41 protein-coding genes and 1 tRNA gene (2 of these 42 cut by a window edge) are annotated in these 57671 nt (G+C 56.6%); 16 read left to right on the top strand and 26 right to left on the bottom strand.

Going from position 1 to position 57671, the window contains the following annotated elements:
* From CAUR_RS13825 to CAUR_RS13770, 12 genes are all read right to left on the bottom strand, one after another.
* Positions 1 to 1155, bottom strand: the 5' portion of a protein-coding gene (locus CAUR_RS13825) for a M20 family metallopeptidase (protein ID WP_012258492.1). Its footprint begins 135 nt before the window's first position; 1155 of the gene's 1290 nt are visible here — the first part of the coding sequence; it begins with the start codon at positions 1153 to 1155; the stop codon falls past the left edge of the window.
* Between the two features lie 65 nt (positions 1156 to 1220).
* On the bottom strand, positions 1221 to 2288 hold the full coding sequence (locus CAUR_RS13820) for a dipeptidase (RefSeq protein ID WP_012258491.1): 1068 nt from the start codon (positions 2286 to 2288) through the stop codon (positions 1221 to 1223).
* A 10-nt stretch (positions 2289 to 2298) separates the two neighbouring features.
* Complete coding sequence (locus CAUR_RS13815) at positions 2299 to 3321, bottom strand: NAD(P)/FAD-dependent oxidoreductase (protein WP_242604930.1); 1023 nt, start codon at positions 3319 to 3321, stop codon at positions 2299 to 2301.
* An 18-nt stretch (positions 3322 to 3339) separates the two neighbouring features.
* Complete coding sequence (locus CAUR_RS13810) at positions 3340 to 4611, bottom strand: M16 family metallopeptidase (RefSeq protein ID WP_012258489.1); 1272 nt, start codon at positions 4609 to 4611, stop codon at positions 3340 to 3342.
* A gap of 29 nt (positions 4612 to 4640) precedes the next feature.
* On the bottom strand, positions 4641 to 6140 hold the full coding sequence (locus CAUR_RS13805; protein WP_012258488.1) for a GAF domain-containing protein: 1500 nt from the start codon (positions 6138 to 6140) through the stop codon (positions 4641 to 4643).
* 349 nt (positions 6141 to 6489) lie between these two features.
* Entirely contained in the window at positions 6490 to 7152 is a 663-nt protein-coding gene (locus CAUR_RS13800; protein ID WP_012258487.1) for a dienelactone hydrolase family protein, read from the bottom strand.
* A gap of 114 nt (positions 7153 to 7266) precedes the next feature.
* Complete coding sequence (locus tag CAUR_RS13795; protein WP_012258486.1) at positions 7267 to 8022, bottom strand: class I SAM-dependent DNA methyltransferase; 756 nt, start codon at positions 8020 to 8022, stop codon at positions 7267 to 7269.
* Between the two features lie 332 nt (positions 8023 to 8354).
* On the bottom strand, positions 8355 to 9065 hold the full coding sequence (locus CAUR_RS13790) for a response regulator (protein WP_012258485.1): 711 nt from the start codon (positions 9063 to 9065) through the stop codon (positions 8355 to 8357).
* 122 nt (positions 9066 to 9187) lie between these two features.
* The gene (locus tag CAUR_RS13785; RefSeq protein WP_012258484.1) at positions 9188 to 10213 is read right to left on the bottom strand and encodes a sensor histidine kinase; all 1026 of its coding nucleotides are present in this window, start codon (positions 10211 to 10213) and stop codon (positions 9188 to 9190) included.
* 122 nt (positions 10214 to 10335) lie between these two features.
* Positions 10336 to 12225: a S9 family peptidase gene (locus CAUR_RS13780; protein WP_012258483.1), complete on the bottom strand. Its 1890-nt coding sequence runs from the start codon at positions 12223 to 12225 to the stop codon at positions 10336 to 10338.
* Positions 12226 to 13112: 887 nt separating this feature from the next.
* Entirely contained in the window at positions 13113 to 14627 is a 1515-nt protein-coding gene (locus CAUR_RS13775) for a ComEC/Rec2 family competence protein (protein WP_012258481.1), read from the bottom strand.
* A gap of 83 nt (positions 14628 to 14710) precedes the next feature.
* Positions 14711 to 15181, bottom strand: coding sequence for a MarR family winged helix-turn-helix transcriptional regulator (locus tag CAUR_RS13770; protein ID WP_012258480.1), 471 nt, complete (start codon positions 15179 to 15181; stop codon positions 14711 to 14713).
* Between the two features lie 161 nt (positions 15182 to 15342).
* Between CAUR_RS13770 and cfa the strand changes: the two genes are divergently transcribed.
* Entirely contained in the window at positions 15343 to 16527 is a 1185-nt protein-coding gene (gene cfa / locus CAUR_RS13765) for a cyclopropane fatty acyl phospholipid synthase (protein ID WP_012258479.1), read from the top strand.
* A 50-nt stretch (positions 16528 to 16577) separates the two neighbouring features.
* Here the strand turns inward: cfa and CAUR_RS13760 are convergent, their stop codons facing one another.
* Positions 16578 to 17087: a GNAT family N-acetyltransferase gene (locus CAUR_RS13760; protein ID WP_012258478.1), complete on the bottom strand. Its 510-nt coding sequence runs from the start codon at positions 17085 to 17087 to the stop codon at positions 16578 to 16580.
* 34 nt (positions 17088 to 17121) lie between these two features.
* Here CAUR_RS13760 and CAUR_RS13755 point away from each other — a divergent pair.
* The 3 genes from CAUR_RS13755 (at position 17122) to CAUR_RS13745 (ending at position 18662) form a co-directional block, all read left to right on the top strand.
* A tRNA-Met gene (locus tag CAUR_RS13755) sits at positions 17122 to 17196 on the top strand.
* A gap of 543 nt (positions 17197 to 17739) precedes the next feature.
* Positions 17740 to 18186, top strand: coding sequence for a DUF4395 domain-containing protein (locus CAUR_RS13750; protein ID WP_012258477.1), 447 nt, complete (start codon positions 17740 to 17742; stop codon positions 18184 to 18186).
* A gap of 20 nt (positions 18187 to 18206) precedes the next feature.
* Positions 18207 to 18662 carry a peroxiredoxin family protein gene (locus tag CAUR_RS13745; RefSeq protein ID WP_012258476.1) on the top strand — a complete coding sequence of 152 codons (456 nt, stop codon included), beginning with the start codon at positions 18207 to 18209 and terminating at the stop codon, positions 18660 to 18662.
* Positions 18663 to 18710: 48 nt separating this feature from the next.
* Here the strand turns inward: CAUR_RS13745 and CAUR_RS13740 are convergent, their stop codons facing one another.
* From CAUR_RS13740 to mcr, 3 genes are all read right to left on the bottom strand, one after another.
* Entirely contained in the window at positions 18711 to 20156 is a 1446-nt protein-coding gene (locus CAUR_RS13740) for an aminotransferase family protein (protein ID WP_012258475.1), read from the bottom strand.
* Positions 20157 to 20487: 331 nt separating this feature from the next.
* Complete coding sequence (locus CAUR_RS13735; RefSeq protein WP_012258474.1) at positions 20488 to 21192, bottom strand: PIG-L deacetylase family protein; 705 nt, start codon at positions 21190 to 21192, stop codon at positions 20488 to 20490.
* Positions 21193 to 21332: 140 nt separating this feature from the next.
* Positions 21333 to 24992: a malonyl CoA reductase subunit Mcr gene (gene mcr, locus CAUR_RS13730; RefSeq protein WP_012258473.1), complete on the bottom strand. Its 3660-nt coding sequence runs from the start codon at positions 24990 to 24992 to the stop codon at positions 21333 to 21335.
* A 374-nt stretch (positions 24993 to 25366) separates the two neighbouring features.
* On the opposite strand from mcr, the gene CAUR_RS13725 reads away from it, so the two are divergent.
* From CAUR_RS13725 to CAUR_RS13685, 9 genes are all read left to right on the top strand, one after another.
* Entirely contained in the window at positions 25367 to 25687 is a 321-nt protein-coding gene (locus CAUR_RS13725; RefSeq protein WP_015909260.1) for a hypothetical protein, read from the top strand.
* Between the two features lie 397 nt (positions 25688 to 26084).
* Positions 26085 to 27425: a cytochrome P450 gene (locus CAUR_RS13720; RefSeq protein ID WP_012258472.1), complete on the top strand. Its 1341-nt coding sequence runs from the start codon at positions 26085 to 26087 to the stop codon at positions 27423 to 27425.
* A gap of 47 nt (positions 27426 to 27472) precedes the next feature.
* A complete protein-coding gene (gene ygfZ / locus CAUR_RS13715) occupies positions 27473 to 28462 on the top strand; it encodes a CAF17-like 4Fe-4S cluster assembly/insertion protein YgfZ (RefSeq protein ID WP_012258471.1) in 990 nt (329 codons plus the stop codon).
* Complete coding sequence (locus tag CAUR_RS13710; RefSeq protein WP_012258470.1) at positions 28459 to 32433, top strand: GAF domain-containing protein; 3975 nt, start codon at positions 28459 to 28461, stop codon at positions 32431 to 32433. Before ygfZ ends, CAUR_RS13710 begins: the two co-directional genes overlap by 4 nt.
* Positions 32434 to 32546: 113 nt before the next feature.
* Positions 32547 to 35264, top strand: coding sequence for a VWA domain-containing protein (locus CAUR_RS13705; RefSeq protein ID WP_012258469.1), 2718 nt, complete (start codon positions 32547 to 32549; stop codon positions 35262 to 35264).
* A 60-nt stretch (positions 35265 to 35324) separates the two neighbouring features.
* Complete coding sequence (locus CAUR_RS13700; RefSeq protein ID WP_012258468.1) at positions 35325 to 35651, top strand: ATP-dependent Clp protease adaptor ClpS; 327 nt, start codon at positions 35325 to 35327, stop codon at positions 35649 to 35651.
* Positions 35652 to 35707: 56 nt separating this feature from the next.
* Entirely contained in the window at positions 35708 to 37228 is a 1521-nt protein-coding gene (locus CAUR_RS13695; RefSeq protein WP_012258467.1) for a serine hydrolase, read from the top strand.
* On the top strand, positions 37225 to 39162 hold the full coding sequence (locus CAUR_RS13690) for a hypothetical protein (RefSeq protein WP_012258466.1): 1938 nt from the start codon (positions 37225 to 37227) through the stop codon (positions 39160 to 39162). Before CAUR_RS13695 ends, CAUR_RS13690 begins: the two co-directional genes overlap by 4 nt.
* A 4-nt stretch (positions 39163 to 39166) precedes the next feature.
* Positions 39167 to 39544 (top strand): hypothetical protein, encoded by a 378-nt coding sequence (locus tag CAUR_RS13685; RefSeq protein WP_012258465.1) that lies wholly within the window; start codon positions 39167 to 39169, stop codon positions 39542 to 39544.
* Between the two features lie 433 nt (positions 39545 to 39977).
* Here CAUR_RS13685 and CAUR_RS13680 read toward each other — a convergent pair whose 3' ends face one another.
* The 4 genes from CAUR_RS13680 to CAUR_RS13665 form a co-directional block, all read right to left on the bottom strand.
* The gene (locus CAUR_RS13680; protein WP_012258464.1) at positions 39978 to 41594 is read right to left on the bottom strand and encodes a choice-of-anchor I family protein; all 1617 of its coding nucleotides are present in this window, start codon (positions 41592 to 41594) and stop codon (positions 39978 to 39980) included.
* A gap of 241 nt (positions 41595 to 41835) precedes the next feature.
* Positions 41836 to 44211, bottom strand: coding sequence for a LamG-like jellyroll fold domain-containing protein (locus tag CAUR_RS13675; RefSeq protein ID WP_012258463.1), 2376 nt, complete (start codon positions 44209 to 44211; stop codon positions 41836 to 41838).
* Between the two features lie 338 nt (positions 44212 to 44549).
* The gene (locus tag CAUR_RS13670; RefSeq protein ID WP_015909258.1) at positions 44550 to 44768 is read right to left on the bottom strand and encodes a hypothetical protein; all 219 of its coding nucleotides are present in this window, start codon (positions 44766 to 44768) and stop codon (positions 44550 to 44552) included.
* An 84-nt stretch (positions 44769 to 44852) separates the two neighbouring features.
* Positions 44853 to 46109 (bottom strand): hypothetical protein, encoded by a 1257-nt coding sequence (locus tag CAUR_RS13665; RefSeq protein WP_012258462.1) that lies wholly within the window; start codon positions 46107 to 46109, stop codon positions 44853 to 44855.
* A 204-nt stretch (positions 46110 to 46313) separates the two neighbouring features.
* Between CAUR_RS13665 and CAUR_RS13660 the strand changes: the two genes are divergently transcribed.
* The 3 genes from CAUR_RS13660 (at position 46314) to pepF (ending at position 51967) form a co-directional block, all read left to right on the top strand.
* Complete coding sequence (locus tag CAUR_RS13660) at positions 46314 to 47918, top strand: amidohydrolase (protein ID WP_012258461.1); 1605 nt, start codon at positions 46314 to 46316, stop codon at positions 47916 to 47918.
* Between the two features lie 16 nt (positions 47919 to 47934).
* A complete protein-coding gene (locus CAUR_RS13655) occupies positions 47935 to 49143 on the top strand; it encodes an MFS transporter (protein WP_012258460.1) in 1209 nt (402 codons plus the stop codon).
* 1015 nt (positions 49144 to 50158) lie between these two features.
* Positions 50159 to 51967, top strand: coding sequence for an oligoendopeptidase F (pepF, locus tag CAUR_RS13650; RefSeq protein ID WP_012258459.1), 1809 nt, complete (start codon positions 50159 to 50161; stop codon positions 51965 to 51967).
* Between the two features lie 171 nt (positions 51968 to 52138).
* On the opposite strand, the gene hemF is transcribed toward pepF, so the two are convergent.
* The 6 genes from hemF to hemC all read right to left on the bottom strand — a co-directional run.
* Positions 52139 to 53047, bottom strand: a complete 909-nt coding sequence (gene hemF, locus CAUR_RS13645; protein ID WP_012258458.1) for an oxygen-dependent coproporphyrinogen oxidase — start codon at positions 53045 to 53047, stop codon at positions 52139 to 52141.
* 11 nt (positions 53048 to 53058) lie between these two features.
* Complete coding sequence (gene hemL, locus CAUR_RS13640) at positions 53059 to 54390, bottom strand: glutamate-1-semialdehyde 2,1-aminomutase (RefSeq protein WP_012258457.1); 1332 nt, start codon at positions 54388 to 54390, stop codon at positions 53059 to 53061.
* Complete coding sequence (hemE, locus tag CAUR_RS13635) at positions 54390 to 55457, bottom strand: uroporphyrinogen decarboxylase (RefSeq protein ID WP_012258456.1); 1068 nt, start codon at positions 55455 to 55457, stop codon at positions 54390 to 54392. The genes hemL and hemE overlap by 1 nt, the downstream gene beginning before the upstream one ends.
* A 253-nt stretch (positions 55458 to 55710) precedes the next feature.
* Positions 55711 to 56769, bottom strand: coding sequence for a porphobilinogen synthase (gene hemB / locus CAUR_RS13630; protein WP_012258455.1), 1059 nt, complete (start codon positions 56767 to 56769; stop codon positions 55711 to 55713).
* Positions 56770 to 56773: 4 nt separating this feature from the next.
* Positions 56774 to 57526 carry a uroporphyrinogen-III synthase gene (locus CAUR_RS13625; RefSeq protein ID WP_012258454.1) on the bottom strand — a complete coding sequence of 251 codons (753 nt, stop codon included), beginning with the start codon at positions 57524 to 57526 and terminating at the stop codon, positions 56774 to 56776.
* Positions 57523 to 57671, bottom strand: the 3' portion of a protein-coding gene (gene hemC, locus CAUR_RS13620) for a hydroxymethylbilane synthase (RefSeq protein ID WP_012258453.1). The gene runs 826 nt beyond the window's last position; only the last 149 of its 975 coding nucleotides appear in the window; its start codon lies beyond the right edge, outside the window — the gene reads right to left on this strand; its stop codon occupies positions 57523 to 57525. Before hemC ends, CAUR_RS13625 begins: the two co-directional genes overlap by 4 nt.

The raw sequence follows: 57671 nt of genomic DNA, 5'->3' as shown, positions 1-57671 counted from the left end.
AGGAATACCGCCAACATTGACCAGTAGCCGCATATCGGCGCCGTAGGTCATGCCTTCAAATGTGGCAGGTGTGCCCCGCACCGCCTGATCGCAGGCGGCAAGGGTTTGGACAACAGGTGAGTCCATGGGCGTACTGGCCGGATCAAACCGCCCACCCCACCATTCCAGCATTGGCGGATGATCGCGCAGCCAGGGGTCTTGGGCCGCAGCAGCGGCTACCGTCTGCTCCAGCTCGGTGCGTGCAATAGCCGGGTCTTCGCCGACCCCAATCCCGTAACGGCCTTCGGCGACCAGTTGCTCGGCTTCGGAAGAAGCCCATTCGCCTGCCCGCACCACACCGATACAGATAGCATTGGGGGTACGGTAGCGCGAGAAGAGACCGCTGCTGTCGGCTGCACGCAAGCGTTCGTTGCGAGTACGTTCGAGCGCGATGATGGCCTGGTGTAGCGGTGCAAATTTTTCAATTGCACTGACACCCTCTTCGCGCACACAGCCGTGCGCCGCCGCCCCATACACCGTTAAGCGGAAATTGTGTGCGCCGGCCTGAGCCGGTGCGACTTTCAATTCCGTTGGCTCGGCCACAATCGCGGCATCGGCAGTGTGGCCACGCAAAATGGCTGCCAGTGTGCCGAGACCGCCATCTTCTTCGCCGATCACACTCTGGATCACGAGACGGCCACGGAGCCGGACACCCGCAGCCGCGATGGCCCGGGCAGCAAAGATGGCACAGCACAGCCCTCCCTTCATATCCAGCGCACCGCGCCCGTAGACCCGGCCATTGACGATAGTCGCCTGCCACGGATCACTATGCCACAGGCGTCGGTCACCAGCCGGCACAACGTCAACGTGGCCGTTGAAGATCAGGCTACGTCCACCGCGATCCTCACCCAGAATTCCGACGACGCCGAGCGCTCGCTCACGCGGCACTTCCCAACTGCAATCAGGATGAGCATACAAACGGGGTAGATCGATTTCCCACCGATCAACCGTCATTGATTGGGATTGTAGCAACGCAGCGACGGCCTCTTGGGCTTCATTTTCAGCCGTAGTGCCGTCGAGGCTGGGGATACTGACCAGATCGGCCAGTGCCTTCAATAAGCCATCGTCGTTGATGGCGCTGAGCACTCGTTGCTCAATCGGATGCAGATGTTGCATAGCGGGAATGTACTCTCCTTAGCTGTGATTGTCTGGTATTGATGTCTACTCACGATGTGATCACGTTATGCGCCCCAGGTCAACCGCAATACGCGCAACCAGTTTTCGTAGGCCAGCTTGCGTAGTTCTGCCGGTGTAAAGCCGGCATCGGCCAGCGCCTGCAAGAGTACCGGTAAACCGCTTACGTCGCGAATGGCCTGCGGGATCAAGGCACCGTCGAAATCTGAACCAAAACCTACCCGGTCAATACCCAGGCGTTCAACCAGATACTGCACATGCCGCACCATAATCGAAACCGGCGTATCAGCATCACGGTGCCCGTCAGGGCGCAAAAACGTGACGGCAAAATTCAGTCCGACCATGCCATCCGAGTCGCGAATGGCATCGAGCTGACGATCAGTAAGATTCCGACTACTGGGGCAGATAGCATGCGCATTGGAATGCGTAGCCACCAACGGTGCCGTGCTTAGCCGGGCAACGTCCCAAAAACCGGCTTCGTTCAAATGCGAGAGATCGATCAGGATGCGTAGTTGATTGCACGCCTTGACCAGCGCTTTACCGGCGTCGGTCAGACCGGGTCCGGTATCGGGTGAAGCGGGAAACGCAAACGGCACGCCGTGCCCAAAGATATTGGGACGGCTCCAGACCGGCCCTAGCGAGCGCAAGCCCGCCTGATAGAGTACCTCTAGTTCGTCGAGATCGGGGCCAATCGCTTCAGCACCTTCAATGTGGAAAACGACTGCCACAATACCATTCGTCAGGCAGGCATGAATGTCATCAGCAGTACGACAGATGCGAAACTGGCCGTTGGACTCGGCTTCGATGCGGAAGAGGCGTGCGGCCATTGCCATCGTCGTGTGTAAGGCGTAGCTATGTTCGAGTGGTGGCGGCAATGGCATATAGTACGGTGGCGAGGGAATGTGTTCTGGTGGTGGTTTGGGCGCAGGTGGTGGTGGGACGTAGATGGCAAAAAAGCCGCCACCAAACCCACCAGCCCGCGCACGAGGCAGATCGAGATGACCGTAGGGGCTGGCGTGAAAGAAGTCGCGTTCTTCACCGGGTTTAGGGCGGTAAAGGTCGAGAATAACGTCATTATGTCCGTCGAATACAGGTGGCCAGACCGGAGTTGTCATACAGGTATCCTCACGATACAACTTCGCGGATGCGCGTCGCAGCGCGCCAACCGCTCTCGATAGCGAGATGGACACGCCCCTGACCGCACAGCATATCACCGGCGAGGATGAGACGGTCGTGATCGCTTAACGGTGCCGCTGTGTCTGGAAGCGCATACCGCCAGCGTTGGACATTGATCCACAGTGGTTGATCAATATCACCGATAAGCGCACGGATTGCCGCCAGCGCTTCAACAATTGGTTTGGGGGCATCAGCAGGGGAAAAGGTTCCTTTCTGAAGAGCATCCCAGTGCGTTGTAGCCCAGTGGTCGCTCATCTGGGCAATAAGCAGACCGTGATCGGGTGGTGTCCGGTTGGGTTTATCGTGTTCGCAGGCCAGCCAACTGATCGGGTGTTGGCGATCTACGTTGACCAGCGCATACCAGGGTACGAGTGGACGGCGAGGCAGCGCCAGCGTGATACTGATCGAACGCCGGTATTGAACGGTCTGGAGTGCCTCGATCAAAGGTTGGACATCAGCGAGATGACTGGCGGCGAGGATGGTGGCTGTCTGGGGGGCGGGAGCAGTCAACAGAACGGCGGCAAAACTGCCCAGATCACGACCGTCGTCGGCGAAGAGACGATAGGCGTCGCGCTCACGATGCAAACGGGCCACAGTGGTTTCCAATCGCACCTCGCTACCGGTAGCCAGATACTTTGCCAGCCGGGTAATCCCGCCCGGCCAGGTCCACTTCTGTTCATCGGCGAAGGCCGGGTCGCCAGGTGCAATCTGGTTCGTGCTGGTAAATGTCCAGACTGGGCGATCAATCGTCACGGCATCGCCCGTGGCAGCGATGAGAGCGTGTAACTCAGGCGTAGGTGCTTTCACATACTGAGCACCGTGATCGAAGCAAAAACCGTCGATGCGTCGAGTAGCGGCCCGGCCACCCACACCTCGACTCTTCTCGAAGACGACCGGCACAATCCCACTTTGATTGGCGATCAGCGCCTGAGCGGCAGCCAGCCCGGCTATACCGGCGCCAACAATTGCCACACTCTTCACCGTGCAACCTCACTCTTCCAGCAATATCTGTAAATCGGCCTGATCTTCGTCGCTGTATGGGCCAACAACCGCCAGCCACTGTTGATTGGCAGTGAGTAACCGGCGGGCAGCACGCTGGAGATCGGCTAAACTCAATGCATCAATCTCGGCAATAATCTGTTCAACCGGCGGCACCATTTGATAACGCAGCAGACTGGTAGCGTTACGCGAGGCAATCGACCAGGTATCTTCGAGCGAGAGTAACAAGCTGCCCTTGAGCTGTTCTTTCACGGTTGCCAGCTCTTGCTTTGTAGGGCCGTTTTCGGCCACATCGCGCACTATAGCGCGGGTCATTGCCACCGCGTCACGCAATGCATCAGGCTCCACCCCAGCATAAATAACCCACATACCGGTATCAGAAAATTCGTTGTGATAAGAACCGATATTGTAGCTGAGACCGTGTTCTTCACGGATCGTCTGGAACAGGCGCGACGACATACCGCCACCGAGCAGGGCGTCGAGCGCATGCACTGCCCGGCGATCAGGATCGTGGTACGAGACGCCGGGCATGCCAAGGCAAAAGTTGCCCTGTTCGATGTCACGTGTGAGCAGGCTGAGTTTGGGCTGGTGCGGTAAGGGAGGCGCGGCAATTGCCGCCGGACGCTGCGCGGCAGGGAGATCGGCAAAAGCGCGTTCGATGGCGGGAATGGCCTCTTCGGCAGCAATCTTGCCGGCGACCGATACGACCAGATTCCCGGCGTGATACCCCTGAGCGAAAAATTGCAACAGCTCGTGGCGGGCAATGGCGCTGACGGTAGCAATACTTCCAGCAATATCGCGGCCAAACGGATGATCGCCCCACATTGTGCGTTGCAGCAGTTCGTGGACAAGCTCGGTGGGATTATCCTGGATGCCGCGAATCTCTTCGATAATCACCCGCCGCTCTTTTTCTAATTCGGTAGCATCGAAGAGTGGCCGTTGCACCATCTCGCTCAACACGTGCAGTGCTCGTTGGAAATGGATAGCGGCAACTTTCGCATAAAAAACAGTTGTCTCGTAGCCAGTGGAAGCGTTAAGATAGCCACCAATCCCCTCAATTGCCAGCGAGATCGCATGGGCGGTTGGATAGGCACCGGCTCCCTTGAAGAGCATATGTTCAATGAAGTGGGCAGCACCGGCCAGTTCTGCCGATTCGTAGCGCGCACCGATGTCAATGAAGCAACCAACTGCAACCGAATGGGTGTGTGGCAGTTCTTCGATTAAAACGCGGATGCCGTTAGGCGTGGTATGCAAGTATGGCATTGTTTACACATTATCAGATCAGAACACGATTACTGTTCGCGCCGCCAGAATTCCAGCCGTGATGCCGGCTGGCCATGTGAGGGTGGTATCTCCATGCGTTCGACAATATACGACCGTTCACCTTCGGGAAAGACCTGGCGCAGGCGGAGTCGGCGACGTTCCTTTTGGGTGTCGGCGAGTAATTCGATAGTGGTCGGGGCGGCCCGTTCGAGCATGCGGAGCAGGTGAGCATAGGTTTTGCCGACCAAGTCGCGCGGATGCCGCCCGACGATCTGACTGGCGAAGACCGTATTGGCCGCCACCAGCCGCTCCGTTTCATCAAGCAAGGCAACCCCTTCAGGCAGACTATCAAAAACGATGCGGAGCAAATCGCGTGAGCGCTGCAATTGATTGGTGCGTTCGGCGATCAACCCTTCCAGTAACTGGGTCTGTTCACGCAGACGAGAGACCAGTTGGAGCGTAGCACACACGGTAGCAGCCTGACGGGCAAAGAGTTCCAGCAGTTTCCAGTCTATCGCGGAAGGCTGTGATTGCGCACTGGTATAGCCCAATGCCAGACTCCCAATGGCATTGCCGTCGTGGATCAAGGGGAGAGCGATGCAGGTCTGATCATCAGTGATAGCTATTGTCACCACACTCTGGCTCTCGGTTGTCAGTTGTGCGGCACCACTGGCGGCGGCAACCGGTACGTCTAACGACAGATTGGTTGGCGCAATCCATTCGGGCTGACTCTGTGGGGAAGATCGCAGAAAGAGTAACCCCCAACGGGCAGCGAAAGTTTCAGTCGCGATAGTGTGACAACGAGCGGCTACGTCACCGGGTGAGAGGTTGGCGCCAGACGACTGACCGAAATCGAGCAAGGTTAAGATGTGTTGTTGGCGAAGGCGATGTTGCTGATACAGGCGTGCTGCCCCAAGCGCAACTCCAAGTTGCGCAGCGATGCTTTCGATCAGGATCAGATCATGGCTGCTGAAGGCGTGCGTTGCCAGACGATAGATAAGCAACACGCCGGCAGTAGCCGCCGATTGATGGATCGGCGTCGCGATCAGGCTGCCGCCACTCTGCAATTCTCGCAAATGAAACCGCTGTGCATCATTGGCGAGATCAAGCAGCACGATGCTGCTGCCATGACGCAACGCCCAGCCTGCACTTCCGTGTTTGAGCAGTTCGGTGGCGCGCTCGTGGGGCAACAGGCGCGGTGCGCCAAGCGAGACCGTCAGAGCATGGGAGGGTGTCTGGTCAGCACCGATAAGGATCGCAGTCGCTTCATCGGCGGGCAGATGGAGCGTGATCGTTTGCAGGGCTTGCTGGAGGAGTGTTGTCGGTTCGAGATCTTCGCGAAATTCAATTCCCAACCGGGTGAGCAAGGCAGTCTGCCGCATCAGCTCTTCCGTCAGCGCGTGAGCAGCCAGCGGCGGGCCAGCCGGGTGTAACTGGCGACGCAATTGAGCATTGGCGTTGCGCAATTCACGAACGTGCGCAACCAGTTCGGCAACTGTCAAAGCAGCGAGATTATCGGCATCCAGCATAGGTGTTCTCAAGTACGTTTTTGCGTTCAGTATTTTAGTATACCACGATCAGGTAGTCTGCTCGTGGTTTGGATAGCGTGCAATGCGTTCGCTGCTACCGGAGATGGTATACGAGACGCGCACCCAACTCATCCCTGCCAGGGGCGGGCACTGGTTCCTTCCCCAACCCATCTCTGCTGGAGGGTGTAAACAGCTCAGGGTAACGCTGCCGGATGATACCTATTCCGGGTTCAGGGTAGCTGTGTTAGACAGTTAGCGTGTAGCAGGATAACTTCCGCAACCACCAGGTGCTGGATGCGCATAACAACCACTCCAGTCAAGCGAGGTGTAGATAGGCGCCGATGGCAGCTTAACTGTCATCAGTCGTGCCACGCTCCAGGAAATGAAGCGTTCGCTCCCAGGCCAGTCTTGCTGCCGCCGGATTGTACGCCTGATCGCGATCAGGTTCACAGAACCAGTGTCCAGTGCCACTGTAATGATAGAACGTCACCGGACGGCCAGCCTGCTTGAGGGCATCCTCCAGGCTGTAGATGTTGGCTTGCGGTTCAAATGGGTCATTCGCGGCAAAGTGACCGAGATAGGCCGCCTTTGAGTTACTGAAATCGGCGAGACCGGTGCCATAGAAGAGGACGACGGAACGAATGTATTCCGGACAAGTAGCGGAAAGATCAAGCGCATAGTAAGCACCGAGTGAGAAGCCAATCACTGCCAGGCCACGGGTAGCTTTGTCAGCGTGTTCGCTAAGAAACCGCGTTGCCTGGACGATCTCGGCCCTGACCTGGCGATGGTTGGCGTCGAGCGCCTGGGCAAGAGCTTCCGCCTCGGCGATATTGTCGGTAACCTTACCGTGATAAAGGTCTGGGGCGAAGGCTACGAAACCGGCCCCGGCAAGTTGTGTGCAGTACATCTTGATGGTGTCATTTAACCCCCACCAGGCATGCAGCACCAATACGCCAGGTCCGTTTCCGGTGGTTGGGACGGCGAGAAAGCCCTGGGGTTGCGAAACTGTCATGTGGCCTCCCTGCAGTGATTGTAACAGGTCGTGCTGTGGATAAAGAAAACGTGCACGACTGACGGCCTACCGCTATATCGTGCACCGGTCGGACGGTCTTTTCGGCAGAGAACGCTACTTAACGGCAACGATAAACACCCGTCCTTCCTTTTCAGGTTCGTCTAGGGGCGTCCGCAAATCTTGAATCCGGGCAAAGTAGACGTTTTTCCAGCCAACAGCGAGCATCGCATCCCGGACCTTCGCCATGTCAAAGACAGTGTTAAACGCGGTCTCATCAAATCGCTCGTAGCGGCCATCGGGCAATCGAATAAACCCGGTGATCTTTGTCCACGCCTTATCACTGTGGCCATCATAGATACCGCGATTGATGATCAAGACATCATCATCGCTGTCGTCTACCTGAATGCTATTCCAGCGCTTTAGCCCACGTCGTGTATTCAAGTCAAAAATGAAATAACCATCGCATACGGCGTAGACGCATTGGAAGCACCGGTACAGTGCCTGTTCATGTTCGAGATGATTGAGCGAATCAAAGGTAGAAACAACCAACCCGAAACGCTCATCTAACGTAAAATTGCTCGCATCACCCTGGATGAAGGTGGCCTGACCGGTTTGAATATACTGGCGGGCATGCTCCCTGGCGTAGTGCAGCATATGGTCTGATAGATCAAGCCCCACAACCCGATATCCCCTGGCAAGAAAGTGTACCGCCAGATGACCGGTACCGCAGCAGAGATCAAGAACAGTTTTGTTCTCTTGAGCAATCGGTGTAGCGGCGTAGAAATCAAGGATAAGCGGAGCGACCTGCCTGGCAAAACCAGACCACCTCAGATCGTATACTTTGGCAAAACCCTTATCATACGCTTGCATAGCATGTGCTCCAACGAATGCTTAGTCGTCTTAACGAACGAGTGGAGACTGACGATCAGAACGTGAACTATACTACCGGAAGGTCTGCTTTGTATCTTTTGTCATCGGTTTGCTGGGGGATATTATAGCATTGGTTCGATGGGTGCCGACATGGTGTATCTTGCAGTAGTAGGGGCACGGCATGCCGTGCCCCTACATTTTACGCTCTACATCAGGTTGAAAGGCAGATATTTTCTCACAGTGCTGCTTATTGACACCCACGGTCGAATACGTAACAGTTACTCAGGTACACCAGCGTTACGATTTTGTAGTTATGCTCACTAATCCAATGATCACCCCTCAGACGATTGCGAATACCCCATTTTGATCCATCCCTTCTTGATCGCAACAATCACTGCCATCGTGCGATCATTGACCTGGAGTTTGGCAAGGATGGAGGTAATGTGGTTCTTCACCGTCTGACTACTGATGCTTAGTTCGCTGGCGATCTCTTTGTTTGAGAGACCACGGGCAATACAGTCAAGAATTTCGATCTCACGTGATGTAAGCGGTGCAAACAGACTTGCACCGTCCTCTTCATCGGTTGCCGCCAGTTCGCGAAACTGGTGTAGCACCCGTGCAGCGACGTTGGGATGGGCCAGAACAGCATCATTGATCAGGTAGCGACCGCGCGCCACCTCGCGAATCATGTGAACAAGCTCTTCGGGACTGATGTCTTTTGAGGTGAAGGCTGCTGCTCCAACCTTGATAGCCTGAAAGAGTTGCTCTTCATCTTCGTAAACACTCAACACAATAATGCCAGTACGCGGTTCACGTCGCTTGATGACACGGGCGACTTCCAGACCATTCAAACCGGGCAGATTAATATCAACCAGGACGACATCGGGAAAGAGCCGTTCGGTCAGCTTGATCGCTTCCTGACCGTTCTCAGCTTCCCCTACAACCTCAATATCGTGAGCACTCTCCAGACTCCAGCGAATACCTTGACGGAAGAGCGGATGGTCATCAATGATCAATACTTTTACTTTTGACGGTGCCGTCACACACGACTCCTTAATGTTGATCCCTGTTATACACGTACACGGTGTTGCTGCCACGATTGCTGTAATCCGAGTAGCATATTTCTATGCCTTCTCCGTAGTGTAAAACGAAACGAAGTCAAGAATTAACGCGCAGTAGGTAATGGCATTTTCACATGAACCTCGGTTCCCGCACCGTGACGGGTCGTAACTGTCAATTGAGCGCCGATGAGTTCGGCACGCTCGCGCATGCTGGTCAGACCCCAGCTTTCACGGCCAGCACGTCGGCTTACTTCGCGCAGATCAAATCCTGGCCCTTCATCTCGGATGATGAGCTGTAACTGGCCGTTGCGAGTGGTAAGGGTGACCCGTACCGGAGCACCGCGGGCATGTTTGCGGGCATTTTGTAGGGCTTCCTGCACGATGCGGTAGAGCACAATCTCGGCTTCGGCTGGTAGTCGCGGCAGTGGGTCGGCTTCAAAGTGAACGGCATTGCTCACCGTGTCGCGGTAGCGCCGAATATACTCGTGAAGCGCGGCGACCAGTCCTTGCTCTTCGAGTTTACCCGGTCGCAGGTCGGCGATAAAGCTGCGCACCTCGCGCAACCCTTCACGCACACTGTCACCCAACTGGCTCAAAATTGAGCCTAACCGGTCGAGGTGTTGTTCCTGGAGCAGGTTCTGACACACCTCTACTCCCATCAGCGCATTTGCCAGCACCTGGGCCGGGCCATCGTGAACTTCACGCGCCAGTCGGATACGTTCTTCTTCACGGCCTTTGATAATCTGAGCACGCAATGCCTGCACCCAGGGATCGGCAGCGATACCTTCTGCATTGCGCGTTAACGTCGTGCTGCTCATCTCAATCTGACGAATGAGCTGATCGAGCTGGCGCATAGCCCGCCGTAGTTCGGCTTCGGTAGCCGCCGCCGCCGCATGTTCCGCCCGTATCTGATTAACGCGGGCAGTTGCGGCAACGGTTGACATGCCGCGCTCACGCGCGAAGCGTTCCTGAATCACGGCTTCGTCAAGCTGGCGCGAGAGTTGCTGGACGCGCCGCCGTATGTCTTCGTGCTGATGCAGCGCAGCGTGATATAGATCGCGCAGTTCGTTTAATTGCGCGGTAACGATAGCTGTGGCACGCTCAAGTAAGGCGGCTGGCTCCGTACTCAAGGCTCTACTCCCACGTCTGATGTATTGATGGTCTAAGTATAGCACGCAACCGGTTCGCAATGAAGAGGAGCGAGATGAGGAAACCGTCATCTCGCTCTACGGTTGCACAAGAGAGGTGTCAGCTACTGCGCCGGGGTGAATCCCAACACGTTGCCGTAGAAGGCCAGTTCGCGCTCGATTGCGGTGATGATGTTTTCGGCCTTGCGAAAACCGTGTTGTTCGCCGGGGAAGGGGACATATTCGGTGTAGACGCCCCGTGAACGTAATGCCTCGTACATCATTTCCGATTGGGCTGGCGGAACAACCTTATCTTCTAACCCCTGAAAGAAGATCACCGGACTGGTAATTTGATCGGCGTGAGTGAGCGGTGAGCGTGCCTCGTAGAGGTCTGCGCGCTCAGGGTATGGGCCGACCAGGCGGTCGAGATAACGCGACTCGAACTTGTGCGTGTCGCGAGCCAATGCTGCCAGATCGGCCACGCCGAAGTGGCTGGCACCGGCGCGGAAGACCTTGTGGAATGCGAGTGCGGCCAGTACGGTAAACCCACCGGCACTCCCTCCGGTGATCAGCAGCCGGTTGGGATCAGCCCGCCCGGTAGCAGCGAGAAATTGGGCACCGGCAATACAATCCTCTACATCAACGACACCCCACGCCCCATCGAGTAGCTCGCGATAAGCGCGACCAAAGCCGGTACTTCCACCATAATTCACATCCAACACCCCAATGCCCCGACTTGTCCAGTACTGGATCGATAGGCGAAGGGTTGGTTGGGCAGCAGCGGTTGGTCCGCCGTGGATCATAACCAGCAGGGGCGGTAATTCGCCTTCTGGCGCGACAAAATCGGGGTTGTGCGGTGGGTAGAAGATGCCGTAAGCAGTGCGACCACCGGCACTCGGAAAGCTGATGACCTCTGGCAGAGATAGATAAGCCGGGTCAACCGGCAATTCACCGCTACGCCGCAGCGGCAATAGCGACTGATCGCTCAGGTCGAGCAGGAACAGGGTCGTTGGTGTGGTTGGTGAGCTGCCGGTAAACACCACACGCTCACCGGTGCCATTGACAATGTTAATCACCGACACCGGCAGATCGATGGGATGAATACTACCATCACGCTCAATGATCACCATATGCCAGCGACTCTGCCGGCAATATGTCGCCAGAACCCGGCCATCAGCCAGGGGGACATAGGTGCGCATGCCCGGCTGCCAGAGTGGTTGACCAAATTCGGCATCGAGCGGGTACAGTGGTGTCGCGTTGCCGGCAAGATCGAGCCGATACAGGTTCCACCAGCCAGTCCGCTCGGCGACGACCAGTACCTGACCGTCGGTCGTCCATTCTGGCTGGAAGCATGAATCGCCGGCGCCACCGGCCAGTTGACGAGCCGAACCGAGACTGCCATCCTCCAGGATCGGAGCCACCCACAGCTCAGCGGCATCCCAGGGCATATTGGGATGATCCCAGGCTAACCAGGCCAGCCAGTTGCCATCGGGACTGAGCCGGGGTGCAGCAACGAAATCACGTCCGGTATGGAGAGGTGTGATCGCACCACTATCCAGATCAACTGCCACCAGATAGTTTTGGGCTTCGCCGGTACCGCGATGATCTTCGCCAATCGCAATGATGCGGTTGCGTCGGCGATCAACCTGCATCTCGGCAAAGCGTAGCCCATCGGGAGTACCTACCGCAACCGGCAGCTCGCCGGGACGCTGGCGGTATAGCAGTTGGTCGCGAAATTCGACAAAAAACACCTCACCCTGATCGACCGTATAGCTGGCGCCGCCATACTCGTGTACCAGTGTGCGTACATTCATGTCTGGTGGTGTGACATCGCTGACCACACCATCGGCAGTGCGGCGTACCAGGACATTGCGTCCGCCCTCCTGGGGCCGACCCTCAATCCAATAGATATCGGCACCATCGATAGCGGGCCAGTTCAGGCTCACTTGTCTGGCGACGAGCATTTCAGCGGAGATTGGCGAGCGCCAACTACCGTAGGGGGCAATCTGGGCCATAATGAACCTCGTTCTGCTGTGCATGTTACCTTCTTTATCATAACATACTGTGAGGGGTGAGGGAGGAAATAGGAGATAGGAAGTAGGAGATAGGAAGTAGGAGATAGGAAGTAGGAGATAGGAAGTAGGAGATAGGAAGTAGGAGGTAGGGGTAGGAGGTAGAAGATAGGAGGTAGGGTAGGAGGTAGAAGATAGAAGGTAGGGGTAGGAGGTAGAGGTAGGGTAGGAGGTAGAAGATAGGAGGTAGGGGTAGGAGGCGCGTGATCCCAGGAGAGGCCAGCGTGTGCGCACCACGACAGCGCACTGACAGGTGTGTGGTACACCGGTCATGCTGCCATAGGTATGCGACACGCCCCCACCCTCAACCGCCCCCGCTGGGCAATGCATTACCTGCAACTGGTATCAACCACGGGTGTATCAGCGGGTATGATCGCCATGGATGCTGTTTTGGGCGACTGGCCCGGTGACAATGCGCAGCTCCAGCCGTGCTATTACGTGCTGGATGGGTTGCCTTACGCGCACATTATGTGCGTGTCGCAGGGTTTGGAGTGCGGCAGCATGGCTGCCGCGCCAGCCGTGCTTATGATTCGGCGCGTGGTACACCGTTACCCATCCTGGTCACGGGAATGCTGGATGCGCTTGTTTCGATCATCGAGTCGGTCAGGAATAAATGCGATACCTGCGTGTAGGCGTGTTGTTGCACCGGGTTCGTGCCTGTGTACCAGCGGCCACGGCCAGCACCTGACGGCGGTGGAGATGATGCCTGCACGCGAGCTTCCAGCCCGCGCCACTGATGAGCGCGCCGGAGGCGCGCGCTCCCAGGGGAATGCCTATGTCGCGTACCTTGAGAGTAGCAACCTCTCATTCCCGTAAGCGTGCAGTGAGTATCAGTCCACGGATGATCTGACAGCCGCAGCATTTACCTGCCCATCATCTCGTACCCATCGCCACCAGACACTGGCAATCACGACATACATAACGACTAATAGCCAGAGTGGAAACACCGGGAGTCGGACAACGGCCCACGCCGGCTCTGCCAGCAACATCGCAACGCTGTTGATCCAGCTTAGCGGGAGCCAGGCACACAGCGCCAGCCACTGACCCAACGGTAGCCAGACCAGACCACCGAGAAGGGCACAACCACCGAGTAACATGGCAAAAGGAACAACCGGTACGATCACAATATTGGCCAGCGGAGCGATGAGGGAGAGATTCCCGAAGTGGTAGAGCATCAGCGGCAGGGTCAAGACCTGGGCAGCCAGGGTTGCACCGAGTGCCTCGCGCATCGCATCTACCACCGGATGAGGGGGCCAGCGTACCGTATCCAGCCAGTGATCAACCGGCTTGCCAAATGCGAACAGACTGGCCGTAGCCAGCGCCGATAACTGGAAGCCTAAATCCCACAGTGTTTGCGGATTGATCAGGGTTAACAGCCAGCATGCAGCCAGCAACAGGCGCCAGGGTTCACTCTGCCGCTCGGCGGTGCGGGCCAAAAGCGCAAGACTCGCCATCATTGCCGCCCGTATAACGGCTGCTGAAGCACCGGTGAAACCGGCATATATCCACATGATTGCCAGACTCAGCCAGAAGGCGGGCCAGGGCGGCAGGCGCAACAATCGGGCCAGGGCTGCCAGCGCTGCTGCGGCAATGCTGAAATTCCAGCCTGAAACAACCAGAATATGCGATGTTCCGGTCGCTGCGAAAGCCGTGCGGGTGGTTTCTGGTAACCCGGCCTGAATACCGAGCAAAATCCCAATTGTCAGCGCTGCCTGGGGTTCGGGTAAGAGGCGCAAGATAATCTGCCGACAATGTTCACGGAACTGACTGATCTGTTTTATCCCCCAATTCGTGACCGGCTTGTCGAGTTGCCGGATCACTGTGGGCCGATGCATGAGCACGAAGATATTGCGCCGCGCCAGGTAGACCCGGTAGTCAAATTCCCCTACCCGCTGTGCAGTAGCCGGCCTGCTCAGATCTCCTTCCAGCCAGAGCCGGTCGCCTGGATAATATGGCGGATAGGGCGGTACCCGCACCAGAACCCGCCCTTCCGTCATAACGAACCGTTCGGAGGTGCGGGTATGGGTAACTTCGACAACAAGTTGCTGACCCCGATCATCACGGCGGGGTTCCTCTGCTACATAGCCAACCAGAGTGAGACGGTTAGTATCAGCCCAACGCTCAATATGCTGCGGGCCGATCAGGGGTTGAGCAACATGAAAACGAACACCTCCCAACGCGCAGCACAGCACCGAGAGGGCCAGCCAGCGTTGAGAGCTGCGGTCAAACGGTAACCCCACCAGCGCCACGGTAGCCACAATCAGCCACCAGGGCAACGGAACATTGAACGAACCTGCCAGGCCAATCCCGACCAGCCAACCGATTGCGAGTCGAATCAGATTCATCGCTTTGCCTGTTGTCAAAAACGCGGTACTATAAAAGATACCGTTCAGACCCAGGCAAAGGTGCGCACGATGTATGGCAAATATTATGACTCAGCTTCAACAGTCTGCTGGGCGGCCAGATCGGCGGCCAATCCATCACGCAGCTTGAGCAGTAGTCGTGTTAACTGCTCCTGTTCCTGCTCATCGAGCAAGCCCATCCGGCGCTCGACAGCCGCATTGTGCATTGCCAGCGCCTCGGCACGCACTGCGGCTCCGCGTGGCGTCAGGATCAGCCGCTGTGCCCGCCGATCATCAGGATCGGGATTGCGCTTGACCAAACCGTCGCGTTCGAGGCGATCCACCAACCGCGTAATGGTGCTCTTAACACAGAGCAGTTTGGCGCCAACATCAGTCAGTCGTTGCCCCTGCTCAAGGTCTAACTGGAGCAACAAATTAAACTCGAGCGGGGTCAAATTGACGTGTGACAATGCTCGCCGGTCGCCATCGTCAAGCAGCACGTACACGTCATGGATAAGCTGATGTGGCAAATGTGAACGAGCTTCGTGTTGTTTCATAATAGTAAACCTGCACATGTGCAACCGTTTTCTTTGCAAGCAGTATACTGCTCTTTTGAGGGGGTGACAAGTGATGAAATAGTATTTTAGGTGAATATGCGGCAAGCAAGGTTATGAAGTGTGTTCAATTGTTTTGCAAAACTTGGACAGGAGGATCACATATGGCAAAACATGGACTGGCTTCAATAACAACGACTCCGCAAACCCCTCGATCAACGAACGACGGACTGCACAAACTGGCGCGATCATACGCGCTCAAACTGCTTGCTGCTGCCGGCATTACGGTCAATGGCACGCAACCGTGGGACATTCAGGTTCATGATGAACGGTTATATCTGCGCTGCCTGCTCCATGGCTCACTAGGGTTGGGCGAAGCGTACATGGATGGCTGGTGGGACTGTGAGGCAATTGATGAGTGTATTCGTCGTCTGTTGAGTGTGCAGGCACCCCAGACAATCGGCTGGCTGGCACGCATCCCGCTCTGGTTTGACAGTCGGTTTATAAATCGGCAGCGTGGCAAAGGTGCGTTCGTGATTGGAGAGCACCACTACGATATTGGCAACGATCTCTACGAGGCGATGCTTGATCGGCGTATGATTTACAGTTGTGCCTACTGGGATAGTGGGGCGCGCACGCTCGATGAAGCACAGGAGGCCAAACTCGACCTGATTGCCCGTAAACTCGACCTGCAGCCGGGGCTGCGCGTGCTCGACATTGGCTGTGGTTGGGGCGGTACTGCGCAGTATCTGGCTGAGCGTTATGGGGTACATGTAGTCGGCATCACCGTGTCAAAAGAACAGGCCGCGCTGGCGAGTGAACGATGTCGCGGTTTGCCGGTTGAGATCAGGTTGGAAGATTACCGGCAGACACGCGGAACGTTTGATCGCATCATTTCCGTTGGCATGTTCGAGCATGTTGGCTACCGTAACTATCGCACCTTTATGCAGGTCGCGCGGCGCTGTCTGGCTGATGATGGCTTACTTCTGCTGCACACGATTGGCACCAACGTGGCATACCAGGGCCGTGATGCCTGGATCGAGCGCTACATCTTCCCCAACTCGATGTTGCCCTCGCCGCGATTACTCACAGCGGCATTCGAGGGTCTCTTTGTGCTGGAAGACTGGCATAACTTCGGGATCAACTACGTGACTACGCTCAAAGCATGGCACGCCAATTTCGAGCGGGCATGGCCACAATTGTCTGCCCGTTACAACGAGCGCTTCTACCGGATGTGGCGTCTCTATCTGCTGATGAGCGCCGGTAGCTTTATGGCACGGGCCAGCCAGCTCTGGCAACTGGTGCTGTCACCACGAGGAGTGGCCGGTGGTTACCGTTCGGTGCGGTAGGTGAATGGAAGGAACAGCTCTATTCGCTAAAGTGGCTGGCAACGCAGAGACTACTCACCATTCGTAGCTCTGTCTGCCAGCCGCCGTTCCATAAAGACCGTATCGGCGATAGGTGTCGGATAGTACGGTGCACAGCGCATAAAACCGAGCGACTCGTAAAGGTGAATTGCACTGTGCATTGAAGGAAGGGTATCAAGACGCATATATTCGTAGCCAATGGTAGATGCTTCATTGAGCATGTATCTTGTCAGGTATCGCCCTAATCCCAAGTGGCGAAACGCCGGTCGCACATAGAGGCGTTTTAGCTCACAGATGGTATCGCTCAGTGGACGTAGCGCTACACAGCCGGCTGCGGTCTCATCAACCATAGCCAGCAGCAGCCGTCCGCGCGGTGGAGCATAAGCACCGGGAAGGCTTGCCAGTTCGGTGTCAAAACCTTGATACGCTAAGTCGATTGGCAATCCGGCGGCATACTCGCGGAAGAGGTCACGAATGAGGGCGAGTTGAGCCGGGGTTTCGGCATGCACAACAACACTTTGTAGCGAAAAACCTCTTGACATAGGCATTCTACCCTGCTATAGTATTAAATGCTGGCGCGGCGTGGAGCAGTGGCAGCTCGTCGGGCTCATAACCCGAAGGTCGCAGGTTCGAATCCTGCCGCCGCTACCAAAAGAGCGACAGAACCCACAAGTTCTGTCGCTTTATTATATGTTGAGGGTCGATTTTTTCAAGGCCGATCACAGGTGCTCTCCCCTTACAGTACCCGTATCCGTGCACACACTGTACCACAGTGGTCGCTGTACAGCATATTCTCCAGACACACAGTGATACACGTGGCACGTGATGTGGCGTGCGGAATAAAGTGTCTGCCTCCATCGTACAGGGATAGTGCAGGCAATTCCTCAGTCGTTCCTGAGCGATTCCTGTCATGACCGTAGTCCGTTCTTGTCCATACCGTTCAGGACTACCTGGTGGTCGTAAAGCCTTTTCACGATGGCGAAGACAACTTCCATACCGTTATCGTGCTGGGCAACGCAATAGGGGTTGGTCTGGAAGCCGTTTTCTCCTTTCATGATTTCACAGCCTGTATCGGTCTCCAAAGTCATGACCCAATCAAAGATATGTTCTGTTATCAATAATCTTGACAAAATCTATCGTTTTATGTAAGATTAATGACAGGTATCTTGAAAAAATTGCGCAAGGAAGTCAACAATGTCTGCGAAAGCATTTTCTTCACCACCTGCTCTCTTCGACCGCACTGCCCTGCGCTTTAACCAGGCGGCGATCATCGTGCTTGTTCTAACAGCCTTCGTTACCAATCAACACTGGTTGGTTGCGTTCGTTGCGGTTGTCCTTGCTCTTGGTGTGATCCATCCTGCGCTGGCATTGTTCCAGCGTCTATACCGCGACATCCTGCGCCCCCTGGGCTGGTTACGTCCTGACCTGCACGAGGAAGATGCAGCACCTCACCGCTTTGCGCAAGGTGTTGGGGCTGGTGTACTGCTGCTGGCTACGTTGAGCCTGTGGTTAGGGGCAGAGGTTATCGGCTGGAGCCTGGCGCTGCTGGTCGTTGTGCTGGCGGCAGTGAATCTGATCTTCGGTTTCTGCGCCGGATGCTTTATCTTCTTTCAGTTGCGGCGATTGGGTGTTCTGAAGTAGATGACCGGTGAGGTATTTGAGTGCTGGTTGAACGGCTGTTGATCATTGGGGTTGTGACGCTCGCGGTACTGCTGGTGTGGGCAGGGGTACGTTACTGGCAGGCACGCACGGTACGATCCCTCGCTCAGAAGTCTCCCTTCGTCGGGTTGGTGCCGACGGGGAAGCCGGCAGTGGTTGCTTTTACCACACCTGGTTGTCGCGAGTGTCATTTCCGGCAAGCACCGGCGCTGGCGAGGCTGGCCGGTGCTGTCAACGATCAGGTCACTCAGGTCACTATCTGTACCTTGCAGGCTGCGGACTATCCGCAGCTCGTGACGCAACTGGGTATTCTCACTGCGCCGGCGACTGTGGTGCTTGATGCCCGTGGTGTGGTACGCCACATCAATTTGGGGTTTGTGGATACGCCGGTATTGTTGCAGCAGGTCGGACTATTAACGCGAGAGGTTGGCATCCGGCAGACAACGGTTGCCGGATGAAAGAAGGTGCGATGCATGTGACGATGCATCGCACCTTTCTTGCTCTTTTTAATCAGCCGCCACCGCTGTCGGTGGTTCTACCGGTGTTGTGACGTTGAGCGAGATGACGGTTGGGACGCTTCCCAGTCGACGACCGAGGGCATGGACGGCCTCGGCGACGATGCTGACACAGCGATCAGCTTCTTCGCGGGTGAGGATCAACGGCGGCGCCAGTTGGATCACCGGTTCGAGTCGATCATCGGCCCGGCAAATCAGACCACGCTGCTTCAATTGATCACTCAGCCAGATCATCAGCCGCTCCTCGGCCAGTGACTCGCGGGTGACCCGGTCACGTACCAGCTCGACAGCCATAAACATGCCCATCCCCCGCACCTCACCCACGTTGGGGTGATTGCCAACGGCAGCGGTTAGCTCTTGCATCAGGTAGGCTCCCATTTCGCGCGACCGCTCCAGCAGATGTTCCCGTTCGATAATGTCCAGGTTGGCGAGTGCTGCCGCACAACTGGCAGCGTGCCCACCAAAGGTGATTCCGTGCATAAACTTATCTGCTTCATTATCGGAAACGAAGACATCGGCGAGCGTGTCACAGACAATGGCCGCACCGAGCGGAGCGTAGCCGCTGGTGATGCCTTTGGCGCAGGTGATGATGTCGGGCCTGACCCCCATCGCTGTTGAACCAAACCAATCACCAACCCGGCCAAAACCGCAGATCACTTCATCAACAATCATGACGATCCCGTAGTGATCGCAGATCTGGCGAATGCGTTGTAGATAGCCGGGAGGCGAGACAATTGCACCGCCACTATTTTGCACCGGTTCCATAATAATGGCGGCAATTGTTTCAGGGCCTTCAAACTCGATCAGACGCTCGACTTCATCGACACAGACACCACGGCAGCCACTGTGAGTGGCGCAATAGTCGCAGCGAAAACGATAGGGGAGGGGCGCATGGCGTGCCCCCGGTACCAGCGGGCCAAAACCGTTACGGATGGAGGTGACACCGTTGACCGATAGCGCACCCATTGAGGTGCCGTGATAGCTCACGCGACGGGCAATAATCTTGGTGCGGTCGGCAAACCCGCGCCGCCGCTGGTACGCTTTGGCCAGCTTCAATGCAGTCTCCACTGCATCTGAACCCCCGGTGGTCAGAAATACTCGCGAGCGGGGGCCGGTGGGACTGATTGAAGCCAGGCGCGCCGATATGTCAATTAAAGGCAGACTGGGGAAGCTGAAAGGACTGACGTAAGCAATCTCGCTCAGTTGCGCACTGATCGCCTCGATGATTTCACGGCGACCATAACCGACATTGACTGTAAACAGACCGGACAGACCATCGATGTACTCGTTACCGTCTTGATCCCATACGCGCGACCCTTCACCTCGGACCAGTATTGTGGGCCGCGCGTCGGTACTGGAGAAGTGGCCCATTTGGAAGAAATGTAACCAGACATTATCACTGAGGGCCTGACGTCGATTGTTCGTAATGGTACTCATATAGATTCCTGACTACGTCCGCAACCGTGGCCTCTAACGCGCCGAATGCGCGACTGCGACACCGCAGCAGGTAAGAGAGAGAGACCACATCGTAGGCACATGCCCCGACCCTGGCGCGGACACGAAGAACAGGGCGACACGCCGGATGAGGTACCCGGTGTGACCGAGATGCGCACGGCCCTGACACATGCGCACCTCACGCATATCAATCTGCCAATGTCATTCCTTTCTAGCCGGTTATCCCGGCACTAATAACCAAAAACCGGCGCGTACACCAAACCATCCGGGAACAGCGTAAACGCTGCCCGTTCCAGAGGGTTCGTGTCGCGGGTTAATTATCGACCAGGCGAATGACCCGGAACGTCTCGGCGTAGGCAACGCCGATCTTCGTGCCGTTCTCGGCGTCCCACGTGCGCACCCAATCAGCCACCTCGGGGCCAAGCTGCGAGCGGTGGCAGAGCAGACTCTCAATCTTCTGCTCAATCCGATCACTTATATCGAGGTAGAGATCAGGGGCACTGGGAAACATCAGATAGAGTTCACGCACTTTGTGCGGTTCGTAGCCTTCGGCAAGGAGTTCCGGGAAGATGGGGCGCGTTTCAGCGCTGGGGAAAACGGCGTAGAGCGCCGCTTCACCGGCTGCACGATGATCGGGATGATTAATGTAGGTGTTGCCGGCAAAGACGAGTGTTGGGTCCTGGCAGAGAACCCGGAATGGTCGTACTTCACGGATCAGGCGAGTTAGCTCTCGCCTCAGATCGAGGGTTGGCTGCAAGATGCCGTCGCGGTAGCCAAGGAAACGGACATCGTGCACACCGAGGACTGCTGCGGCAGCACGCTGCTCTTCTTGACGGCGAGCGACCAGGGTTGCCAGATTGGCACCTGGTTCATTTGAGCCAGCCGAACCATCGGTTACGATGCAATACGTAACAGGATGCCCGGCTGCTGCCCACTTGGCGATAGTACCGGCAGCAGCAAACTCAATATCATCAGCATGTGCAGCGATAACCAGAATTGGTTCTTGTTGGACGTGCATACAGCCTCCTGTTTCTAGTCTACACGAAGACGTGGGGGTTTGTCTAGGGGGGGCCGGAAATATGATAGAGACGTCGCATTGCAACGTCTCTATCGTTCTCTTACTATGCTGGTTTGGTAGTGGTTCCTGTGGCGTAGAATTTACACGGTAATCGCCCGTCCGCGATGAATCCGCCCGGCGTAACGGGTATCGGCTTCAGGCGGGAGTGGTGCAGTGACCAGCAAGACTGCCTCGATAAAACGTTCCAGTTCTTGTTGACGCTCGTGCGGATCACGCGGCTCTTCGGCACGCGCACGCCGGGTCAGATCGACTTGATTGATCAGAATGCGCTGAGCAGTTCTTTCGCTCTCGACACCAATCGTAGCCGTAAAAGCGTGAAGGGTCGTTTTGATGAAGTTAGCCAGAGCAAATTGCTCGGTAGTTGAGGTAGCCGTAGTTTCGGGAGTGACCAGCGCGAGACTGGCACCATCACTCAGGGCAATCTTGCGCGCTACCCGGAAATGGTGGGTGAGCTGGTGTTCGCACAACTCGGCAAATTCAGCCTCACTCAACACTGTGCTCCAGTCACTGTCTTTACGCCCGACCAGTGGTACCGTCGGCAGTGGCCGGAAGGGGGTACAGACGACCGGCCCTGGGCGACCGTAGCGAGTGATAGCCTGGTCGATAGCGGCTTCGATCTGATCACCGGCCACAATAGTCATCAGCCGACCAGCCTCGACGTGATCGTGGAGCAAGCGACGCATTGTCTCTGCCCCGGTTTCTGTCTCAACAATCATCACTACCTGACGTGCCCCGTAACGTTCGAGGTACGCACGGGCAAGCAGGTTAAGGTGTTCAGTCAGATGTTCACCTATCAGATAGACCGTGCTTCCGACCAGCTCCGCCAGCCGTTCCGGTGAGGGCAAGCCGAAGAGTTCGCCACCGGTAGGGGTGCGTTCGTAACGCAAACCACCTGATGGGTGGAATGTCTCACCACTGACATTGCGGTCGGCAAGGTAATAGACGGTGGCCATTGCGACATCAAACTCAGTCGGCATCCGTTGCAGGTAGAGCATCCCCATGATGCCGTCACGAACCTTGCGAGCCTCGCGATCAATCTGGGCTCGGGTGAAGAAGGGATCGGGCGGGTTTGGCAGGTTTGCAAAGATGTCGGCAGGCAACACATAGCCACCATTATGCAAACGAGCCAGCAATTTAGCGGCAATTGAACGGTTCAGCAGCGCACTGCTTGATGATGCCGCCGGATCGCCTTCGCTGCGAAAACGTCGTGCCAGTTCACGCAACGCGGTAGGTGCTGCGGGATTCTGCTCTAGTGCGGCCACATCATTGGGTAAGAGCAGTTCAACCAGTTCGTGCATAGATCGCTCATCGGTGCGCGCAGCCGCGATAAGAGCAGCGTGAAGCTCATTCAGCCGCTTGTTCTCCAAAATCAGCCGCGCCCGACGGGCAAAGAGGCCGGGACGTTCACCGGTACCGCGCAAGCGATCACCTTCGACCGGACCCGGCGCAATGGCATTGATCTGTATCTCCGGGCCAAGGAAGCGCGCAAAGACTTCGGCCATTGCCCGCTGACCAGCCTTCGAGACGGCGTAATCGGCACGGTTGGGGTAGGGAATGGCCGCATCTTTTTCACCGCCAAAGTATGATGAGACGTTAAGGATGTAACCGCTACCCTGTTTTTTCATCAACGGCGCCAGTTTGCGCATCAACGAGTAGTTGCTGATCAGATTGGCGAAGAGGGTATGGCGCCATCCCTCAACTGGCATATCGATAACCATCTCTTCGACACCGGCGATCCCGGCGTTGTTGATCAGATAATCGACGGTGCCAAAAGCTGACAGGGTACGTTCAACAAGATCCGCAAGCTGCGCTTCGCTACTCACATCGCAGCCCGGTGCAATGTGGACGCGATCTTCGACATCGGTATACCCCACCTCAGCCAGCTCAGATTGGATCATCGCCTGCATCTGTTCGAGCTTATGCCGATCACGGGCTGCCAGCATCACGCGCGCGCCACTCAAAGCCAGGAGGCGCCCGATCTGCCCACCAATACCGGCGCTGCCACCGGTAATCAAGGCAACTTTCCCCAAATGCAACCCGATCAGGCTTTCCGCCCATCCGACCGATGCACTGCGTGCGCCGGTGGTGGCGCTAATGTTGGCAGGGATGTTGAGGGTAATCTCATTGATATGGCGTTGACTATGGAGCAATTGAGCTGTCCAGGCACAGGCAAATTCTAACCCTTCAAGGCTGCGGTTAGCGAAGCGCACAATCTGATTGGCCCATACCGGCGGCAGCACATGATCACCGGCGGCGCTGGCACGCTGATAGTCAAGTTCAGCCTCGTGACGCCACACACGAATGAGCTGACCGATAGCGGCACTTTGAATGCGTCCGTAAACATTCCCATTTTGATCGGCACCGTTCGAGAGAAAAATGACACGCGGCCCACGCGCACGTGCGCCGGGGGTAAGCCGTTGCGACTGCCAGTAACGGGCCAGGCGACTGGCAATCACAATTGTCCCGGTGATTTCATCGGCCAGAAAATTCAGCACCCGCTCATCATCAACCTCAATCACGCACGGTGCCGGTTCGTGACTGGTAGCAGGCAGAATCACCGCTGCATGAATCCCGCCGGTATTCTCGCCGGCCCAATCGAAGACAGCGTCAATTGTTGCCGGATCGCGTGGATCGAGTGGCAAGGCAATGGGAGGCGTAAAGTCTGCGCCGGCCAGCCGCCGACTCTCATTGACTGCCTGCTCGAACTGGGCCAGCGCCGCAGCCGAACGGAAGCCGATGATCACTTCACTCCCACAGGTACGCAACATACCGGTGAGCGCCATCACCTCTTCAATCTGGTCGCCGGCGCAGATGAGCGTCGTGCGGCCACTGGCATCAATCGTGCGCAGATCAGTACGGGCCAGCAGGCTGGTCTCACTGCAGGCCGGCAACTCCATTCCGTGCGTAACCTCAATCGTCTCACCGGAGAGAGCGGCGGATTCGGCACTGGCCAGAAAGACAGCGGCGTCTGCCACATCACCGACGGAGGGGAACCGACGTTCAAGCGCGCCCTGGTCGTTGGCACGACACAATCGCATGGTGTTCAAAAAATGGTGCGCTGTGTCGCCTTCGGGCCGCCCCTTGAGCTGATCCATACGCTGGAACACTGTACGGATGCGATCACTTTCAATCGGGCCGGGAAAGATCGTATTAACGCGGATGCCACGTGCACCTAACTCACGCGCAGCAAGTTGAGATAGAGCATTAAGAGCAGCTTTAGGGGTGACATACGGAATCCGCCCGTAGTACTCAGCCCGTGAAAAGATGGTCGAGACATTGATGACCGCACTTCCTACCGGCATATGAGGTGCCGCAATACGCATCAGATGCCATCCCATACCAAGTAAATTGGCGATGCTGGCATGAAGCGTCTCTTCGGCGCCAGGGCCTAATTCAGCTTCAGTGAGTGGAATCTCGGCCAGACGACGCTGGGCACCGGCACTTCCTGCATTGTTGACCAGAATGTCGATCTGGCCGTGACGGGCCACAATCGCTTCGATACCGGCACGTACCGCGACCGGATCACTCCCATCCATGACTTCGAGATCGATGCGCTTTGCCGGCACTCCTGCCTCTGCCTGCATCCGTTCGGCCAGTGCGGTCAACTTCGCCCGATTCCGTCCACTAATAATGACCGTCGCTCCCTCTGCGAGAAAGCGACGTGTCAATTCACTGCCGATATTGCCGGCGCCACCGGTAATTAACGCAATCTTTCCTGCCAGTCGTCCTGTTCCGCTCATGGACTCCCCCGTCGCCATCGCTGTTCTGTTATGCAATTAGTTGAAGAATTATCGATAGGTATAGTATACCATGATGTTGTTCCAAATTTCACGGATGGTTAAGAATGTATGACTGTTGATATGGCTTAAGTGATTTTTTGACAACCGTGATAGAAAGCGGTTGCCAATGGCATGCGCGTGCATACTTCTGTGAGCATGGACATCGCTGCGATCGGCGTATTGGTGGTAAATGATGTTGCCGTTTCATACCTTTTTGTCATTACAAGTATTCGTTCAAGTTATCTTTATCACTCAAAGACAGCCTTACTCCAGACAGTTCAGGAACGGACAGAACATATAAGCAAACACACCGTCTACCTCATCAGGACGCCTCAATGCAGACTGCTGTGCTTCCCTTTCTCGCAGTGCAGGAGAGGCTATATCAAATCTTGATTGGCACTTATTTCATAAAAGCCGTACTGTCGTGCTATCGGACTGTCGCACAGGTGCATGAACGCTTGCCAATCACCAACAACAGTAATCCTGCTCTCAGGCTGCCGGTATGGAAGCGAGGAGGGCTGACGACCATCGTCAGTGCCATCTCGTTGGATTGGGGGCCTTACCTGTCTGTCATGCGCGTGGCGCAGCGTGTGGAGTGCGGCAGCCACGCTGCCGCGCCAGCCGTGCTCACGATCCGGCACCTGGCCCGCCATTGACCCGGCTGGTTACAAGGATGCGGGGTGTGTTCGTCACGATCATCACGATCATGAAGTCGGTCGTCAATGAATGAGATAACTTTGTAATAGATGTTTTTTGAAGCAGGTTCGAGTCACTCCGCACCGCCAATGTCCTAACGCAGCACGTTGGAATATTGGTTACGGTGATAGTTTGTTCAACAGCGAAGCTACCTGTCTGGGATTAAGAGAGTGGCCCAGCCAATTGCGCCTATCTGCATAAGCATGGCTGGTAACGCGAGGTCGCATCACAACCTCGCCATCGTGGTGTAGACTGCATGGTCTCTGAAGAACAATTAACGTTTTACTAACGTCATTATCGTATGCTGATACTCGTGCTATGATACCGGCAATACCTGTTTTGATCGGAGATACAGCCATGATCCGCTTTCCTTCCCCAGTTGCAATTCGCAACCTACAGCAATTGCGTCGCGAACCGCTGACGCTACTGGAGGAACTGGCTGCTCGCGGCGATGTGGTGCCATTTCGGGTTGGGCCGCAAATGATGGTGCTGGTGAACCATCCTGATCTCATCCGGGAGGTGCTGGTGACACAGCATCGCTCCTTTGTCAAGGGGCGTGTGCTGGAACGGGCAAAGCGCCTGCTCGGTGAGGGATTGCTGACCAGTGAGGGTGAGTTACATCTGCGCCAGCGACGCCTGATGCAGCCGGCTTTTCACCGCCAGCGGATTGCCGCTTACGGCGATGCAATGGTCGCGGTGGCCGAGGCGCGCAGTGCGCGCTGGCAAGATGGGCTGGTGCTCGATGTCAGCCGCGAATTCATGGCGATTACATTGCAGATTGTTGGGATAACCCTCTTCTCGGCTGATACGGAAGCCGATGCCGATGAGGTGTTTGCGGCAATGCATGATCTGGTTGCTATGTTCGATCTGGCGGTATTACCGTTTGCCGACTGGCTGTTTGCCTTGCCGTTACCACCTGTGCGCCGCTTTCAGGCTGTGAAAGCCCGCCTCGATGCCATCATATACCGGTTGATTGCCCAGCGCCGCGCCAATCCGGTTGATCGTGGCGATCTGCTCTCGATGTTGCTGACCGCTGTGGATCATGAGGGTGATGGCTACCGGATGACCGATACCCAACTGCGTGATGAGCTGTTGACGATCTTTCTTGCCGGACACGAGACCACCGCAAACGCTTTGACCTGGGCGCTCTACTTGTTAGCGCAATATCCATCTCTTGCCGCACACCTGGCCGCCGAACTGGATACTGTGCTTGGTGGACGGAAACCGACTGTCGCCGATCTGCCGAAGCTGACCTATACCTCATGGTTTTTTGCCGAAGCCCTGCGTCTCTATCCTCCGGCGTGGCTCATCGGGCGGCGGGCAATTGCACCGGTGACACTCGGTGATGTGCGGATTGCGCCTGATACCATCGTTCTGTTGAGTCCATGGCTGATGCACCACGATCCCCGGTTCTTCCATGAACCGTACCATTGTGATCCCCTCCGCCACACGCCGGAAGCCCAGGCTCAGCGACCAAAATTTGCCTTCTTCCCCTTCGGTGGTGGGCCGCGCACCTGTATCGGCGAACCGTTTGCCTGGATGGAGGGTATTCTCGTGCTGGCAACGCTGGCGCAACGCTGGCAATTTCTGCCGGTCGCCGATCATCCGGTCGTCCTCCAGACCGGTATTACCCTCCGTCCACGGTACGGCATGCAATTACAGCTCAGAGAACGTCGAACAGTTTTGGGTGCAGCGTGATACAATATTTATGAACGATAAGCTTCTGAGTAGATGATTGCTACGCTATGAATCAGGAAACACTGACAGCTTACGAGGCGGTGTATGGGTATGCTGCCGTGATCAACGAGTCTGATCGCGGACGGCTCTGGATGCGTGGTCGCGACCGCGCAGCACTGCTACACCGGCTCTCGACGAACCATATCGAGCGATTACAGCCCGGTCAAGGCACCCTGACCGCGCTCACCACGCCAATTGGGCGTATGATCGATCTGCTACGGGTATATGCCCTCCCTGACGCATTGTTGCTTGAGACCGGCGATGGTCATGGACCGGCGATTTTGCGCCATTTGCGCAAGAATATCTTCTTCAACGATCAGGTGACGGTCGCCGACGCGAGTGCCGAACTGGGTCAGATTGGCGTCTACGGGCCACAGGCTAGCCAGGTGATTCAGACGATTGGTTTGTCGGTTGATCTGCCGCTACACAGTATCGCAACCGGTGACTGGAATGGACATCAGGTGCTGGTAGCACGGTGTGAACCGTTGGGTGGCGATGGGTATACTCTCTATCCACCGGCAACGCAAACAACGACGCTGCTTACTGCGCTAACTGATGAAGGGGCCGTTCCACTCGACAGTCATACGGCAGAAGTAGTACGCATCGAGCATGGCTATCCGCGCTTCAAACACGAGATCACACTGGATTATATTCCGCTCGAAGCCGATTTGTGGCGTGCGGTGAGTTTCCAGAAAGGGTGCTACGTTGGGCAAGAGATTATTGCCCGCATGGAGAGCCGGGGGCGGATCGCCAAGCTCTTGTGCGGCTTACGTCTGTCGGCTGCGCCCGAAGCGGTACCGGCAGCGGTAACGGTGGATGGCAAAGAGGCTGGTACCCTGACCAGTGCTGCCTACTCACCACGCTACGGCTGGATCGGACTGGCCTATGTGCGCCGTGCCTATGCCGAGAGTGGCACCATCGTGACCCTCGCTCAACAACCGGCAACCGTGTGTCGGCTACCATTCATTAGTGGTACAACCCAGGACGATGCAGCATGACTCGTACCGCACGTCGCCGACAACTGATAGGCGATCTGCAACGCCAGCGTGACGCATTGCGTCTGCAACAAGAGCGCGACCAGCAGATTCTGGCTGCGCTCTACGCGATTGGTCTTGCCGCCCGTGGCCGTCCGTCGTTACGGGTTATTTTCGAGACAATTGTGCGCGAGCTGCACAATGTCTTTGAGTTTGATGCCTGCTATCTGGCCTTTTGTGATGAGCGACCAGAGATTTTTAAGGCCGCACTGCTTTACGATGAGGGGCAGATCGACTTTCTCGAAAATCGTGAGTATGGCTACCTGACCGGTTTAATTGTCCGCCGGCGTGAGCCAATGCTCTTCCGCGATCTGTTGACCGAACGCGATGCCAGTCTACCGCCGGTACCATTCGGCAATACCTCAAAACTCTCGCGTTCGTGGATCGGTGTGCCGCTGATGATTAGTGACGCAGTGGTTGGTGTGATCTCACTGCAAAGTTATCAGCCTGGCCGCTACAACCACGAAACGCTCGATCTGTTGCAGCGGATCGCGAATGTCATTGCGCTGGCGCTGGAAAATGCGGTACTGGTTGAAGAGCAGGATCGGCTCAGTCGGGAATTAGCCACACAGTTAGCAGCGCGGCGCGAAGAATTAGCGGCACTGAGTGAACTGGCGGCAACACTGGTCGATACACGATCCCTGCACGAAGTCCTGGATCAGGCACTGGCTATTGCGATTACGACCCTACATTTCGATGCCGGTAATGTTCGTCTCCTCGATGAGACGGGTTCGCTACTGGTGTTGTGCGCACAGCGAGGGTTTGCCCAGGAATACATTGAACAAACTCGTCAAATCCCGCTCGAAATCAGCCCCTTGCGTGAAGTGGTTCTGAAACGACAGCCACGAATTATTGACCGTGACTGGCAGGCTCGTTACGATCCGGCAACATTTCCTCTGCATCTCTTCCCGCCCTTCGAGTCGACCATCAATATGCCACTGGTGGTCGGAAGTCAGGTCCTGGGAACATTGAGCCTGTTTGGTTTTTCAGCACGCGAACTGGCCCCCCATGAGCTAACCCTGGCGCAGGCGGTGGCGAACCAGATTGCGATCCTGGTCGAACATAACCGACTTACCGAACAACGTGAACGTCAGATTGCGGAATTACGTGCATTGCGTGAGATCAGTCTGGCTGCCTCAACGGTGCAGACGACACGCGAATTGCTTCAGCGGGCGGCATTGGGTTTGCAGAACTGTATCAATCTCGACGCTTTCACGATGGTGATCTACGATCCGGTTCGCCATCTGATTAGTGACGGGATTATCCTCGATGAAGGAGAGTTTTTCGATTTCTGGATCGGCCAACCTCCGCCGCCACGTTCACTCACCGCCCGTATTCTGCGGGAGCGGCAACCGATTTTTTTACGCGACCTGTCACACGAGATCAGCTCATTGCCTGATGTCGAAGGGGTCATCATCGGTGCTGAACGAATGGCGCGGTCGTGGATGGGGTGGCCCCTGCTCGACCGTGATGGTCAACCAATCGGCGTTGTCTCGGTTCAGAGCTATCAGGCCAACGCTTTCACGCCTCGCGATATGGAGTTTCTCGGCAATGTTGCCGCCCAGTTATCGTTGCACGTCAAGAATGTGACGTTGCTAGCCCAACGTTCACGCCAGATTGCCGAGCTGCAAGCGATTAATCAGATTGGCAAGCTGGTTGCAGAATCCTACGACCTTGAGCGCATTTTGAACGAAACCCGGCGGGTTGTGGTCGATTTGACAACCGCATCGGTCTTTTACTTGCTGCTCTGCGATCCGGTTTCGCGCCGGGTACAGCATGCGACATTTATTGAACACGACCGCCAGATCGGGCATGATCTGGTTGGTAAACCACCGCCACCATCCTCCCTTTCTGACTGGCTCCTCACCCATCGCCAGCCCCTGCGCTTTGATGATCTGGCGGTTGAACGTGCCAGAATCCACGCAATGGGGATCAAACCGCACCAGATCGGCTCGGTGCATCTGATGCGCTCGTGGGTCGGGGTGCCTATCCTGTCTTACAATCAAACCGCTATCGGGGTGCTGGTACTCCAGGACGAGCGTCCGTATCGTTATGATGATGATACGGTTGATGTGCTGGCTCAGATTGCCAACCTGATTAGCCTGGCCGTACAAAAAGTACAGTTGTTTGAAGAGCGAGAGCGTCAGGTACGCGAAAATGCACGTCTGTTCGAGGCTGCGCAGGCCCACGCAATTGCAGCCGAACGCCAGGCAGCCCGTATGGCACTGGTTAATCGCATTGCCGGCTTGCTGGCTGCTCACCTTAACCAGCAAGAGATTCTCGAAATTGCCACTCGTGAACTGGTGCAGCTCTTCTGGGCCGATCACACCGGCCTGGTGCTGTTTCAAGACGAAGAAACCGGGATTGTGGCAGCAGAATATCCACCAACCGGGATTGTCGGTTCTGTGATTGATCTCTGGCAGAATCCGCTGGTTGATGCCTTGCGCACCACTCGTCGTCCACAGGTCATTCTTGATATTGAGAGTGACCCACGGGCAGCGGTATCACGCGAGCGGTGGCGTGAGATGGGGGTGCGCTCGCTGGTGATTGTGCCGTTGATCAGCCGTGATCGGGTGTTTGGCTCGATTTCGTTTGACAGCTTTGGCGAACCACGCTCCTATGCCGACGAGGAGCTGGAACTGATGATGACGGTAACAACCTCGGTGGCGACGGCTTATGAAAATGCATTGCTCTTCGCCGCTGAACAGGAGCAGCGCCGTACTGCGGAGACACTGCGCGAAGTTGCCCGCGTCTTGAGTTCAAGCTTCAACCCCCACGAAGTCTTACAGCTCGTGTTGGCAGAGCTGCGTAAGGTTATTAATTACGATACATCAACCATCATGTTGCTCGATGGGCCAATCTTGCGGATTGCGGCTGCCAGTGGTTGGCCCGCTGATGAAGTGCCGTTAGGGCGAACGCTACCGGTTGCCGATAGCGGTGCCGGCCAGGTCGTTCGCGAGCGACGCCCTATCTTATTGGTTGCGCCACCTGATCGTACAATCTGGCCGCCCGGCGATATGGGTGAGCATATTCTGACCTGGCTGGGGGTACCGCTTATCGCAAAGGGGCGTGTGCTTGGCGTATTAAATATTGATTCATACCATCGCAATGCCTTCAACGAACGTGATCTGGAGGTTGCACTGACCTTTGCCAACCACGCAGCACTGGCAATCGAGAATGCGCAACTCTACCAGGAGTCGGTGGCCCGGGTGGAACAAGAGATGGCGATTGCACGCCAGATTCAGTTAAACCTCTTTCCACAGGAGTTACCGGTGTGTCCTGGACTGCGGGTCGCAGCCCGTTGTTTACCGGCCCGTGAGACAGGTGGTGATTTCTACGATGTGATCGATCTTGGCTCACGGATTGGGGTCATTATCGGTGATGTGAGCGGGAAGTCGTTACCGGCGGCAATGTTGATGGCGGTTGCCCGTTCCACTGCTCGCTCTGAAGCGCGCAATCATGAATTTCCGCGTCTGGTGCTGGCCGAGACCAACCGCTGGCTGGTCGATGATGTACCACGTAATACCTTTGTCGCCCTGGGATATGCGTTGATCGATCCAATCGCGCAACGCTTGATCCTGGCGAATGCCGGTCAGTTGTCACCGTTGCTCCGCCACGCCGACGGACGCACGACCTTCCTGGAAACCGCCGGCGCATTGCCACTCGGCATGCAACGTGATGCCCGCTACAATCAGCTCGAACTCGATCTGGCTCCTGGCGATACGTTGGTGTTCTATACTGATGGTGTGGTTGAAGCCCAGAATCGTGAGCGTGAGATGTTTGGCTTTGACCGCCTTGAACGGTTGGTGCGTCATTTGGGACACCTGGAACCCGCTGATCTGCTAGAGCGGCTGTTATCGGCAATCCATGGATTTACCGAAGGACGAGTCGCTCACGATGATATGACGCTGGTCGTTGTGCGGGTGAACCCATAGGGTGTGTTGACGCTATCTGCGTCTTCTCAAGCTGTGGGTTCTGTTTACCCGGCGTCATTTCCTCTCAATACGATGGTACGGCATACTGCACTACTATCCTGGAACGGAGCTGAATGGTGCTGAGCGTTGTTGAGCCGGCAGCATTATGGCTGTTTGTGCTCGCCATTCCTCTGCTTGGGCTGATCTGGCTGGGTCGTACTGATCTCCACCGTCGCCTTGGGCGTGTGCGATTATGGTTGCTGGTGGTGGTACGTTGTCTGATCCTGGCAGCGCTCGTATTGGCCGTGGCCGGCCTTCAGATCGGTCGACCGGTGAATGCTACCGCCACGGTTTTTCTGCTCGATGTTAGCGACTCAGTCTCACCTGCCCAACGGGTAGCAACATTCGATTTTATTGAGCAGGCGGTGGCTACCGCCGATCCCGACGACCGTATGGCCGTGATCGTGTTTGGCGCACGAGCAATGGTCGAGCGCGTGGCCGAACCGCCCCGTCCACTGAACCGGATCGACGCGCTGGTAGCCGGTTCACGCACCAATATTGAAGACGCCATCCAATTGGGACTGGCAATTTTGCCCGATGCGATGCATCGACGGCTGGTGTTGATCTCGGATGGCGGTGAGAATGCAGGTCAGGCGTTAACAGCCGCTCGTTTGGCGGCTGCCCGTGGCGTTCCGATTGAGGTCGTCATCCTGTCGGCGGAGCGCGGCCCTGATGCGCTGATCACGGCCTTACAGGCACCGACGACGGCTGACATCAATCAGAACATTCCGCTAACTGTTCAGATTGAAAGTGAAGTCGAGGGCGCGGCGACGGTGCAGTTGATCGCTGATGGTCAGTTGCTGGCCGAACAGTCCGTGACGGTGACACCCGGTCGCAATCAGATTGCATTTTCTGTACCGGCACGCGAGAGTGGGTTTCGCCGCTTTGAAGCGCGTCTGATTGCTCCCTTCGATACCCAGCCGGCCAACAATCGGGCGGTGGCATTTACCTTTGTCAGTGGCCCACCGCGCGTGTTGTTGTTAACGGTGGGACCGGAACAGGCACTGGCACTGGCCGAAGCATGGCGTGCCGGAGGGATTGAGGTGACGGTGCAGACACCGATGCAGGCGCCGGCCAATCCACTCGATTTGCGCTCCTTCGATGCGATTGCTCTAGTTGACACACCGGCGAACGCGGTTTCGCTGGCACTTCAGCGCACCCTGACGACCTACGTGCGCGATCTGGGCGGTGGACTGCTGTTCATTGGTGGCCCCCAATCGTTCGGCGCCGGAGGCTGGCGTCGTTCTCTGCTCGAGTCGTTATTTCCGGTTTCGCTTGATCCGCCATCGCGCGAGGAACGCTTCGATCTGGCGCTGACGCTGGTCATCGACCGCAGCGGGAGTATGAGCGAACTCGTGGACGGTTTGCGCACCCAACTCGATCTGGCCCGTGAAGCGGCATTTCAAGCGAGCCTTGGGTTATCGCGTCAGGATCAGCTCTCGATTATCGCCTTCGATAGCGTTGCCGATGTGATTTTACCGTTGCAACCACTCCCTGATCTGGCGACAATTGAAGATGCGCTGAGTCGATTATCTGCCGGTGGCGGCACAAATATTCGTAGCGGAATGGCACTGGCAGCCGAGACCATTGCCACGGCTGATGCCCGGATTCGACATGTGATCCTCTTGACCGATGGTGTCTCCGAGACTGAATATGCCGATCTGGTTGCCAACCTGCGCGCACAAGGGGTTACGGTCAGTACGGTGGCGATTGGTCTGAATACCGATCCAGAACTCGAACGAGTGGCGCAGATCGGTGGCGGTAAATACTACGTTGTTCGTCAAGCCGAAGCTCTGCCACAGATTCTGCTGGAAGAGACTGTCCGGGTGGCGAATCGCGATCTGGTAGAAGAGCCTTTCACACCTGCACTTGCATTACCGACACCATGGCTGCGCAATTTCAGCGCTTTGCCACCACTGCAAGGGCGGAATGTCGTTGCCGAACGGTCAATCAGTCGGGTGCTCCTGGTCGCCGATGACGGATCGCCGCTCCTGGCGACGGCCCAGATCGGTGTTGGGCGGGTGCTGGCCTGGGCAAGTGATATGACCGGACATTGGGCGACTGCATGGTTATCCTGGTCAGCATTTCCCCGTTTTGCCGCCGGATTGGTGTCTGAAGTACTCCCACTCAATAGTGATGATTATCTATCGCTCAGCGCAACGGTAACCGCAGATCGAGTTGAAATTGACCTTCAGGCCCGTGATCGCAGTGGATTGCCTGTTGAATTGGGCGAGATTCGCAGTCGCATTAGTGGCCTGGCCGATGAAGTCGTGCCAGATTTTGTGCAGATCGCGCCTGGACGGTATCGTGCGATCACCACCATCGATCAGATGGGAGCGTATCTGGTACAGGTGAGTGCAACTGACCGCAACGGGATGCCGCTCGGCACGGTTGCCACCGGTCTGACGGTGAACTACTCACCGGAGTATGGACAGTTTGCGGCGAATCCTGGCCTCATGACCGAACTTGCAGCATTGACCGGTGGTCAGGTTAATCCGCCGCCAGACCTGATCTTTGCTCCAACAGAACGTTCGGTGTACGAGGTCTGGCCGGTAACCATGCCTCTAATCTGGCTGGCACTGGCATTATTGCCAGTAGACATTGCGCTACGTCGACTCTTTGTCGCAGTGCCCGACTGGCGTCCTGTTGTCATCCGCCGACCGCAGCGCAAACCACCGGAGGCGAAACCATCTTCATCAGCGCCAGCCCCAACCTCTACCTTACCGCAAAGCGACGAAGAGCGGATTGCCGCACTACTGGCAGCGAAACGACGCCGTCGCCGGGATGAGTGATGCTTTATGCTATACTGCCAGAAGGATTTGATGGTACAACAGTAGTTGACGGAGGAGCCCATGTCAACTGAACAACCAGCAGTCACCGTGCGGCCTGCCGTCTCATTTGCGGTTGCCAGCGATGAGGAACTTGAACGGCCGTACCGGGTTATTGTTCAGAACGACGACGTGACTCCCATGGATTTTGTCGTCATCGTGTTGCGTGTCTTTTTCGGGCTTGATCTGGCCCGTGCCGAACAGGTGATGCTTACTGCCCATTATGAAGGGCGTGCGCTGGTAACGGTACTCCCGTTGCAAGAAGCGCAAGAGCGTGTCTATCAGGCTCATCATGCAGCCCGCGAGGCCGGCTACCCGTTAACCTTTTATCTTGAGCCTGATGAACAGTAACGTTTCCGACCTGGTACATGCGTCCCGCATTTTGAAAGATGGAGTTTTGCCCAACTATGAATCTCCGGCCCCGTTTGTTTGCCATTGCCCTGATTTGCATGGCTTTCATTGCCGGGTGTACATCAACACCTCGTGCTTCAATGCCCTCTGAACCGGTGCTGGCTGCTGCGCCGACGCAACCGGTGATCCCTACCCCGCTTCCGACACCTGTACCGGTCTACGCCGACGGCACTGAAGTTGCCGGTGTGCCGATTGGTGGCTTGACGGTTGCAGAGGCAGAAGCAGCACTGAGCAGTGCGCTGTCGGCGAGGGTAACGCCGCTGCGACTGGTTGCCGGTGCATATACGCAGACAATTGAGCCGACGGCAATTAATCTGCACGCCGACCCGGCTGCATTGCTGGCTGCGGCAGCGCCGGCGTTGGGGAGTAGTACGCCGGTACGTGTACCACTCCAGCTTAGCTTCGATGAAACAGCCCTCCGTGAGCAGATGACGACGTTTGCTGCCGAGTCGGCTCTGCCACCCCAGGTCACAGTTATCACGTCAACTGACGTGTTGTCACGGAGCTTTGCCTACATTCCCGGCCGGGCGATTGATCTCGACCGCTCGCTGGAGATTGTGAGCGGCTTGCTACGCCGTGGACGGGCAACCGAACCGATTGCGCTGACTCTTTGGCCGACTACCGAACAGCCGCGTGCTTCGCTTGAACAACTTACCACCCAGCTCGAAGAAATGGCTGAGGCATGGGATGGTGTGGCTGGGGTTTATCTGTATGATCTCGCCACCGGCGCTGAAGTCGCGGTGAATGCGCGCAGTGTCTTCCCCGGCGCCAGCACGATCAAGACGGCTATTATGCTCTATGCCTACACGAAACTTGAAACCTTTACCGAACGCCAGTGGCGGCGCATGCGCCTCATGATCATCGAGAGTGACAACCTGGCGGCAAATGACATACTGGCTGCCGGCGCCGGTGGTACCGGTACCGATCTAGCATTTCGCGGTGCCGAAGAGATGAGTGATATGCTGGCCGATCTTGGTCTGGAATATCTCTATCTCTACGTCCCTTACGAGTCGACCGATTACATCCGGCTGTACAACGTCAGGTATCGCTGTGGGCCAAGAGACCCGGTCGGCGAGCCGCCGTATACCGAGACCGGTTGCGCACTGCGGGCAACTCCTTACGCTATCGGGCAGATCTACCGCATGATTGACGAGTGTGCACGCGGTGAAGGTGTGCTGCTTGAGAAATTTGAACTGCTCAATCCAGATCGATGTCAGGAGATGCTCGACTTGCTGGCTGAGAATGGCGACAATAGCCGGATGGTTGCCGGTCTGCCAGAGGGAGTACGGGTCGAGCACAAATCGGGATGGATTGACAACACCCAGGCTGATGCCGGGATTGTACGCTCACCCGGTGGTGATTATGTGTTGGCCGTGTACGTCTACAAGCCACTGGGAGATCGGGCAGCCTGGCCCGACTCGCTGCTCGGCGGAGCAATTGCCGATTTCAGCCGTCTTGTGTACACTGCCTACAATCCAATTCAAATTGATCCGGCTTCACAGGGAGACACACCATGACCGGTCTACCCATCAAGCGCATGGTGCTCTACAAACACGGTGTTGGCTATTTTGAACGACAGGGCACCTTCAGCGGTGACACCTTAACGCTCACCTTTCCCCTGACGGCAATGGACGACGTGTTGAAGAGTCTGGTTGTCATTGACCGCAGCGGCCAGGTGCGCAACATCGACTTTGCCACCCCTGAAGACCGCGCCGCGCTGCTGGCTCGCGGGAGCATTCAGCTCTCGAACGAACGGAGCCTGCTCGATTTGCTGCGCGATCTGCGTGGACGCACTGTGCGCCTGACCCTGACCGGCAAACAGGGCGAGACGATCACCGGTCAGGTGATTGGGATAGATGTCGAAGATGAAAAACCGCTGCGTCGAGCTATTGTGAGTCTCTACCTCGCGGAAGAGCGGGTGGTGCGTCCGTTTGCGCTCGATGATCTGTTACGAGTTGAACTTGTCGATGAAAAGGCGCATCACGATCTGTCCTTCTTTTTGCGCGCTGCCCAAAACGACGAGCGCAACCGCACGGCGACCGTACACCTGACACCGGGTGAACACGATCTCTTGATCGGCTACGTGGCGCCGGCACCGGCCTGGCGGGTTAGCTATCGTCTGCTCTGCGAGGATGGTGCCGATGGTGCGTCACGCTGCTTCCTCCAGGGTTGGGGGCTGTTCGACAATCAGCTTGAGGAAGATTTGGTCGATGTTGCGGTGACGCTGGTTGCCGGCCAGCCGGTTTCGTTCCGGTATCGTCTATACGAACCGCAGACGCCGGAACGCCCCTTGCTGGGTGATGTACCGCGCCCACAGCCAAAACCGATGGCCCGTATGCGGAAGATGCCGGCACAGGAATACGACATGATGCTGGAAGCAGTGGAAACGATGGCACTGGCAGCACCTGCCCCCGCTCCCGCCCTGACCATTGAGACGGTAACCGACAGTGTACGTGCGGTCGCGGTGGGTGAAGATCAGGGGGCGCTCTTTGCGTATCGGGTCACGCAGCCGGTCAGTGTCGGACGAGGTCAATCGGCAATGGCGCCTATCGTTGGATCACAGATCAGCGGGGCGCGAGAGCTGGTGTACAATCAGCGTCGGCTGGACAAACACCCCCTGGCCGCCATTCGGCTCAAGAACGAGACTGACCTCACCCTGGAGCAAGGGCCGGTCACCGTGCTGATCAATGGCGAATACGCCGGTGAAGCGGTACTACCATTCACCCGTGCCGGTGCCGGGTTCACTGTCTTCCACGCTGTTGAATTGGGGGTGACGGTACTGGAAACGACGCATGAGACCCGCCATCTCCACGGGATTCGGCTTCACGATAGTGATCTATTGATCGATGAATATATGCTCTTGTTCCGGCAATATACGATCATCAGCACTCTGCATACACCATCTACCGTGATCATCGAGCATCACCGCACTGCTCATACCGAACTGATAGACACACCACCGCCCCTCAGCGAAGAGGGTTTCATCGCACGTTGGGCAGTGAATGTACCGGCTGCTGATCAAACGGTGTTCACAGTGTGCGAGCGACGGCTACTCTCGCGCAGCCAGTCAATCAGCAGTCTCACCGGCGAACAGTTGCAACACTTCCTCCGCGACAAACTGCTCGACGAAGCGACCTTTCAGCAGCTTAGCGGAGTGCTCAAACTCTACCGCCAGATTGACAAGGCGCGCAGGATGATCGCCGAACACGAAGTCGAACAGCGACGTATCCTGGAGCGCCAGCAACACCTGCGCCAGACCATTGAACCACTGCGCAGCACTGGTGAAGAGGGGGCATTGCGTCAGCGTTACGTCGCGACCCTGGCACAGCTCGAAGATCAGTTCGAGCAGATCGCCAGATCAATAGCCGAACAACAGACCACCATCGAAAAACTCACAGCGCAGATCGAACGTCGGTTACAGCGCCTTTCTGCACTGAAACGTACAGCGTAAACCCATGATGCGCGACTACCGGACATTCTTTGCCATTGTGCTTGCCAGCCTGGCCGGGTGGATTATTGCTGTCGCAGTCTACACCCAGATCGGTGACAATCGCAGCCCGGAACTCTTGCGCTGGCTGGCATTGGTCATTCTGATTACACCACTCAGTGGCTTGCTCGGATGGATTGCTATCCGGCGCCACGAGTGGCGTCTGGCCGCTGCGTGCTGTGGTGCGCTCTACTTTTTCACGCCCTTCGTGGCTGCCCGCATCGAAACCATCCTCACCCCCGATGCGGCGCGCCAGACGGTAGGGCCGCACACGGTCTATTTTGTCAGTGTGCTGGCATTACACCTGCTCGGTGGGCTGGTGCTGGCCTGGTGGCGGGGAAGGTGATCGAACGGATGACAGGCAATGTAGGAACGTGATCCTTGTTGCTACTGGAACCTGTTGTGAATGTTGTAGGTCATACGTGAAATCATCCATCCCCTCAGGAAGCAACCCTGCTTGATAGTATATCTTCCACACCTCACGGATCGATTCCGTCTGTCTGGAGTGCGGAAGCCTTACTTCCGCACTCACTGCATGTTACGCCAGATGCTTATAGCTCGATCCTGAGCACAGCTATTCCGTTGGTCCATTTGAGTGCAGCATGTTACAACATAGTGGCATTCATGCCCATTATTTGACTATCACGGCAGTTGGTTTGTCGTTTATGCTGCAATAGGCAGTGGTGAGGTTCAGATCGATATTCGTCCAACCTTACACCCCCTCGCGCTCAAGCGTACTACCTTCGATGGCAAATGTGCATAACAGGCTCTGATACCAGTTATGAGCGCTGAATAATTGGCATAAAGACTCGCCAGCCTGCCTCGTATATGCTGACTGTCCCGGTAATCTCATTGGCCAGGAAAAGTAATGCCCGTCCGGTTGGACTCTGGTTTGCCGGTATGAAGAGAACGATTTCTGGGCCACTATCCGGACCAACAGTGTCACCGCTGAAGGTGCGATTGTTGACATATTGCACGAATGTCGGCATGTCAGGTGTGCTCACATCGAAGATCATAGCACCACCCTGCCGTTCCAGTGCGACAAATGCGTAGGTTCGACCGCCGATCACACCAAGCGTCAGCCCCTCTGGTTCGGGACCTTTGTTATCGCTCCGGCTATCAAAGTCGTTTTCATCATTGTTACTGTTGAAAAATTCAGGATACGTTGCAGCAACGATCCTCTCAATCTGGTCGCCACTGTCGAATACTAACTCGCCGTTACCGTTCCAGATCGAGAAGGAACGAGCACCAAATACGTGAATCTGGTCAAATTGACCATCGTTGTCGAAATCACCACTCGCATTACTAACAGTCAGGCGGCCCAGGGCTGTGTTTGCTTTCAGTGCAGTTGCATTCGGAAATTCGGTAGGATCGAGCTGATAACTGTTGCTTCCCAGGCGCACCTCTTCATTAAAACCACTGTAAGCTCGTGCATCGCCCTCATTAACAGTTACCAGATACAACTGACTTCCAACCGTGTAGGAGGCAATTGCATCCGGTTGGTACATACCGTAAACCGGCCAGTTAGCAATGTTGATGGCATTATCCCTGTCACTGGCATCCAATCCATTGCCGGCCAGCAGATGATTCTTTAAACCGAGTGAGCGCACCCACTCGACACTGGAAGTTTGCAGGTTAATTCTGGCAATGGCATTATTCTCCTGGAGGGTAACATACGCAGTCTGGCTGTCAGCAGTTACCGTGATATATTCAGGCTCCAGATTCTTTTGCACTGCATCAGGATCACCTGCAGTTGGCCCAAAGATGCGGGTATCCGTATCAAATTGACTCCGTCGGGCACCGCTAATCTCGAAATCGGCAAAGCCTATACTAATGACATCAGCATCGGTCAAGGCTGAAATATCACCGTCGACTGGGATAACACTGATTGTTCCATAGGGATCAATCGTGTAGTCATCATTTGGCTCGCCTTCGTTGGCAACTAACAGGCGTGCGCCATCCGGGGTGAATGTCAACATATCAGGTAATACACCAACCTGAACCTGATTGATGAACTGTCCCTGGGCATCAAAAAAGACCACCGAGCCGGGATCGGTTTTCGGATCAGCTTCAACTGCCACCACAACCAGATTGCCCCGTACTGCAACACTATTCGGTCCAGCACCGTAGGCAGAGAGATCGATACGATTGGTGCGAGTCAGACTGGGGGTATCGCTGAGCTCGACGATATCGAGTGAGTTATCGGCGCTATTCGTTACGTACAAGCGATTGTTGCTGACCGCAACAGTTTCAGCAGAAGCTTCGCCAAGACCGGTTGAATACGTAGCAAGAAGCGTGAATGTGGGGTGGATTGATGACGCGAGGACGGGCAGTGGAAAAATCACAACGAGCAACAGCACAGCAATGACGAACGTGGTCAATTTGCGTAGATACATGGCAACCGTTCCTTTAAGCTTACACACGGACACATGCATCTACCAATATAAAAAAGTTGTATTAAATGAGTGTAATACCGACATTAAGCATTGATGATGTGTATGCTTTGAATAGTGTATTAATGTAAGGGTGGTCATCTTCAATTGTGTGTAACGGAATGATCCAGCACGCCGATGGTAGGGTTTCATTCCCAACAGCTTCGGCAGTAGAGCTTATTGCCGGTGCTGGCAGGCAACGCAATCACCGCTGCATCAACGGCACAAAGACCTGATGCCACAGCGGGACAGCCATCGGCTCACTAACCAGTCCTGTTGCATCACGCACACGGACGAAGAGCTGGCGGGTTTCGCCAGCCTCCCATCGCCAGCGGATTTCCGGTACCAGCGGTAGCCAGGCTGCCGTGGCGAAATCGGGGGTGGTACTCAGTTGTACATCCAGTGGTGTATCTTGATCGTGGGAATCGAAGCGCAATCGCACAGTGTCAGTTTCGAGCCACTCAGTCTGGATGCCGGCACGTGGTGGCAGATTGAGCGTTACTGTCTGCGATACAACAGTCGTGTTTCCCGCTCGATCAACGTAGGACACCTCTACCACATGATCGCCTTCAACTGACGGTAAACTCCAGCGATAGCTGTCGTAATACGGTAACGGATCGCTCTGCTCACCGTTAATGCTCAACGTCACCGCAACAATGCCACCGTTGTCGTCCATAGCATTGGTGTCAATGCGGATTGTGGGTTCATTGACAACGACCGGATCGGGGGACAGGGCTGGTGCTGTGGCAAGAACAGCAATTTCGGCTGGTGATAAGGGATTAGCAAAGATCGCCAGGTCGTCAATTGCCACGCCGGCAGCGGGACTACCGGCGCTAAAGCGTCCGATATACAGCAGCGCACCAGGAAGATACGGTAAGACGGCGTTATTCCGCTCGGCAACCAACACGCCATCGATGTAGAGGGCTTTATACCCATTCGCAGCATCCCAGATCACCGCAAAATGGTGCCAGCCGGCACTCAACGTATCCGGTACGCTCAGCAGGTCTTCGCCGCTGGTGGCATCACCCACCGTCCAGAACGTCCACTGCGCACGACTATCGGTTCCAGACCGATCCCGGCGCAGGGCCAGGGTTCCAGTATAGACAGGCACCCCTTCCGGTTCGGCACTCGTCGCAAACAGATAGTGGCGATTAAGGCTATTGCCGGGGAAGGTGGTCGGTATCTCAACCCATAAACTTATGGTTCCTCGTTCAAGATCGAGGTTGCCGGTCGTGGGTAAGGCAACGATGGCGTTGTCGCTCACCATTGCCTGACCGAAGCGACCGCCGGTAAAGCGTGGATTGCCACTGAGGTATGGGATGCTCTGACCAACTGTCTGGAGCGCATGCCCATCGAAACTCACGGCAAGGCGGAGATGGTCGGGCGGTGCGACACGCATCGTACCAATTGGCGGTGTGGTGTCAGACACTGGTGGCATGTAATCAGGCGGTGTGAAATCGTAGGTGCCGATTAGATCAGGATGCCAGAGCCAGGTACTGGCTGCACAACCGGCGTAGGCCGGGCAGGGATCGGGGCCGGGGCCGAACCAGCCATACGGATCAACCTGTTTGCGAATACCCCCTTCCCAGCGCCGGACTTCAAAGTGCAGATGCGGAGTTCCGCTCACCCCACTGGCACCGCTCACACCAATCTGCTGACCGGTTGCAACGCGCACCCCATTGCCCTCGTTGAAGATGGGTGCAAATGCACTCAAATGCCAGTAGACGGTCTCGTAGCCGTTGGGATGAACAATGACAACGCCAAGACCCCGTGACTCACGAAACGCATACGCCGTACCACTTGCGGCAGCAAGGATCGGAGTGGAGAACGGTGCATCCGGGAAAACATAATCATGACCATCGTGGCTATTGTATTGCACGTTTCGCCGGCCAAGATAGTCAACCATTTCATTGTTGCCATCACCCCCGGTATCGACCATTGGGTAAAGATGATCGAAGTAGGCAAGATGGTTGACCCGCGTACCCATCGGCCATGGCGCCCGTAACCAACCGGTAACATCGGTCGTCACCACGACAGGTGGCGCGAGCTGACCATCGAAATAGGTACGAAGTGCCGCTGCGGTTGCTTTCACTGCTGCCAGCCATGTCACCGAATCACGGCCCTGAGCCAGAAATCGCTTCATGGCAATCCACTCAGCCGGCTCATCAAGTGAGATGGTGAGTGTCAACCCATCTTGTAATCGAATGGTTGGCGGTTGCTGATACGGTCCCAATCCAGCCCGTAATTCCCGGTTAACCCATGTGATCTGTTCGGCGAAACCGGTAGGGCCGTGCAGGCCGAAGGGGTGACTCAAGGCGGTTGCTGGCGGAGCAGGATCGCTGATTAGACCCGCTGTTGCTTCGAGCAGGGCCAGGGTAAGGAATGGACTGACGCCGAAGTAAATGCTCTGCTCTTCGATAATCTGGGCCGCAGGTTTCCCGTCAACATCGAGTTCTTTCAAGGGGCCGGGCTGCCGGGCGAGAAACTCAGCCACGCTCCATCCACCGGTCGGCTGGGCGTGGACCGGATTGGCGATAACAACGAAGCTCACGATGAGCAGCCAGGAGGCGAAGCGATGCATAAGTGACCGTATGCAGCAATGGTTCGATGTTGTACCTATACTACCATAACGTCATTGTGAGGCAAAGGTTTCCTGGATGACAAAGTGCTAAGGTTTGAATTAACGGGATGCTTTACCAGCACACCTTACCTCTCCAGGAATGCAACTGCTGCCATGTCGGAACACTCTGGCACAGACTTCTGGTTTCCCCTCTACCGCGCACAGAGGAGTGGAGGCAGGAAGCTCCAGCGCCAGCTTCTGGTCTCCCCTCACCCGTGTGTAGGCTATGCATTACCCATAACTCGAATACTGCATAGCTCGCGTGCGGGAGCAGGGGTGATGGCCGGCGAGTCGGCGGGTTAAAACCCTACCTCAATTCCTTGAAGCCCCTGCGGGACTGGCCTGACGACGGGGAAGAGTGCCCCCAGACCCTGCAGGGCTTGCACGCTGTCAGGCAGGGCTTCAGCCCGTCCACGGTACAGCCCGCCCAACGGCGGCAAGAGGCAACCCAACTGTAGATGGACGACAACACTGCCCTCTTCCTGATCGGTGTGCTGGATCAGGATACGTTGCTTCATGTACGCTGTAAATACCTGCCTGTACTACAGCAAGGCATCGTAATAGCAAGTTTGCTGAGCGACGTTCCAGGTCTTGTTGGCAAGCTATCGCTCTTTAGACTGACGCACTACCCGCATGAGTAGCGACAGCAAGACTAAAATGCCCAGCACTCCATATTCAAGAATCGGTATGCGCAGAATATCAGGTAAACGATGCCACTCACGACGTACACCGCAATAGGTCAATGCGGTTGTTGCATACGCGGCACCGATTGTCCACCGCGCTCGTTGCGAGAGTCCCAGGCCGTGCATCTGATTAATGACGAACATCGCGAGCAGGCTGAAGGTAAACATTGCACCCAACCCGCTCCGCTTGTAGAGAGTCGAAACAACTGCATGTGGCAGCACCATCAACTCCAGTACCAGTGTCCAGCGCGGGTCGCGATGCGCTTTTGTGTAGATCAGTGCCGATTGCACAAAGAGCAGGAGGGTGTGAAAGAGACCGGTGTAATGCAGCGGTTTCGGATCGATAGGATGATACCAGAAATTGTACGTCGATGCCCACGAGAAGATATAACCGTGAAAGCGCCGGGCAAAGCGGACTAACTCAGGTGGTGGCAAGACCCGCCGACTGCCGAAGAAAAGACCACGCCGGGGTGCCTCAAGCGCCAGCGTCAACATCAAGATGAACGCAACAGAGCCAAGCGCACTCCCTTCAGGCACATCACGCGCCAATCCGTCGTAGGTATAGTGCGACTGGAGATAGTGCAGGGCCACACCACCAGCATTAACGGCCAGCGCAATCCAGTTGAGTCGCTTCATAGCAGTAGTGTAAGGCAAGCGCTGGTGTTGAGCAGCGTAGATACACCCCCAGATCGCGAACTGATGCAGCAGGTATCCACTCCAGGCCAGCCAGCGCTGTGCCGGATGGGGGATGGCGGAAATCCAGCGGTAATCACCGTGTTTACCGCTATATTCGATATAACGCTCAGGCTCGCGTCCAACCAGGGCAGAGAGGCCAACCGTACCGGCACACACCGCTGCTGCCGGCAAGAGCAGATCGTGGGCATTCGGCGCAGGTGCATCAACATCCGCTGCTTCAGTCACCCAATCCACGTAGCGCCGCAGCACCCAACCGGCCAGCGCTGCCCCGGCTGCGGCTGCCAGACCACTCGCGAGCGCCCGCCATGGATGCCGCCGCGGTTCAGCCACTAATCCCGCACACACAGCACCTGTTGTACTGACCAGCAGGAGTCCCGCACCAGGACGTTGACCGCGCATCACATCAAGCCAGTACATCGCCGCCATCGGGTTGAAGAGTGCTGCTCCCGCCAGAGCGTAATTCGTGCGCGGATTGGTCACGGCTGGCCTCCTCTCAAGGCACGAACTGTTAACAGTATGTGCAAAATGATGACATATCATACCACACTTGCAGCGTGCGAGAAGGTTGAAGGTTCAGGAGTTAAGAATCTTTTCGACTGTGTAAATATTTGACTACTCAGATTTGACAGAACGGTGGGAGATGCGTAGGATACGACGCAACACCCTTAGCGCAGGAGGCTCGCAATGAAGACGATCATGATCTACAACGGTCCCATTTACACCCTCGATTCAAAGCAACCGGTAGTACGGGCACTGGCCATTCGCGGCGAGCGCATTATCGCCGTGGGTAACGAAGGTCCGGTACGTGCGGCAGCCGGCAGCCAGGCCGAGCTGATTGATCTGCAAGGGCGAGCGGTTGTTCCGGGGCTAACCGATGCTCACGTACACATTGTGCTCCACGGACTGGCCCGTCAACAGGTACGCTTGACCGGATGTGCCGATTATGCAGCCGCCCTTGATCACATTGCAACTGCTGCGCAGCGCCTTCCTGCCGGAGCCTGGTTGCGCGGTAACGGATGGGATCATACGCTGTGGGGAGGACACTGGCCAACACGTACCGATCTCGACCGGGTCTGCCCGGATCGCCCGGCGATGCTCTCGCGGAAAGACGGCCATTCGCTCTGGGTTAACAGTCGGGCACTGGAACTGGCCGGCATCACGGCGGCAACCCCCGATCCGGCTGGAGGTCAGATTCAACGCGATGATCAAGGAGAGCCGACCGGTATCTTGCTCGAAACCGCTATGGAGCTGGTACGGGCAGTGGTGCCGCCACCCACACGGGCCGAGCGGATTGCCGCGTTACGGCTGGCGATTGATGAAGCACTCAGCTACGGTTTAACCGCTCTCCATGTGCCACCGGCCACCAACCCGACGGATGGCCCCGACACCCTGATTGATCTGCAAACCCTTTACCATACCGGCGATCTGACCATCAGAGTTCTGGCCCATCTCGCCGGTGCACATCTCGATCACGCCATTGCCCTTGGCTTGCGCAGTGGTCTGGGTGATGACTGGCTGCGGATCGGCGGCCTGAAACTCTTCGCTGATGGATCGCTCGGTTCTGAAAGTGCGCACATGCTGCTGCCGTATGAAGGACGAGATCATACCGGCATCGCCGTCATCCCTCCCGCCGAGATGCAAGAGATTGTCACGCGGGCCAACGCTCATGGGATCAGCGTTGTCGTGCATGCGATTGGTGACGCCGCGAACCGTAGTGTGCTCGATGCGATTGCCGCTGCCCGGGCTACGGCTGCGTCTCTAGCCCTACCCAACCGGATCGAGCATTGCCAGATTCTCGATCCCCACGATATTCCGCGTTTCGCCGAGCTGAACGTTATCGCTTCGATGCAACCCATTCACTGTACTGCTGATATGGTGATGGCCGAGCGGCTGTGGGGGAAGCGCTGCGCAACCAGCTATGCCTGGCGCAGCCTGCGCGCTGCCGGGGCAACGCTGGCGTTTGGCTCCGATGCACCGGTCGAGACAATGGATCCGTGGGCCGGTATTCATGCTGCCGTAACCCGCCAAACGACCGATGGCACGCCGGATGGAGGATGGTATCCTGAACAACGATTAACCCTGACGGAAGCGTTAGAGGCATACTGTATTGGCCCGACAATTGCCGGCGCCGATGCCGAACGAAGGGGCCGGCTCATCCCCGGCATGTTTGCCGATCTGGCAGTGCTCAATGGCGATCCCTTCCAGATGCCGGTAACCCACCTTCATACATTGCACGCCGAACTAACGATGGTTGGGGGCAAGATCGTTTTTAATCGCACATCTCGTTGAGAAAGGGATTGCCATCATGCTGCGTAATCGCGTCTTCACAGCCGTTGTCGGTGGTCATTTTATGGTCGATCTGCTGAACAGCCTGGGAGCAGTTCTGCTGGCGGTACTGGCGGTACCGCTCGGTTTAAGCAATCAGCAGATCGGGTTAGCGCTGACGATCTATACGCTCCTTGGGGCGCTATCACAACCACTCTTTGGCTGGATCGCCGACCGACTACCCGGACGCACCCTTCAACTCGCAGCAATTGGCGTGATCTGGATGGCAACCTGCTACACAGGCGTTGCCCTTGCCCCTAACTGGACTATCCTGCTGCCGTGTTTTCTCCTGGCCGCGCTCGGCAGTGGTCTCTTTCACCCGATTGGCACCGCCAGCGCCGCGGCTGCCGTGCCCGACAAACCGGCCAGTGCAACATCGATCTTCTTCTTCGGTGGGCAGATCGGTCTGGCCACCGGCCCAATCCTGGCCGGTATTGTGTTGACCATGGCCGGGACACCCGGCATCGTGCCAATTGCGCTCGCAGCCGCCATACCGGCAGGTGTATTACTCCTGGCGCAACAAACCGCACGCAGTCGCCGTCTGAACCGCGCTGCTCCTACACCCAACACCCACCCCTGGACAAAGCTGGCTGTCGTTCTGTTGATTGCCTTTATTGTGCTGGTAGTTGTGCGATCATCGATCCAAACCGTCTATCAATCATTCCTGCCCAAACTATTCAGTGATCGCGGATGGGAACCGGCGATCTATGGTGCGCTGGCCGGCACCTTCATGGCGAGTGGCGCAATTGGCAATGTGATTAACGGTTGGATGGCCGACCGCTTCGGCATGCGGGCTGCAACCGTCTGGCCGCTCATCCTCAGCGTCCCTGCCGGTCTGGCCTGCTTCATAGCTACCCCCTTGTGGGCAATCTTTATCGGCTGCGGCCTGGCAGGTATGCTCGTCGGCGGCCAGCACAGCATCCTGGTCTTACATGCCCAACGCATTTTACCGGTACGACAGGGGTTGGCATCGGGACTCATCCTCGGCTTCACCTTTGCCAGCGGCGCCATCGGCACCTGGTTTAGCGGCATCATTGCCGATGTGATTGGGCTTGAAACCGTGATGATCGGCGTTACCCTGCTCGGTTTACCGGCAGCCGCTCTGGCGCTCACCCTGCCGGGCCGCCCTAAAGCAACCGTCACCCGCGACATACCTGCGGGGATGCAAGCGGAAGTGCGGGGGTCGTAAATAATTCAAGTTGCCACCTTTATCACCACAGAGGCACGGAGGACGCAGAGGATGGGCATAACCTGGTTTGCTCCTATGAGGCGTGGCTCCGTAAAAACTGGCTGCTCCTGACATCATTTATGCGGTTATGCCACACGGTGTAAAGGACAACGTCGTGCCGTTCCTGGCAGCCAGCCTCCGTGTCTGCTTACAGTATAGATGGCAACTGGGGTATGATAGTGCCGTGTTTCGCTAGAGCCTGCGTCAGTACGGCATCAAGCCTCCATTCCATGACGCGAACGTTTCCCCAGTCCCTGGCGAAAGCTACTGTCACTGACCGAATTTTGAAATGAGTTCTACAACCCAAGTTACTACCATTTTCACCACAGAGACACAGAGGACACAGAGGAATGGGGATAAGTCGGGTTGTTACCGTGAGACGTGACATAGCACATCCGCGAGAACTGGTTGCTCCCCACATCGTTCATGCGGTTACGCCATACGGTATTAAGTGCAGCTTCGTACTATTCATCCTGACAATCAGACTCTACAGCCAGCTCACGGCATAGGTGACAACTTGAGTTACTATATCAGGTGGAGGAGGTAGTTGGAAGGATGTCACGTCATAGAGTAAGTTCACGTCATCTCATCGATTATTGATTATTGATCGTTCACCAATCGCACGTCGTAACCGTCATCGATTAGGTGTGCCGGCGCGATATGCACCTGACATCGAGCAAAATGGAAGCATGGCTTCCACACACCAAACCATGCGACAAGAGCATTACTGCGCATGATTGCTGCGCGGATGTACAACATAGCTGCCAGGCATTGCTTTCGCCTATCCAGCGGGAAAGATGTTTCGGATAACCTCGCAGGGGAAACTCTGATTTGAAACCCTCCATTCCCGTTCACACCAACACGACGATGAAACTGGTACCTTGCACCACCTGACAATTGCCATTATTCCTTCCTACACCAAATATTGCTCACTCAGCTTATAATGAACAAATGAAGGAAACGAAAGGAAGGTATTATGACCACAACTACCAGCAAAGTTCCAACCCGTGCCGAGGTACCGGAAGAGTACACCTGGGATTTGAGCCAGATCTTTCCCGATGTAGCGGCCTGGGAGCAAGAATTGAGTGCCGTTGAGGCGCGAGCGCAGGAGCTGGCCGCCCTGCAAGGTACCCTGGCTCAAGGCCCGGCTCAATTGCTGACCGCGCTGACGCTGCGCGACGAGGTTGGTCGTCGCTTATACGCGATCTATGTGTATGCCACACATCTGAAGGATAGCGATAGCACAAACCCGGTTGGTCAGGGATTGGCTGAACGTGCCAGTAGTTTTGCCGCCCGGATACAGGCTGCGCTGGCCTTTATCGAGCCTGAACTGTTGACGATTCCAGCGGAGACCATTGAGGCGTGGGTAGATGCCACTCCCGATTTGCACGTCTACCGCTACGAGTTAGAGAAGTTGAACCGGCAACGCGCCCATATACGCTCGGCTGAGGTTGAGCAGGTGATGGCCGAGTTCAGCGATCTGGTCCGTACACCGTACCGGACGTTCTCGATGTTGACCGACTCAGACCTGCAATTTCCGACGATTGAGGATGAGAATGGTCAACCGGTGCAGTTGTCGCATGCCCGCTATGGCCGGTTGCTCGAAAGCCAGGATCGGCGGGTGCGTCGTGATGCGTTCAAAGGATACTACAGCGCATTCCTGCCGTTTCGTAATACGATTGCAACAACGCTGGGTGCTGCGATCCGTTCGCATGTGATTGAAGCCCGTTTACGTAATTACTCCTCGGCGCTGGAGGCAGCACTGGCACCGAATGAGATTCCGGTCGAGGTGTACCACAACCTGATAGCGACTGTGGAGGCCAATTTGCCGCGCTTCCATCGTTATCTGTCGGTACGGCGTCGCTTGCTGGGCCTGGATGAGCTGCATTTCTACGATTTGTATGTCCAACCCGTACCCGATGTCGAGTTGACGATCCCGTACCACGAGGCGTGCGATTTGATGCGGTCTGCCTTCCGGCCTCTCGGCGAAGAGTATAGCGCTGCGCTTGAGCAGATGTTCAGTCGCCGCTGGATCGATGTCTACGAGAATGTTGGCAAGCGCAGCGGTGCTTACAGCGGTGGTTCGTATGGCACACCGCCCTACATTTTGCTGAACTACCAGGATCGGCTGCGCGATGTCTTTACGCTGGCACACGAATTGGGCCATTCGCTCCACTCCTACTTCACCCGCACCCATCAACCGTTTGTCTACGGGAATTACACGATTTTTGTCGCCGAAGTGGCTTCAACTCTCAATGAGGCACTGTTGACCCACTACATGCTCACCAATGGTGCTGATGAAGCACTGCGCCGACGCCTGCTGGCGCAGCAGATTGAGGAGATTCGGGGCACCATCTTCCGCCAGACCATGTTTGCCGCCTTCGAGTTGTGGATGCACGAACGGGCCGAACGCGGTCAGCCGCTCACTGCTGATGCCCTGAGCCAGTATTATCGCGATCTGGTCATTCGCTACCATGGCCCTGAGTTGCAGGTCGATGATGAGCTGGCGTATGAGTGGATGCGCATCCCTCATTTCTATTACAACTTTTATGTCTACCAATACGCAACCGGCATCTCGGCAGCGCTGGCATTGAGTCGCCAGATTATCAATGAGGGTCAGCCGGCCATTGAACGCTACCTGCGCTTCCTGCGGAGTGGCTCATCACGCTCGTCGATTGATTTGCTGCGTGACGCCGGTGTTGACATGACATCACCGGAACCGATACAGGCGGCGATGGATACATTTGCCGGGTTGGTTGATCAGCTTGAGCAGTTGGCCGGTTGAGGGTGAGAGCGGATTACCCGCTTCGTGATCTTTCTAAAGTCTATGCAAGGGCGACCGGTTGGTCGCCCTTGCGTGTAGGTAACGAGTATGGATTGTGGGCCGACGAATTGGGAGCGGTCTGGGCAATCTACCAGTATGCTGTCAGATATGCAGCGTGGTATGGACACGCAGCTACTCCTCCGCCCAGTCACGTGGCTTGAGAAATTCGGCCATCGCTGCTTCCGGTGAACCGGGTTCGGGCTGGTATTTGAATTGCCAGCGCGCCAGCGGTGGTAATGACATTAAAATCGCTTCGATGTTGCCCCCGGTTTGCAGCCCAAAGAGGGTGCCACGGTCGTAAATCAGATTGAATTCGACGTAGCGTCCACGACGGTAGAGTTGCCACATGCGTTCGCGTTCACCGTATGGGGTGTGCATACGACGACGCACGATGGGCAGGTAGGCGTCGAGGATGGTGGTAATGCCATCACTCACGAAGGCGAAGGCGCGCTCGAAGCCATCGTCGCCGGCGGGATGCAGATCATCGAAAAAGATGCCACCAATCCCTCGCATTTCGTTGCGATGCTTGAGGAAGAAGTAGTTATCGCAGGTCGCCTTCATTTCACGATAGTCGGCAATTGGGTGACGGGCACAATAGTCGCGTAATGTTACGTGAAAATGGCGGGCATCTTCAGCGAAACCGTAGCTGGGGGTGAGATCCATCCCCCCGCCAAACCACCAGTCATCGCCGGCTTCAAAGTAGCGAAAATTGGCGTGAAACGCCGGTACGTAGGGGTTGCGCGGGTGCAGCACCATCGAGATGCCGGTTGCGAAGTAGGGCTGACCACGGGTTGAGGGGCGATGTTGCCAGATGCTGGGTGGTACTTCGACACCATAGACCGCCGAGACATTGACACCGGCCCGCTCGAAGACAGCCCCTTCAGTCATTACCCGTGCGGTGCCACCACCACCACCTGGGCGCTCCCAACTCTCGGCGACAAACTGAGCGTGCTGATCGATCTCTTCAAAGGCGGCGCATAACCGCTGCTGGCCACTCCGCATCAGATCGTGTACGATGGTACGGGTATCGGTGATTGTCATATGTAATCTCCTCATTCCGCCGACGATACCAGTCCAGCAAACGCCACTTCTGCCGCCGCCAGGGTTTCATCGATGTCGGCATCGGAGTGCGCAGTGCTGAGGAAACCGGCCTCAAACTGTGACGGGGCCAGATAGATGCCCTGATCGGCCATCGCCCAGAAGAAACGGGCGTAGCGCTGGGAATCGGCGTAGGCTTTTGCTTCGGCATAGCTGGTGATCTGGCTCCCCTCTTGACGCAAAAAGTAGCAGCCGAACATAGTGCCGACATTACCAACCTGCACCGGAATGCGATAGCGTTCGCCAAGCATGCGCAGGCCATCGGCAAGCCGGGCAGTGCGGGTGACTGCCTGCTGGAAGGCACCGGCATCCCCGCCGAAAGCGGTACGAAGGGTCGTCAGACCGGCGGTCATCGCCAGAGGGTTACCACTCAGGGTACCGGCCTGATACATCGGCCCGGCAGGCGCAACCAGTTGCATCAACTGCCGTTTGCCGGCATAGGCACCTACCGGTAAACCGCCGCCGATGACCTTCCCCAGGCAGGTCAGATCGGGATCAAGACCCCACAGCGCCTGCGCACCACCCGCCGCCACCCGGAAACCGGTCATCACTTCGTCGAGAATGAAGATCGCGCCGTGGGTCTGGGTCAGTTCACGCAACCCACTCAGGAAGCCAGGTTTAGGCAGCACGAAGCCCATATTGGCGGCAATAGGTTCAACAATCACTGCCGCAATCTCGGCACCACGGTTGGCAAACAACGCTGCCGCCGCATCGAGGTCGTTGTACTCGATGGTGATGGTCTCGGCAGCCACCGATGGCGGGACGCCGGGACTATCAGGCAGGCCAAGGGTCGCCACCCCACTGCCCGCCTGCACCAGCAGCATATCGGCATGGCCGTGGTAGCAACCGTTGAACTTGACAATCAGGCGGCGACCGGTAGCGGCACGAGCCAGACGCAATGCGCTCATCGTTGCCTCGGTACCGCTGTTGACAAAGCGAATCTGTTCAATCGAAGGCACCAGTTCGATCACCAGCCGGGCAAGTTCGGTCTCCAGCTCGGTTGGCGCGCCGAAGCTGGTACCCCGTTGTGCCTGAAGGGTAATCGCCTCGACCACCGCAGGATGGGCGTGACCGAGCAGAAGCGGCCCCCACGAGAGCACGTAGTCGATGTAACGATTGCCATCGACATCCCACACATAAGCGCCCTGCCCACGCTCAAAGAAGATAGGTATTCCGCCAACCCCTCGAAAAGCCCGCACCGGCGAATTTACACCACCGGGAATCACTTCCCGAGCAGCAGCATAATCGGCCTGCGAACGGCTGTAGCGTTCGGTTACAACACTCATTACACAACCTCCTGAAGGACGGGAGCGGTAGCTGGGAGCGGATACGATTGGACAAACTCGACCAGATAGCGCACGTGATCAACCGGTGTTTCGGTGAGAATGCCGTGACCGAGATTAAAGATGTGTCCCGGACGCCCACCGGCCCGTTCCAGAATGTCACGGGCACGAGCGGCAATGATCGACGGCGGTGCAAAGAGGGTCATCGGATCGAGATTGCCCTGAACCGCATGATTGAACCCGTACTGCGCCCAGGCCACATCAAGATCAATCCGCCAATCAACACCGAGCACATCGGCTCCGATCTGGCGCACTTCGCCGGCCAGACCGGCCATATCGGTACCAAAATAAATAATTGGTGGTGTTACGTCGCCTAAACGGGCGCGGATTGTTTGCACGAGCGCCTGGGTATGGCGTAGCACATACGCCCGGTAGTCGGCAGGCGAGAGAGCACCGGCCCAGCTATCAAAAATCTGGACCGCGTCGGCACCGGCTTCGATCTGAGCGATTAGATAGTCGGCAACTAACCGGCTGAGACGTTCCATCAGATCGTGCCACGCTGCCGGTTGCTCGTACATAAAGCGCTTGGTAAGCCGATATTCGCGCGATCCACCACCTTCAATGGCATAACTGGCGAGCGTAAATGGCGCACCGCTGAACCCGATGAGCGGTAAACCGTTCAGCTCCCGCTTGACAAGTTGCAGTGCCGCCAGGGTATAGGCAACCGTCTCGCGCGGATCGCACGAGCGTAATACACTGACATCATGCGGGCTGCGGATCGGGTTGTGGATGACCGGCCCTTCCCCTTTTTCATACGTGAGCTGTAACCCTAGCCCTTCGAGTGGGGGCAAAATATCGGCAAAGATAATTGCCGCATCAACGCCAAATGCCTGCACAGGCTGAAGGGTCACCTCGGCGGCAACTTCTGGGGTTTTAACCATCTGCAAAAAGCCATAGCGCTCGCGGATGGCCCGGTATTCCGGCATGTAACGTCCAGCCTGGCGCATTAACCAGATCGGTGTGCGATCAACCGGCTGACGACGACAGGCGCGCAGAAAACGATCTCGCATTGCACTCCTCTCAATCTTTACAATGGCGGGTTGGGTTACCACAAAGACACAGAGGGCACAGAGGTTTTTTTGTTATCTCTGTGTCTGCTGTGCCTCGGTGGTGCATTCCTGTCGGGCTGGTTCACCACCGAGTCACGGAGAACACAGAGGGTTTTCATCATCTCATCTCTGTATCCTTGGTACCTCGGTGGTGCAATCCCTTCCCCCGCGTTGACGCTGCTGAGCGCGGATTGAAGACCTCGCTCAGCACCAGTCATCCAAGCCATTCGGCGGCTTCTCTGGCCCAATAGGTGATAATCATGTCAGCGCCGGCACGTCGAATAGCGGTCAGCATCTCCAACGCAATCCGCTGCTCGTCGAGCCAGCCCTGTAATGCTGCGGCCTTCACCATACTGTACTCGCCGCTCACCTGATACGCTGCCAGCGGCAATGTATGGCGGTCGCGCACCTGCCGGATAATGTCGAGGTAGGCGAGTGCCGGTTTGACCATCAAGATATCTGCTCCCTCCGCCACATCGAGATCGACTTCACGCAGTGCTTCACGCGCATTGGCCGGATCCATCTGGTACTGGCTCCGATCACCGAACTGAGGCGGACTTTCGGCAGCATCGCGGAAGGGGCCATAAAAACCGCTGGCATACTTTGCGGCATAGCTCATGATCGCGGTATGGCTCAGCCCCGCAGCGTCCAGCGCCGAGCGAATCGCCGCCACCATGCCATCGATCATGCCAGAAGGGGCAATAATATCGGCTCCGGCACGGGCATGCACTATCGATGCTTCGGCCAGCAGCGCCAGGGTTGGATCATTAAGCAGGTACCCTTCACCCAACTGCGGTTGAAAATCATCGCGGGTCGGTGTGTTGAGCACACCACAGTGACCGTGATCGGTGTACTCGCAGAAGCACATATCGCTAATAACCACCATTCCCGGCACTTCAGCTTTGATGGCCTGGATGGCCTGGGGTACAATCCCCGCCGGGTCGGCATTCTCGCTACCACACGGATCCTTGTGGGCCGGAATCCCAAACAGGAGCACGGCCCGAATCCCGAGCGCCGCCAGCTCGCGTGCTTCGCGGGCAGCCTGGTCGGGTGACATCTGGTACTGACCGGGCATCGAGGCAATCGGATTGCGCAGGTTATGGCCGTGACGGACAAAGATCGGGGCAATCAACTGGGCCGGTGTCAGGCGAGTTTCGCGCACCAGATCGCGCATGGCCGGACTGATCCGCAACCGGCGCGGACGGTGAACCGGCGTTGGTACCTGTGTCGTTGTGCCATTCGTAGCCGGTGTATGACGTGAGAGCACATCCACAGCCTTACTCCTTCACTTCACAATACGGTGTAAAAACCTGTTCAAGCACAGCAATCAGCGCATCGTCGTTTGGACGTTCGGCAATACCCGCAATGGGGAGCCCTAGATCAGCGCAAACGGCAGCCGTGCTGGGGCCAATGCAGACCAGTGGCGGCAAGCCGGTCGGTACGTGAAGCTGCTGCAACTGGCGAACTGCCGAACCACTGGCGAGCACGATAGCGTCAATCGCACCGTCATCGATCATACGTTGCAAATCGGCAAGGCCAGGGCCGGCCACGGTGCAATAGGCGGTAACCCGATCAACGTCGGCACCGGCAGCGCGAAGCGCTTCAGTGAGAGTTGGCGGAGCAATATCCGCGCAGGGCAACAAGACACGCTTCCCGGCAAGCTGCCCCATGATCGCCGGCAAGGCACTGCCGATCTCGGTATCAGGAACAACTGTAGGTTCGCGCCCCCAGGCCCGCCGACAATCGCTGGCAGTCGCTTTGCCAACCGCTGCAATGGCGGTCGATTCAGGAATTGTGGTGTCAGCTAACACCTGCACCGTCTGCCGGCTGGTCACGACCAGCCAGTGATACGCACCAGTAGCCAGACGATTGAGCGCCTGCTGCAATGGTGCCGGATCGGGAGGCGGCATATAGGCAATCAGTGGCGTCAGAAGTGGAATCGCACCAAGCGCCTGCAAGCGTGCAGCCAGCGTATCGCCACGTCCGGCCGGGCGCGTGATGGCGATTCGACGACCAACCAGTCCACTCATCGTCGTGCCTCCAACTGATGACGGATAGCGGTGAGAATCGCGTCACCGCCGCGAGCCAGCAATTCTTCGGCAACCGCCACTCCCAACGCTTCGGCCTGTGCCGGGTCACCGGTCTGCTCGGCAAACACCAGCGTACTGCCATCGA

It is taken from the genome of Chloroflexus aurantiacus J-10-fl, from assembly GCF_000018865.1.
GTDB lineage: Bacteria > Chloroflexota > Chloroflexia > Chloroflexales > Chloroflexaceae > Chloroflexus > Chloroflexus aurantiacus.
Note: the sequence above shows the minus strand (reverse complement) of the source record. Positions and strands in the feature narration are given on the sequence as shown.

Excerpts from the sequence above, each read along its gene's own strand:
- CAUR_RS13725 (WP_015909260.1), top strand. The coding sequence starts at position 25,367 with ATGCAGACTGCTGTGCTTCCCTTTCTCGCAGTGCAGGAGAGGCTATAT.
- CAUR_RS13705 (WP_012258469.1), top strand. The coding sequence starts at position 32,547 with ATGGTGCTGAGCGTTGTTGAGCCGGCAGCATTATGGCTGTTTGTGCTC.
- ygfZ (WP_012258471.1), top strand. The coding sequence starts at position 27,473 with ATGAATCAGGAAACACTGACAGCTTACGAGGCGGTGTATGGGTATGCT.
- CAUR_RS13780 (WP_012258483.1), bottom strand. The coding sequence starts at position 12,225 with ATGGCCCAGATTGCCCCCTACGGTAGTTGGCGCTCGCCAATCTCCGCT.
- hemE (WP_012258456.1), bottom strand. The coding sequence starts at position 55,457 with ATGCGAGATCGTTTTCTGCGCGCCTGTCGTCGTCAGCCGGTTGATCGC.
- CAUR_RS13700 (WP_012258468.1), top strand. The coding sequence starts at position 35,325 with ATGTCAACTGAACAACCAGCAGTCACCGTGCGGCCTGCCGTCTCATTT.
- CAUR_RS13685 (WP_012258465.1), top strand. The coding sequence starts at position 39,167 with ATGATGCGCGACTACCGGACATTCTTTGCCATTGTGCTTGCCAGCCTG.
- CAUR_RS13735 (WP_012258474.1), bottom strand. The coding sequence starts at position 21,192 with ATGCACGTCCAACAAGAACCAATTCTGGTTATCGCTGCACATGCTGAT.
- CAUR_RS13675 (WP_012258463.1), bottom strand. The coding sequence starts at position 44,211 with ATGCATCGCTTCGCCTCCTGGCTGCTCATCGTGAGCTTCGTTGTTATC.
- CAUR_RS13690 (WP_012258466.1), top strand. The coding sequence starts at position 37,225 with ATGACCGGTCTACCCATCAAGCGCATGGTGCTCTACAAACACGGTGTT.
- pepF (WP_012258459.1), top strand. The coding sequence starts at position 50,159 with ATGACCACAACTACCAGCAAAGTTCCAACCCGTGCCGAGGTACCGGAA.
- CAUR_RS13720 (WP_012258472.1), top strand. The coding sequence starts at position 26,085 with ATGATCCGCTTTCCTTCCCCAGTTGCAATTCGCAACCTACAGCAATTG.
- CAUR_RS13800 (WP_012258487.1), bottom strand. The coding sequence starts at position 7,152 with ATGACAGTTTCGCAACCCCAGGGCTTTCTCGCCGTCCCAACCACCGGA.
- CAUR_RS13760 (WP_012258478.1), bottom strand. The coding sequence starts at position 17,087 with ATGTCAAGAGGTTTTTCGCTACAAAGTGTTGTTGTGCATGCCGAAACC.
- CAUR_RS13740 (WP_012258475.1), bottom strand. The coding sequence starts at position 20,156 with ATGAGTACCATTACGAACAATCGACGTCAGGCCCTCAGTGATAATGTC.
- CAUR_RS13750 (WP_012258477.1), top strand. The coding sequence starts at position 17,740 with ATGTCTGCGAAAGCATTTTCTTCACCACCTGCTCTCTTCGACCGCACT.
- CAUR_RS13655 (WP_012258460.1), top strand. The coding sequence starts at position 47,935 with ATGCTGCGTAATCGCGTCTTCACAGCCGTTGTCGGTGGTCATTTTATG.
- CAUR_RS13660 (WP_012258461.1), top strand. The coding sequence starts at position 46,314 with ATGAAGACGATCATGATCTACAACGGTCCCATTTACACCCTCGATTCA.
- cfa (WP_012258479.1), top strand. The coding sequence starts at position 15,343 with ATGGCAAAACATGGACTGGCTTCAATAACAACGACTCCGCAAACCCCT.
- hemF (WP_012258458.1), bottom strand. The coding sequence starts at position 53,047 with ATGACAATCACCGATACCCGTACCATCGTACACGATCTGATGCGGAGT.
- hemL (WP_012258457.1), bottom strand. The coding sequence starts at position 54,390 with ATGAGTGTTGTAACCGAACGCTACAGCCGTTCGCAGGCCGATTATGCT.
- CAUR_RS13670 (WP_015909258.1), bottom strand. The coding sequence starts at position 44,768 with ATGAAGCAACGTATCCTGATCCAGCACACCGATCAGGAAGAGGGCAGT.
- CAUR_RS13805 (WP_012258488.1), bottom strand. The coding sequence starts at position 6,140 with ATGCTGGATGCCGATAATCTCGCTGCTTTGACAGTTGCCGAACTGGTT.
- CAUR_RS13710 (WP_012258470.1), top strand. The coding sequence starts at position 28,459 with ATGACTCGTACCGCACGTCGCCGACAACTGATAGGCGATCTGCAACGC.
- CAUR_RS13770 (WP_012258480.1), bottom strand. The coding sequence starts at position 15,181 with ATGAAACAACACGAAGCTCGTTCACATTTGCCACATCAGCTTATCCAT.
- CAUR_RS13810 (WP_012258489.1), bottom strand. The coding sequence starts at position 4,611 with ATGCCATACTTGCATACCACGCCTAACGGCATCCGCGTTTTAATCGAA.
- CAUR_RS13625 (WP_012258454.1), bottom strand. The coding sequence starts at position 57,526 with ATGAGTGGACTGGTTGGTCGTCGAATCGCCATCACGCGCCCGGCCGGA.
- mcr (WP_012258473.1), bottom strand. The coding sequence starts at position 24,992 with ATGAGCGGAACAGGACGACTGGCAGGAAAGATTGCGTTAATTACCGGT.
- CAUR_RS13795 (WP_012258486.1), bottom strand. The coding sequence starts at position 8,022 with ATGCAAGCGTATGATAAGGGTTTTGCCAAAGTATACGATCTGAGGTGG.
- CAUR_RS13695 (WP_012258467.1), top strand. The coding sequence starts at position 35,708 with ATGAATCTCCGGCCCCGTTTGTTTGCCATTGCCCTGATTTGCATGGCT.
- CAUR_RS13775 (WP_012258481.1), bottom strand. The coding sequence starts at position 14,627 with ATGAATCTGATTCGACTCGCAATCGGTTGGCTGGTCGGGATTGGCCTG.
- CAUR_RS13680 (WP_012258464.1), bottom strand. The coding sequence starts at position 41,594 with ATGTATCTACGCAAATTGACCACGTTCGTCATTGCTGTGCTGTTGCTC.
- CAUR_RS13820 (WP_012258491.1), bottom strand. The coding sequence starts at position 2,288 with ATGACAACTCCGGTCTGGCCACCTGTATTCGACGGACATAATGACGTT.